A 57,283-nucleotide genomic window follows, 5' to 3' on the forward strand; every position below is an offset into this window, starting at 1 on the left:
ATTAAAAATTCTTCGTTGTTTCTGGTTTGTTTAAAACGGTCGTTTATAAACTCCATAGCTTCAACAGGGTTCATATCGGCAAGATATTTACGCATAACCCACATACGTTGAATGGTAACTTTATCTAATAAGATATCGTCGCGACGTGTGCTCGAAGATGTTAAATCGATAGCAGGGAAAATTCTACGGTTAGATATTTTTCTATCTAATTGTAGTTCCATATTACCGGTTCCTTTAAATTCTTCAAAAATTACTTCGTCCATTTTAGAACCTGTTTCGGTAAGTGCTGTTGCAATAATGGTTAAAGATCCGCCATTTTCAATATTACGAGCTGCACCAAAGAAACGTTTTGGTTTGTGTAAAGCATTGGCATCTACACCACCACTTAATATTTTACCAGATGCTGGTTGTACTGTATTGTAAGCTCTTGCTAAACGTGTAATAGAATCTAAAAGAATTACCACATCATGACCACATTCTACTAAACGTTTTGCTTTTTCAAGAACAATGTTAGCAATTTTTACGTGCTCGTGTGCTTCTTTATCAAAGGTAGAGGCAATAACTTCGCCACGTACATTACGTTGCATATCTGTAACCTCTTCAGGACGTTCATCAATTAATAAAATCATTTGATAAACCTCTGGATGGTTTGCAGCAATAGCATTTGCTACATCTTTTAATAACATGGTTTTACCTGTTTTAGGCTGCGATACAATCATACCACGTTGCCCTTTACCAATAGGGGCGAATAAATCCATGATTCTTGTAGAAATAGTGGCTTGTTTTTCGGCAAGGTTGAATTTTTCTTGCGGAAATAAAGGTGTTAAATGTTCGAAAGCCACACGGTCTCTTACCACATTAGGATTTTGTCCATTTATTCTACTCACTTTTATTAAAGGGAAATATTTTTCACCTTCTTTTGGAGGTCTTACATGTCCTAAAACAGTATCTCCAGTTTTTAATCCGAATAAACGAATTTGCGATTGCGATACATAAATATCATCTGGTGATGATAAATAGTTATAATCAGATGAGCGTAAAAATCCGTAACCATCTTGCATAATATCTAAAACCCCTTCACTTTCAATAATGGCATCAAATTCAAAGTCTGGTTCACGGTAGCGATTTCTGCTATCTTTATTGCCATTATTACTATGTACGTTGCCGTTTTTTTGATTTTTATTTTGGTGATTAGGCTCTCTTTTTTGTTGAGGCCTTGGTCTAGGATTTGGTTTATTCTCGTTCTTCCTATCGTTTTGAGGTCTAGGATTTGGTTTGTTCTCTACTTTTTTATCGTCTCTTTTGTTAGGAACGTGTGCTTTTGGTTTTTCAGCAGTTTCAACTGTTTTAGTGTCTTCTACTTTATTGTCAACAGCTTTTACTTCTTCTAAAGGAAGTTCTGGAGCTTTTTCAACAGGTTTATTTGCTGGTGTATTTTTTACTAGCTTCTGTTTTTGAACACGTTGTCTAGGTTTTCTAGCTACGGGCTTCGTTTTTTCATCTGTAGTGTCAGTAGGTTTTTTAGGTTCAACAACTGCTGTCACTGCTTTTGGGTCGGCAGCTTGTGTATCTAGTATTTGGTAAACTAAATCTAATTTTTTTAGGGAACGGTATTTTGGGACGTTCAGTTTACTTGCAATCTCCTGAAGTTCAGTGAGTTTCTTTTCTTTTAATTGTGAAATTTCAAACATTGATGTTTATATGTAGTATTTATTTGAATATAAATTTGAGTTATTCTGAAAAAAAATGATTTTAATCTGAAGAATTAATAACCTGTTAATGCGGTTATTGAGGATTTATAATGCAATTATACAACTTTATTTTAATTTTTAGTATTAATTTTAAAAAAGAAACTACTATTTTTGCCATCTAGTTTTAAAGAATAACATGTTACAACGTATTCAAACCATATATCTTTTATTAGCTGCAGGAGTTTCTGCGGGACTAATTTTTGTGTTTGATTTATGGTCTACAACAGACCAAGTTAAAGTATTTGCTATGGATGTTAATTATGTGTTTGTTGCTTTTTTAGCATCGGCATTATTAGCAATCATTACTATATTTAAATACAAAAACAGGAAGTCTCAATTTATGTTGGGGCGTCTTAACATCATATTAAACTTTTTTTTACTAGGATTTTTTGTATATCAATCTCTAAATATATCTGGAGAGACGGCGGTTTCTGAGAAAGGTATTGGGATGTTTCTTCCTATTATTTCTATCGTGTTTTTGGTTTTAGCCAATAAAGCCATTAAGAAGGATGAAGATCTTGTAAAATCTGTAGATCGATTACGATAAACCTAACATCTTAGTAGTATTAGTGCGAAAAAAACCCAAAGTGAAAACTTTGGGTTTTTTTATTTGATATCGGCCTCCCTTAATCCCTCCAAAGGAGGGAAACACTCTTGCTTCTATAAACGCATAATTATTTTAGCAGTATTATAGGTTAGAGTAAGTAAGTCCTTCCCGTTTGGGAAGAATTTAGGATGGGCTTCTTTTATTTTATTTCAACAAGTTCTAAATCGAATATTAATTCATGTCCAGCTAAAGGGTGATTAGCATCAACAATAATGTGATCTTCTTTAACTTCAGCCACACGAAATTGTGTTTCTCTACCTTGTTCATCTTTAGATGCTAGACCCATACCTACTTCAGGAGCCATATCTTGCGGAAGTTGTTCTTTCTTTACTTCGTAAAACAACTCTTGTCGTACATCGCCATAAGCTTCTTCAACAGGAATATTGATAGTTTTCTTTTCGTTTACTTTCATATCAATAATACCTTTTTCAAAACCAGGAATAAGCGCACCTTGACCTAATGTAATTTCTAAAGGCTCTCTTTCTAACGAGCTGTCAAAAACCTGTCCATTGCTTAATTTTCCTGTGTAATGTACTTTTACCGTATCATTTTCTTTTACTTGACTCATAAATAATATGTTTACTGTTTTTAAATCGCTGCAAATCTACGGTTAATCTATAGAAGTCTTGGTGCTTTTTTAGGGTTTTTAGCGTTACCTTTTATCCTGAATTTAGTTCAGGAACAGGTCGGGCTTTTCGCAGTCGCTTCCCGATGAAAAATCGGGAGAGCTTCAACAAATGCTGCAATCCCTAACGCGGGCAAGTGTGCTAAAATTAGTAACTAAGGTAAGTTTTAAGTGAATTTTAGTGATAAACAGTGTTTTGTCATGTCGACAGAGCGAAGTAAGAGCGACAAGACATCTCATAAGGATGGGATTCCTCCTCGTATCTCGTTCGGAATGACATCGTTCTTGTATTAAAATTGTTTAAAATATGATTGTTAATTAATATATGTTATAAAGTAATTAGGAAGGGCTACTCTTAGGATGCCTCACCGGAAATTCAATAACCTCCAAATTGTCAATTTTTTTACCATCAATAGTAAAGCGTAACATGGTTCTGGTTTTATGAAACCCATGTTTACCAACCGCACCCGGATTCATGTGCAACACATGTAATTTCTTATCGGGCATGACTTTTAAAATATGCGAATGCCCACAAATAAAAAGTCTTGGTGGGTTTTGTTTCAACGCCTCAATAACTCTAACGTTGTATTTTGGTGGATAGCCACCAATGTGCGTTATCCAAACATCAACATCTTCACACATAAACCTATTGTGTTCAGGGAATTCTAACCTGACCGTTGCATCATCAATATTACCATAAACACCGCGTAAAGGTTTTAGCTTTTTTATGGCATCGGTTACTTTTAAATCGCCAATATCTCCAGCATGCCATACTTCATCAGCTTGTTTTACATATTTTAAAATATCATTATCAATATAGCTATGTGTGTCTGAGAGCAGTAATATTTTTTTCATGAATGGTAACCAAAATGTATGTTGGTAAAGTTATATATAATTGTTTTAAAAGTTACAAACGGATGATTAAGATTTTTATGTTGACTTTGTCGGAATTTTTAGCTAAATTCGTTTAGCTTATGATGTGAAATTTTAAAATGATTTTATATCAATGTCGTTTTAACCAATGTAAATCAAGAAAACGAAAAACACAATATGGCATTAAAAGATAAAACTGTGGAAAAATTACAAGGAGAATTAAAAGGACTAAAAATGATTAATGGAGCATTGATAGGTGTTTTGATTTTTTTATTTATTGTATGCATATACGGAATAGTAACAAAAGAAGATAATAGTACTTTTAGAGCCTTAATAGTAGTACCTTTAGCTTTAAGTGCAATTATTCCATTAAATTATGGCAATATGAAAAAGATAAAAAAAGAATTAGAATTGAGAAAGTAACTATGCTTTTAATCAGGATTTAATGAATCATTTATTTCGAATAAAAAAGAAGTTGAACACAAAATAACACCTGATAGGGCATAAGTTGTAAAAACATTTTGAGTTTTATTTTTTTGGCTAAAAATACTGGTTACAGTAAAACACCTCTTAAAAATTAAAGTTTTGAATAAATTTAGTAACTTTGATATTATGGATTTAAGTTTACAAAATAAAAAGATTGAATTAATACAATGGCTTTCTACTTTAAATGACCAATCATTAATTGATAAGTTAATGAAATTAAAAGAAACAGAAAAAGTTGATTGGTGGCATGAAATTTCTATAGCCGAAAAGAAATCAATAGAAAAAGGTATAGAAGATGCTGATAAAGGTAAACTAACTTCTCACTCTAACGTTAAGAAAGTTTATGAAAAGTGGTTATAAAGTCTTGTGGACTGACCACGCAATGTCTGAATTAAAAGAAACAATTGAATATTTAGAAGAAAATTGGACAGAAAGAGAATTAAGAAGGTTTTCTGAAAAATTAGATCACACTATAGAATTAATATCAAAAGCACCAGATATTTTTCCTTCTTCATTTGAAAAAACAGAAATACGAAAAGCAGTTGTAGAAAAACATAATAATCTTTACTATAGAGTCATTGAAGATTCTGTTGAGATTATTTCGCTGTTTTCAAACCGAAAAAATCCTGATAATAAAAAAATATAATATGATGCATTTGTAGTGGTGTTTTTTATTTTCTTTAAATAAAAAAAACTTTAAAAGCTAGTTTGTAATTTATTATGGATTCTTGCCTGCACAGGAATAACGGGGTAAAAGGTTGAGACTAAAATTATGCTAGTGGTTGCGTTAGAGATTATTCATTGGTTACTATTCTTAAATTAATGAAATCATGAATGCGTTGCATTTGCAGAGGTTAGCTTTTGGCGAGCGGACGCTTCGAGCCAAAACTATGAACGTAAAGCCCGACCTTTATTCTGAACTAAATTCAGGATAAAGGTAACGCCCAAAACACATTTTTAATATATAATTAAGATGTGAGGTTTTATAGGAAGCACAAAACTATCTATTTTTGTGCTTCAACAAAATTAGTAGAGTTTTTACGATTATTAACGGTGTTATTTTTGTCATAAATAAATAATGCTATAAACGCAGTAATTAAAAACACACTGGTCCACACATTACCAAAATTTAAACCTATTGGTTTAGAAATATAGTTTCCAATAGTGGCGCCTATAGGGTGAATAATTACAATAGCAGCCCAATAGAAAATAATTGAAGATATTATTTTGGCTCTTAAAAGTACTACTGAAATAATTAAAAGGATGATAAGTAATATGGAGCCGCCAGCTGCTCCTAAAGGCGTATCATTCGTTAAAAAATCGCCAGATGTTGTTCCAAACGTACTCGACGTAATAATAGCTAGCCAATACAAAAAAGATTGAAGGTTAAAGTTTTTCTTCTTTACTGTTTTCATCAGTAGAATTAAGATTAATAATGTTGCGACTACTAATAACGATCCGTAAATGGTTCCGAGGTTTAAATCGATACATATTAAATCTGCTATATTGGTACCGCCTATATTACCAAGAATAATTAATATCCAATACAGTAGGTCGCTTTTGTTTTTAGAAAAAATAGAATAGCTAATGGCTATTAAAAATGTGCTGAATAAAATTATTGAGCCCGTTTGATAACCAAGGCCTAAATCTCTTGATATGTAGTTACCAACAATTTCGCCAGTTGTAGTGGCTATTATCATTAGAAACCAGTAAAGTACTGTTGTTTTTGGGATGTTAATCATGGTGGTTTGTGTTTTGTTTTTGCATTAAATGATTTCGATATCTGTAATCATTGGTTTGGTAATAATCAATAATATCGGTTAGGTTTTTGGTGTTTTCTTCTTCAGGTATTAAGGTGTTCGTGCTTTTTTCGTACTTATAGAAATACGCTTTCTTTTGATCGCCTAAAATGCTTAGTTCTGTTCCTTTTAATAATCCAAGTTTTCTGTAATTTCCAATAAAAACACGTTGTTGGTTAGTGTCAATCATATTAATGTCTTTACCATAAAAATTAGATGTATACTCCCAACCTAAATAGCCAAATAGCGTAGGGAAAAAATCAATCTGAGAGGCTTGCTTTTCGATTTTCGTTTTTGGGCTATTTGGTAGGTTATAGATAATAGCAGGGATATGATATTTTCCAACATTTAATTCCCGTCTCCCAGCTGAACTAGCACAATGATCTGCCATAATTGCAATGATTGTGTTATTAAACCAAGGTTTGTTTTTTATTGCTTTAAGAAATTTACCAATAGCGAAATCGGTATATTTTACTGCGCCATCTCTACCAGTTCCTGAAGGAATGTCTATAGCGTTCTCTGGGTAGGTATAAGGTCTGTGATTAGAGGTTGACATGATAAAATTAAAGAAGGGTTTGTTTGATTTGAAATTTTTATCAGCTTCTTTAATCACTTGATTGTAAATGTCTTCATCACAAACACCCCAAGCATTTTCAAACGTGACGTCTTCATCTTTTATATTTGTACGTTTTGCAGTGAACGAATCTCCTAAAAGATATCCACGACCTCTATCGACAATATCAAAACCATTGCCGCCAAAAAAGCTATTCATATTGTCAAAATAACCATCACCACCGTAAAAAAATGTTCTAGTATATCTTTTTTCTTTGAAGATGTCTCCTATATTGTATAAGCCACTATTATTTTTACGTTTTACAATGCTTCTTCCTGGTGAAGGCGGTACCGATAATGTAATTGCTTCCATTCCGCGAACAGTTCTTGTGCCAGTTGCATAAAGGTTTTCAAAAGAAATACTTTGATTAATTAAAGTGTCTAATGTTGGTGTTATACTTTTATCGTTTCCGAAGTGGGTTAAAAAATCGGCACTAAAACTTTCTAAGCATATAAAAATCACATTAGGTTTAATTTCTGGGTTATAGCTTTTTATAGAACGTTCTATGCTATGATTTTCTTTAGATTCAAGAGTGTCATTTTTTGTTGATAATTTCTTTTTTAATCTTTTGAAAGACGCATCTAAATCTTGATTTTTGTAGAAATCAGTATAACTTAATTCATTATTTCTAAAGGCTGCAAAAAAGGAATAAATTCCTGCTTTAGAAATTTCATTTTCATACCTGTTTTTAGACCATTCTGCATCGTTGTTGTTTATGAACAAAACAAAAAATAAAGGAATGAATAGACCGATAAGTAAAAACATGTGTTGTTTTTTTGTTCGTTTTGATGAAAATGTATTTTTAAAAGTATTTAGCTTTTTAAGAATATAATATTGTATAAATACTAAGAAGAAGATACCAAGTAGTAGTAATGGTAATGGGTAAGACTGATTGATGTTCTGAACTACTTCATAGGTATAAATAAGATAATCTACCGCAATAAAGTTGAATCTGTTTTTAAATTCTTCCCAAAATGTGAATTCTGAAAAAAAGGAGAATGTTAAGATTAGTGTGGTTATAAAGTAAAAAGTATATGTGAAAATTTTATCGAAATGATTCCCAATCCACTTATTTGGAAAAATAATTAAATAAAAGAGATAAAGGATATTGAAAAATGCTATAACTCCAATATCAAAGAATAATCCGGTGAAGAGTATTCTTAAAAAACTTAGTACTGAAAAGTTAATAGCTGAAAAGGACCAAAAATAAAAGGCAAGTCTTACAATAAGTGATATTGTTAAAAATAGCAAGGAGAAATTAAGGATGAATGATAAACGATTGTTTTTTAATTTTTTAAGCATGTTTAAAAAAATAAGGGAGGTACGTTAGTATAAAAATGGTTAAGAATGTAAGGGCAGCAAATGTTACTGCCCCAGCAGCAATATCTTTGATAAATCCAATTTTTGGATGCTGATCTTTATGTGTAAAATCTGCTAGTTTTTCTACGGCAGTATTAATGCCTTCTATAGCCAAAACTAAGCCCATAGCAAGTGTTTGGTTAATCCAATCTTGTTTTGAAAGATCAACAAAAAAGCCTAGAAAAATGATTAAAGTAAAAATGGTAGACTGCGCAATAACACTATGTTCTGTTTTTATGAGTAGTAGTAAACCTCTAAAGGCATATTTAAAACTATATAGTCGTCCTTTTAAAAAATCTGTCATGTTAAAGAGGTTAAAATTTATAAGTAAAGCCTAATAGGTAATGACCTTTTTGACTGTTTAAGGTTAATTTTAAATGTTTTTTTTGATATTCTGTTGTAAAGAGGTATGAACTACCAATACCTATAACTGCACCTGCTAAAACATCTAAGACATCGTGTTTATCTGCATCAATTCTACTGAATGCTGTTAATCCAGCTAAAGCATAGGCAGGGATACTGTATTTAAAACCGTAGCGTTTGTGAATAAATGCGGCACTTTGAAAAGTTGTTGAGGTGTGTCCAGAAGGGAAAGAGTTATTGTTACTCATATCTGGACGCGATTTATTGACACTTAGTTTTAATCCATAGGTAACAGCTTCAGCTACTAAAAGGCCTTTTGTAAATTGCCAAGAGCCTTTTGTATCATCCACTATTAAGGTAGTTGCTATAGTGGCAGCGGGAAGCACAAATAATAAAACATCGCCTGTTGTTTCTATAGTTTTGTTTTGCGCAGATATTAGGTTTGTACTTATTAAAAATAGGAACGTAATAAGAACGGATAATTGTAAATAACGTGTTTTGTTCATTGAGAATTTTAGAATTGATTTCTCAAAGAACGTGCGATTTAAAAAGAATATTTATTAGAAGAAGTGCGGACTGACTTTATTAGACGTATTTAGATTGTTTTAGATATCTTTTTTTTGAATTCTGTAGGGGTTAATCCTTTGATTTTCTTAAAAGTAGAATTAAATGATGATTTAGAGTTGAAACCAACTTCTGTAGCAATGCCAAAGAGTGTTAAATGGTCATTTTGGTCGTTTTCTAATCGATTTACGAATGCTTCAACGCGATAATTATTGATAAAATCTTGAAAATTTGTTTGCATATGTACATTCAATATTTCAGAAATATATTGTCGTGGAATATTCAGTTTTTTAGAAATATCGTGTATCGATAATTTATTGTTTAAGTATAATTTATCGTTTTCCATTAAGCTAATTAAAGCCGTTTTGTATGTTTTAATTAATGTAGGATTTAGGTTTGATTTTTTGTATTTATTGGTTTCTCTTTTAGGTAAAAGATTAGAATTTTTACTTAGAAGTTTAAAAGCTATAAAATAAAACAAAACGGCAGTAATTAATAAAAGATAGCTATTGAAATTTTGATCGTTAAACAATGGTGTTTCAGAAAGCCTAAACATTCTAACAATATCATTCAGTGAAGATAATGCGAATAATAAAGCGATTGGAATAGCAAAATAAAGAATCCAATGTTTATTTTTGGTAGTAACTACTTCGTATACAATAATGCATAAATAGATTAAAAAAGTAAGTTCTGTAGGAATTTCAAAAATTTCTATTAATAAATGATCTTCGCCTTTTAAAAGTTCTATAACTTCAATAATGAAATAGAATATATTAGGAAGGAAGAAAAAATAATCGGTTAGTGCGAATTTTTCTTTTTCATTTTTGTAATAGCGAAAAAACAGAAAAAAAAACGTTACAAAAAGGGAACTGTCAAACAGGAACCAATCTGCGTTTGGTACAAAAATGTTGTTTTTATCATCTCCTATAATGTAAAATAACACCGAAAGGAAGCTGCCAAATAGTAACCAAAATGTGGTCTTTTTGTATTCCTTACGATTAATAAACAATGCCGAAAGGACAAAAAGACCTTGTAATAAAACGATTATTTGGATTGTTCTAAGCATGGATTTATTTAAAAAGTAGACAAGATATAAAAAATGTGATTGTTATATTATATAACTGTTAAGTAAAACACATTTTTAATATATAATTAAGATGTGAGGTTTTATAGGAAGCACAAAACTATCTATCTTTGTGTTTCAACAAAATTAGTAGAGCTTTTGCGATATTTTATAGAACTTTCTTATAATGGTAGTGCTTATCATGGTTGGCAAAATCAACCCGATGCTATTTCGGTACAAGAGGTTTTAGAAAAAGCTTTGTCTATGTTGTTAAAACAGCCTATTGCTATTATGGGCGCAGGTAGAACTGATACTGGTGTGCATGCGAAACAAATGTTTGCACATTTTGATTATGATGGCAATTTTGATGCTACCAATTTAGTTTTTAAATTGAATTCTTTTTTACCTAAAGATATTGCTATTCAGGATGTATTTAAAGTAAAAGATGATGCGCATACGCGTTTTGATGCTGTAAGTAGAACGTATTTATACCGCGTAACTTTAAAAAAAGATGTGTTCTCGGTTAATGATGCGCTTTACGTAAAGCAGGCTTTAGATATAGATAAAATGAAAGCTGCTACAGAGATTCTATTTGAGTATAAAGATTTTCAATGCTTTTCGAAAAGTAATACCGATGTTAAAACATATTTTTGTGATATTATGAAAGCGGAGTGGGTTGTGGTTAATGGCGAACTTCAGTTTACCATTAAAGCTAACCGATTTTTACGTAATATGGTGCGAGCTATTGTTGGTACAATGATTAATGTTGGTTTAGGTAAAATAGAAGTGCATGATTTGCACACCATTATACAGTCTAAAAACAGGAGTGAAGCTGGGTTTTCGGTGCCTGCACATGCTTTATATTTAACTGAAGTTGAATACCCAAAGGATATAAAATATAATGACTAAAGAAAAGGAAAGCATATTTGACGTTAAGCTATTTAAGCGTCTTTTTGAATATATTAAACCTTATAAAGGTGTGTTTTTCGTACTTCTTATTTTGGTGGTTTTATTGGCTGTTTTTAGTTCGGCAACGCCTTACATTACAAAGTATGTTATTGATGAAAGTATAGAAACTAAAATATCTAAAGATTTTTTCTTCTATATTATGTTAATGTTTGTGGTTTTAATTCTGCAAACGGTATTTCAGTTGTTGTTTATTTATTATGCGGCTTGGTTGGGACAAAATTTGGTAATGGATGTGCGGGTAAAACTGTTCGACCATTTGCTTAAATTTAAAATGAAGTATTACGATAATTCTTCGGTAGGTGTTTTAATTACTAGAGCCGTAACCGATATGGAACGTATTGCCGATATTTTTGGACAAGGTTTGTTCATGATTGTTCGAGATTTACTTACCATGGTAGTAGTGTTTGGAGTGATGATTTGTATTAATTGGAGCTTAAGCTTGATTGTATTGGTTATGCTTCCGTTGTTATTATATGCCACACGGATTTTTCAGAAGTATATGAAACGTGCTTTTGAAGAAGTGCGAAATGAAGTTTCTAATTTAAATTCTTTTGTGCAAGAGCGTATTACGGGTATGAAAATATTACAACTGTTTACGCGTGAAGAAACGGAGTATAAAATTTTTAAATCTATTAATGAACGCCATAAAAAAGGCTGGATAAAAACGGTTTGGTATAACTCAATTTTCTTTCCTTTAGCCGATTTGGTGTCATCAATTAGTATAGGTTTAGTGGCTTGGTATGGCGGATTAAATGTGGTTTTAGAGGGAACGATTTCTCAAGGCGATTTAATTGCGTTTATTATGTTTATACCTATGTTGTTTAGACCATTAAGGCAAATAGCCGATAAGTTTAATACGCTTCAAATGGGTATGGTTGCTGCTAATAGAGTGTTTAAAGTGATAGATACCACATCGCAAATTGATGATAATGGCACTTATGTTGCTGAACATTTTAAGGGCGATTTAAAATTTGATACCGTTCGTTTTAGTTATGTGGAAGATGAAGAGGTTTTAAAAGGTATTTCGTTTGATGTTAAGTCAGGAGATACGGTTGCTATTGTTGGTGCTACTGGAGCGGGAAAATCGACCATTATTAATTTATTGAATCGTTTTTATGAAATTAAAGATGGTGTCATTTCGGTTGATGGTATTAATATTAAAGAGGTAACATTAGCGTCTTTACGTACTCAAATTGCAGTGGTTTTACAAGATGTGTTTTTGTTTGCTGATACGATTCTGAATAATATTACGCTTAATAACCCAGATATAACCGAGGAAACAGTTAAACAAGCTGCCAAGGATATTGGTATTCATGATTTTATTATGAGTTTGCCTGATGGCTATCATTATAATGTAAAGGAACGTGGTGTGATGCTATCTTCTGGTCAGCGACAATTAATTTCGTTTTTACGTGCGTATGTTACAAATCCGAGTATTTTGGTGTTAGATGAAGCGACGTCTTCGGTAGATTCGTATTCGGAACAATTGATTCAAAATGCAACCGATAAAATAACCAATGGCAGAACGTCTATTGTGATTGCACATCGACTAGCAACCATTAAAAAAGCCGATAAAATTATAGTAATGGATGCTGGCGAGATTGTAGAACAAGGTACTCACAACGAATTACTTAAAAAGAAAGATGGTTATTATAAAAACTTGTACGAAGTACAGTTTTTACAGGAGGAAGGTGTTTAAGTCAAATCCTTTTTAATCATTGTATTAAGTTCGTTTGTGTCTTCAAAAACAACAAATTCACCATCTTTAAAATAAGAAATATGTCCTGTTTCTTCACTAACAACTAACGCTAAAGCATCAGTTTTTTCTGTAACACCAATAGCAGCTCTATGGCGTAAACCAAAACGTTGTGGAATGTTTTTTTCATTATTTACAGGAAGAATAACGCGTGTTGCTTTTACAACATTATCATTAATTATAATCGCTCCATCGTGTAACGGACTGTTCTTAAAAAAGATGCTTTCTATAATGGGTTGGGTGACTTTAATGTTCATTTCATCACCAGATTCCGATAGAAAATCTAAATTATTATTGCGCTCAAAAACAATTAAAGCGCCTGTTTTAGACATCGACATTTTATTGCAAGCAGAAATAACAGCATCGACATCGGTGCCGTCGCTAGTTTCTGTTTTTAAAAAGTTGAATTGCTTTAAAAATTTACGTCGCCTATTAAAGTTGGTAGAACCTACCATTAATAAGAATTTACGAATCTCTGGTTGAAAGACGACTATTAAGGCAATAATTCCCACTTTCATAAAACCACCAAAAATACCTGTGAGGAGTTCCATGTTTAGAAACTCTGTAAGTTTCCAAACCAGATAAATAATAATAATACCTATAAAAATATTGATGGCTACGGTACCTTTTACTAGTTTGTAGATGTAGTAGAGTAGAAGTGCTACTAGAAAAACATCTACGTAATCTATAAAATCAAATTTTAGAAGGTCATTAAAAATTTCCAATGGTAATGGGTTTTTGTAAATTTAGTGAAAAAGGGTTAATAATTTGAAATGAATTCGTTGTTTGATATAGTAACGTTTTTTATATTTAATTCGGAAAGAGTAGATTTAATTGAAATGTATTCTTGAAAAAGTAAACTTTTATTTAGTTCTAGAATTATTTCTACTTCCTCTTCGATATTTTTTACTGCATTAAAGATGTTTTCGTTTAAGTTTAAAATGTTAGACTGTATAAGCTCAGAATTATTTGTAATTGGGATCAAGGTGATTACATTTGATGAATGAATTTCTAGATTTAGTTTTTTATCAAAGTTTAACTGAGAAATTTTAGAAGTGTTTTTCGAAGAAGATTCCTCATTGAAAACCACATCCGTAAATTCAATAAACCCTAAATTCTTTTTGCTAGTATCATTACAAGTAAAATAGTTTTTAGAATTTTCATTTTTATGATTGGAGTTATTCTTTTTCTCCTGTATAAATTTAATATGCGGAATGGCTTGTTTCAGAGTTAAGCGTTTATCAACGTTAACCAACCAATTGGTTGTGCTAATAAGATTTTTTCTATTGAGTTCTACACTATCTTTTTGAGTTTCATCATAAAACAAATAAGCAGCAGAAACATCGTTTATTTCTGAAATTTCAGAATGATTTATTTCAGGTAATTGTACCGTTTTTCCTTTTCCGCAGGAAAAAATAAATAGAGTAGTGATTAGTAAAATATAATATTTCATGCCTTCTTAATTCCTTAATGATTCAACTAATTTAATACATTCCATAGCTTCTTTTACATCATGAACTCGTAAAATAGAAGCGTTTTTTTGCAATGCAATGGTGTTTAAAACCGATGTGCCATTTAAAGCATTATTGGCAGTAGTTTCTAGTTTTTTATAAATCATAGATTTTCTTGAAATACCCACCAATAAAGGTTTTTCAATTATATTGAAAAGCTCTAATTTATTGAGTAATTCGTAATTCTGTTCTAATGTTTTTGCAAAACCAAAACCAGGATCAATAATAATATCAACAATACCTAATGCTCTAGCAGCTGCTATTTTTTCAGAAAAATAAAATAGAATATCTTTTACAAGGTTATCATAATTGGTTTGTTGTTGCATATTTTGTGGTGTGCCACGCATGTGCATCATAATATATGGAACATGTAGGTCTGCAATAGTTTGCAACATAGTATCATCAAGGTTTCCAGCAGAAATATCGTTAATCATGCAAGCACCAGCTTCAATACATTGTTTGGCAACTTCGCTTCTAAACGTATCAATAGAAATGAGTGTTTCTGGAAATGCTTTTAAAACTAAATTTACAATAGGAAGTATTCTGCTTAATTCTTCGGTTTCACTAACATGATCGGCATTTGGTTTAGAACTGTATGCGCCTATATCAATAAAAGTAGCACCTGCGTTCAACATGTTTTCAACATGAAGTAGCACTTCTTTTTCGTTTTTATGAGCGCCACCATCAAAAAAAGAATCGGGTGTAATGTTTAAAATACCCATCACTTTTGGTGATGATAAATCAATAAGTTTTCCTTTGCAATTAATAGTCATATACTAAGTTTTAGCAATAAATACACGAATAATTTTGTTTAGATTAATGTATTTAACGCTTTTAAAAATGATGTAAAAATAAATATTTGTGACTTCGTAGCAACATTTAAAAACTAAACTTAAAAGTTTGTAGATGAAACTTTGAACTTTCTAATTATTTATGCGAAATTTACACAAAATTCAATTTATTTATGCAAGATACTTCAAAACAATATGATGCCGTTATAGATACCTGTAAAAATTTATTTGTTAAAAAAATGAGTGATTACGGTAGTGCATGGAGAATACTACGTTTACCATCACTTACCGACCAGATTTTTATAAAAGCACAACGTATTAGAGGTCTGCAACAAAATGATGTTAGAAAGGTTGATGAAGGTGAAGCTAGCGAGTTTATTGGTATTATAAATTATGCTATCATGGCTTTAATTCAGTTAGAAAAAGGCGTTGTAGAACAACCCGATTTATCTACAGAAGAAGCTAAAGAATTGTATGAAAACCAAGTTGCCATTACCAAACAATTAATGGAAGATAAAAACCATGATTATGGTGAGGCTTGGAGAGATATGCGTGTGAGTAGTTTAACCGATTTAATTTTACAAAAATTATTACGCGTTAAGCAAATTGAAGATAATAAAGGAAAAACATTAGTAAGCGAAGGGATTGATGCTAATTATCAAGACATGATTAATTATGCCATTTTTGCGCTTATTCATTTAAACGAAAAGTAATTGTCATTCCTGCGAAGGCAGGAATTTACATTATAAAAATTAAGTTTCAATTAAAAGATTCCTGCCTTCGCAGGAATAACAAAGTTTATGAAACATTCATAACTACATTTTCGATATCCAAGGAAATGATTAAATGCATGTTATATGTTACCGATAAAAAATAATAATTATAAATACATGAAAGCATTAGTAAACATATCAAGAATATTAGTAGGTGCATTATTTATATTCTCCGGATTTATAAAACTGAACGACCCACTGGGTTTTTCGTATAAACTGCAAGAATATTTTAGTCAAGATGTATTAAATATTCCATCTTTAGAACCTTATGCTTTAATGATTTCGGTTTTAGTCGTAGTTTTTGAAGTGGTTTTAGGTGTCTTCTTACTTATTGGCTATAAACCTAAATTTACGGTTTGGAGTTTATTAGGAATGATTGTGTTTTTTACCTTTTTAACCTTTTATGCGGCATATTTCGAGAAGGTAAAAGATTGTGGTTGCTTTGGTGATTTTATAAAATTAAAGCCTTGGGAAACGTTTTGGAAAGATGTGGCTCTTCTAGTGTTAATTCTTGTTCTTTTTGTAGGCGTAAAACATATTAAACCTATATTCGGAAAACTTCCAACAACCGTACTGGCATTACTTAGTTTTGTTATAAGTCTTTGGTTTGGATACCATGTGTTAATGCATTTACCAACTATAGATTTTAGAGCTTATGCTATAGGAAAGAATATTCAAGAAGGCATGAGTATTCCAGAAGATGCAGCAAAACCTGTTGTAGAATATTATTGGAAATTTAAAGTTAACGGTGAAGAAAAAGTAATTACTACAAATGGAACGTATCCTTCTGTGGAAGGCGATTTTGTAAGTGTTGATACGAAGGTTTTAGATGAAGGCTATCAACCATCTATTTACGATTTTACAATAGAAAATGCTGATGGAGAAGATTTAACGGCACAAGTTTTATCTGAAGATAACATTATAGTTGTTGTGTCTTATAGCTTAGAGCATATTGAAAGAGACGGCGCTTTAAAATTGAAAGCATTACAAGATGAAGCTATTAAAAATAATTATAAAATTATAGGTTTAACAGCATCAGGAGAAGATGCTAAGCAACGCATTAATGAAGCTTATAATATCGATTTTGAATGGTATTTATGTGATGAAAAAGCATTAAAAACAGTCGTGCGTGCTAATCCAGGAATATTAGAGATGGATAAAGGTACAATTAAGCAAAAAGTACATTGGAATGATATTGATGCATTAGAGTTGCCTAAAGTTGAGAGAGAGCCAGAATCTTTTGAAGAAAGAGAAAAAGATAATATTTTGTATTTAATTGATGGAAGAATTTCCTCAAAGGAGGAGGTAGATGCTTTAGAGAAGAAAGATACTATCAAGCAGATGGTTTTTACCATCAGAGAAGAGGTTTTAGATTCATTAAATAATGCGCGTAATAGTAATTATGTTGGTTTTATGAACGTCTTATTAAAAAAGGATAGCTTGTCAATAACAGAATCTATCAACAAATAAACTATTTGATAAATTACCTACTAAATAAAATCACTTACGGACTACTCACATTATTTGGAGTGGTAACGGTTATATTTTTACTATTTAATGTGCTTCCCGGAGATCCTGCTCAAATGATGTTGGGGCAAAATGAAGACAGCGAACAATTAGCACTTGTAAAACAGAAATATGGGTTCGATAAACCCATAAGTACACAATATTTATATTATATAAACGATTTGTCTCCCATTTCATTTCATTCAAAGGATGCTGGTAATTACACGTTTTTACGAGAAAACAAATATCAAGCTGTAACTTTGTTTTCTATAGGAAATACAACAACCGTTTTAAAATCACCTTATTTAAGAGAATCGTTTACAAAACAAGGTAAAAAGGTAAGTCAGGTTTTAGCAGAAACCTTGCCTAATACATTTGTTTTAGCGGTGTCAGCTATTGTTATAGCCATACTTTTAGGTGTGTTTTTAGGAATTGTATCGGCACTTTATAAAGATAAATGGCTCGATAAAGTCATACAGATTATAAGTACGTTTGGTATGAGTATACCTTCCTTTTTTAGCGCCATTCTATTCGCTTGGTTTTTTGGATACATCTTGCACGATTATACCAATCTAGAAATGACAGGAAGCTTATATGAATTAGACGATTTTGGAGAAGCCATGCACATTAAATGGAAAAACTTGTTATTACCAGCGGTGGTTTTAGGCATTCGCCCGTTAGCAGTCGTCATTCAATTGATGCGTAATTCGCTATTAGAAGTTTTTAATCAAGATTATATAAGAACCGCCAGAGCAAAAGGCTTAAGCGAATTTCAAATTATAAAAAGACATGCCGTTAAAAATGCTTTAAATCCTGTGGTAACAGCTATTTCGGGTTGGTTTGCATCCATGTTAGCAGGCGCAGTTTTTGTAGAGTATATTTTTGGATGGAACGGTCTGGGAAAAGAAATAGTAAACGCTTTAAACACATTAGATTTACCCGTAATTATGGGAGCTGTTTTAATAATTGCAACCATGTTTGTAATTATAAACATTTTTGTCGACTTAATTTATGTTTGGTTAGATCCAAAAGTTAAATTAGAATAAATTTTGCATTTCCGCATAGGTGGAAATCTCATCAAAAAAAATAAGATCATGAAAAACGTAACATCACTATTAATCATCTTTCTAATTGTTTTAAGTTGCAAAGCACAAGATGTTGTACCAACTAAGTTTTCAGCAGAAGCTTTAAACGATACATTCATAACTTTAAAAGGAGACACCATTGCTTTTAAAGACATTTTAGAAACCTATAAAGGAAAAACTGTTGTTATAGATATTTGGGCCTCATGGTGTAAAGACTGTGTTGGAGGCATGCCAAAAGTGAAAAAAGTACAAGGCGAATTTAAAGATGCTGTTTACCTATTTTTATCTTTAGATAAAACAGATAAGGCTTGGAAAAAAGGCATTAAAAAATATAAGGTAAAAGGCGAGCATTATTTTATGCAATCTGGTTGGAAAGGTGTTTTTGGCAATTTTGTACAATTAGATTGGATTCCTAGATATATGGTCATAAATAAAGCTGGCGAAATCGTTGTATTTAAAGTTATTGAAGCTGATGACAATAAGTTGATAGAAGCATTAAAAAATTAACTATTTTTGCTAGTAAATACAAGAATAATAAATTTCAAATAAATATATCCCTCTCTTTTTTAGAGGTTAACACAACATTATGAGAAAAAATATCGTAGCCGGAAACTGGAAAATGAACAATGATTTATCAGCATCTAAAAAGCTGGCAAAACAAGTTGCGAAATTAGTTAAGAAAAACAAGGTAAAAGGAACTAAGGTTATCATAGCTCCAACGTTTGTTAATTTAGAACGTGTCGCTAAAGCAACTAAAAAATCAAAAGTAAAAGTAGCTGCTCAAAACATGCATTTTGCCGAAAGTGGAGCATATACAGGAGAAATATCTCCAAAAATGTTAAAGTCTATCGATATTAAAACAGTTATTTTAGGACATAGTGAACGTCGTGAGTATTTTGGAGAAGACGATGCTTTATTAGCTAAAAAAGTAGATGCTGCTCTAGAAAATAATATGGATGTTATTTTCTGTTTTGGTGAAGTATTAGCCGATAGAAAGTCAGACAATCAAGAAGCCGTTGTAGAAAGTCAAATAAGCAACGCCTTATTTCATTTAGAAGCCGATGCTTTTAAAAACATTGTGTTAGCATACGAGCCAGTTTGGGCAATTGGAACAGGCGAAACAGCTAGTCCAGAGCAAGCGCAAGATATGCACGCTTTTATTAGAAAAACTTTAGCGGCTAAATATGGCGACGATGTTGCAAACAGCGTATCTATTCTTTACGGTGGAAGTTGCAAGCCAGGAAATGCAAAAGAAATTTTCTCTAAGCCAGATGTCGATGGTGGTTTAATTGGTGGAGCTGCACTTAATGCAGAAGACTTTTTAGCTATTGTAACTGCATTTTAAGTATAAATAATTATTAAAAATATTTTGGGCGTTACCCCGATAAAAATCGGGGTCGCGCTTTACATTACAAGTCCTCACTATCCCGATAAAAAAATCGGTATAGCTGCGGGCTTTTCATTGCAATCGCTAACGCGGGGCTAATCAGCTAATATAATTCCTGAAATTATGTCTAATACAATCTATATAGGTTATTATTTTAAAGTACAACCAATGCAACCTGCTGTTGAAATTCTTATTGCAGAATTAGGGTATGCAGGTTTTGAAAGTTTTGTTGAAACCGAAGATGGCGTTACGGCGTACATTCAAAAAGAAGAATGGAACGCATCTATTTTAGAAGATATTCAAATTTTAAATTCAGATGAGTTTGAAATCACCTATACGTTTGAAGATATAGAGCAAACCAATTGGAATGAAGAATGGGAAAAGAATTTTAACCCTATAGTTGTAGATGATGTATGTTCTGTACGTGCACCATTTCATGAAAAACCTAATACGCAATATGATATTGTAATAGAACCAAAAATGAGTTTTGGTACAGGGCATCATGAAACTACACACATGATGATTCAGCATATTTTAAAGAATGATTTAAAAGATAAATCGGTTTTAGATATGGGCTGCGGTACAGGTGTTTTGGCTATTTTAGCCGAAATAAAAGGTGCTAAACCAATTGATGCTGTAGATTACGATAATTGGTGTTATTTAAATAGCATTGAAAATGTTGAGCGTAATAATAGTAAGCATATTACCGTTATAGAAGGCGATGCTAGTGTTTTAGAAGGAAAAAAATACGATGTTATTATAGCCAATATAAATCGTAATATTCTTCTGCAAGATATGAAAACCTATGCGTCTTGTTTGAATGAAAATGGCATGTTGTTTTTAAGCGGATTTTACAACGATGATATTCCAATCATTAAAAGTGAATGTGAAAAGCATATGTTAAAATTTGAAGAAAAATTAGAAAGAAACAATTGGGTATCACTAAAATTTTTAAATTAGTAGTATCATTAATCCCCAAAGATTAAAATTTTTATGAGTACAAGAGAAAAAACATTAGAAGAATTTCTACTAAAAGAAGAGGTTTTAGCTCAAAACGAAATTGTTTTACATAATGATGATGTGAATACATTCGACCATGTTATAGATACATTAATTTATGCATGCGATCATACATCAGAACAAGCAGAACAATGTGCAATGCTTGTGCATTACAAAGGGAAATGTACGGTTAAGACAGGAGTGTACGACGATTTAGAACCGCGTTGCACGATGCTGCTAGATGCTGGTTTAAGTGCAGAAATTATTTAAGTACAAATAATACTTATTTACTCATTTTTCCAACAGCACAACTCACAAAAGATTTTGCTTTTGTAGTTAGTGCATTCTTTTCTCCAACAACAGGATAGCCTATTTTATTCAATAAATCTTTGGCTTCTTGTATATTAGCTTCATTTTGGTAAAAGAAAGTCACTGTGCTAATTTCTGTTTCAACCGAAACTTTATCAACACCATCAATAGTCGTTAATTTGTTAAGAATGGTATTCGCACATCCATTGCATTTTAAATTCTGTATTTCAAAACTCGTTTTCATGTGTTTATAATTTTATTTTTCATTATCACATGTAACATCCAACAATCACTTTTTTTATGATTCAGGGATGTTTCATTTTTTTATTTTACAAGTGTTTATTCCGAAAGGTTTGTATAATGGACAAAAACTAATAAAACTAGTTAGTAAAAATATAATTGCTAATGCCATTAAAACATATCCTAAAGTGCCTTCAATAATATTAAAATAGTAAAGAAGTGAAATTCCAATAGCTACAAGAACTCTTATAGCTTTGTCTGTAGTTCCCATGTTTTTTTTCATCTGCTTATTTTTTAATTTAGTTTTTACAATGTTGTGGGACAAACATAATTAGAGGTTGGTGTGTTAGTGTTTTTAATAGCCACAAATCCACCAGCTATATCAATTAAATTATTAAAGCCTCTTGCTTTTAAAATAGAAGCAGCAATAACAGAACGATAACCTCCTGCACAATGTAAATAGTACGTTTTGTCTTTATTAATTGTATGCATGTTATCATTAATAAAATCTAATGCTAAATGTTGCACATGATCTCCAATTATATGTTCAGACCTATATTCGCCATCTTTTCTAACATCAAGCGTATTAATTGCGTCATTTTTAAATCGACTAGAAAACTCTTCAGCCGAAATGGACTCAATGGTTTCAATATCTTTTTTAGCTGCTTTCCAAGCGTCTATACCGCCTTTTAAATAGCCTAGAGTATTATCATACCCAACACGAGACAAACGAGTAACCGTTTCTTTTTCTTTGCCTTCAGGAGTTACTAATAAGATAGGTTGTTTTAAATCGCTAATTAAAGCGCCAACCCATGGCGCAAAACCACCATGAATGCCGATAAAAATAGAGTTTGGAATATGACCTTTTATAAAATCTTCTTCTCTTCTAACATCTAAAACTAAAGCATCTTCTTGATTCGCAATTGCTTCAAACTCTTCAGGGGTTAATGCGTTATCTCCTTTTTGTAAAACGCTTTCAAAAGCATCATAGCCAGATTTGTTCATCATGGCATTTTTAGCAAAATATTGAGGTGGCGGTGGCATACCATCTAAGACTTCTTCTATAAATTCATCACGAGTCATATCGGCACGTAAAGCATAGTTTGTTCTTTTCTGTTCTCCTAAAATACCAACTGTTTCTTTGCTTAAGTTTTTACCACATGCAGACCCAGCACCATGCGCTGGATAAACAATTATAGTATCAGCTAAAGGCATTATTTTATTTCGTAACGAATCAAATAACATACCCGCTAAATCTTCTTTTGTTAAATCAGATTTAATAGCTAAATCAGGCCTTCCAACATCACCTAAAAATAGCGTGTCTCCAGAAAAAATGGCGTGATTATTACCTTTTTCATCAATCAATAAAAACGTAGAAGATTCTAAAGTATGTCCAGGTGTATGTAGGACTTTAATGGTGATATTTCCAATTTTAAATACCTCATTATCCTTTGCAATATAAGCGTCGTAATTTGTTTCGGCTCCTGGACCAAAAACAATAGTTGCTCCTGTTTTTTTTGCTAAATCTATATGGCCTGAAACAAAATCGGCATGAAAATGCGTTTCAAAAATGTATTTTATTTTTGCATGTTCTTTGTTCGCTTTATCAACATATTGTTGCGTTTCACGCAATGGATCTATAATAGCAACTTCGCCATTAGATTCAATGTAATATGCTCCTTGAGCTAAACAGCCTGTATAAATTTGTTCTATTTTCATTTCTATGATAATTTCAAAAGTAATAATATTGAATGGTTAATTTTGTGACTTTTGTCACATTCAAATTAGCCAATTTCTTTATAAATAATATATATAGCCATAAGGAGTGTAAAAACTCCAAAGCTTTTTTTAAGTTTCTCTCCAGTTATAAATTTTGAAAGGAATACACCTAATATAATTCCTATGATAGATATTAATGTGAATGTTAATAAGAACACCCATTCAATTTCTAAGGTTTGAACATCGCCTATAAACCCTATTAATGAATTAATAGTGACTATAATAAGAGAGGTTCCTACGGCTTTTTTCATAGGTAAATTAGCCCATAATACTAAAGCTGGAACATATAAAAAACCACCACCAGCACCTATAAGTCCTGTAACAGTTCCTATAATTAATCCCTGTACAAAAGTTTTATAATATGGTTGCTTTGTTGAATGAAGACTAGATTTCTTTCGTTTTCTAATCATAGAAATTGAAGCTAATAGCATGATGATAGCAAAAAACACCATGATTGCTATTTCTTTCGTTAATGAAAAATTACCAAAAGTTAATATGGTATCAGGAATTCCAGGAACTAAGTACCTTCTTGATAAATATACAGCCAAAAAAGATGGGAAAGAAAATGCTAATCCTATTTTAAAATCTACCAATCCTTTTCTGTATTTTTGATAGGTGCCTACCATAGAAGACGTACCAACAACAAACAACGAATAAGCCGTTGCTACTACAGGATTATACCCAAGAAGATAAACTAATAAAGGAACTGTTAATATAGAACCACCACCTCCAATAAGTCCTAAGACTAAACCAACTACTAATGCGCCAATGTATCCTAGAAGTTGTGTGTTTTCCATGTTAATGGGGGAGTTTATGTTTTATAACGCCGTAAATAAATGTGCCTATAATAGCAGCGGCTATTACAATAAGCATACTGTAAATACCAGAACCTAATAAAATATACATAGGTCCAGGGCAAGCTCCAATAAGTGCCCAACCTAGACCAAAAATAATACCTCCAATAATATAGTTTGTAAATCCTTTTTGTTTTTTAGGAACAAAAATGTCTGCTCCCTTTATACTTTTAAAATGACCTCTTTTAGATATTTGTAAAAATAAGATTCCAGAAGCTATTGCTGTACCAATAATGCCATACATATGGAATGATTGAAATCTAAACATTTCATATATGCGATACCAGGAAACAGCTTCAGATTTTACTAAAACAATTCCGAATATAATGCCTACCAATAAAAATTTTAAATGTTTCATATTTTAGAATATTAGAGGTAAAATTAAATTAGCCATAATTAATCCTCCTAAAAAGAAACCAATAACAGCAATTAAAGATGGTTTTTGTAAACTGCTTAAACCTGCTATGGCATGACCAGAAGTACAGCCACCTGCGTATCGTGTGCCAAACCCAACTAAAAGGCCACCAACTATTAATAAAATTAGTTTTTTAGTAGAGGCTAATAAGTCTAAATTAAATATTTCGTCAGGAACTAATGTTTTACCCGCATTATTAAAGCCCATGTTTTGTAGCTCGGTAATAGTTTTAGTATTTAAATCTGTTACACTGTCATTTGATAAATAATGAGTTGCTATATATCCACCAATAATAGCACCTAGTACGACTACTAAATTCCATGATTGCTCTTTCCAATTAAATTTAAAAAAATCAGAAAATTTCCCTGCTCCCGCAATGGTACACATGGTTCTTAAATTGGAAGACATACCAAATGTTTTTCCAAAGTAGAGCAGTAGTGCCATAATAAAAGCAATAAGAGGCCCAGATACATACCAAGGCCAAGGATTTAAAATATATTCCATGGTTAGATTTTATTGAATAGGCAAAAGTAAACTCAAGCACCTCTCACTTATGTAACAATTGTTACATAACACCAATTCCGCATTAAAATTACAGTAATAAAACGCGCCTTTTTCCTTTCTACTTCAATATAAAAAGAAACCGTAACTACAGCTATGCTTTATTTTTCTATCTTGTATAAAGAAAAAAAATATCATTTTATTTTACAGTAATTTCAATACAGAATTGGTATAAGATTAAAGGATTTCTATTTTATTTCTGCCTAGTTTTATTTTATTTTCGTTTTCTAGTTGTTTTAGAATTCTAGATATCACAACACGAGAGGTATGCAAATCTTCAGCAATATCTTGATGCTTTATTAGTAATGTTTTTGAAGAATTAAGAACCGCTTTATTACTAAGGTATTTGTATAAACGTTCATCCATTTTCATGAATGCAATATTATCTATAGCCTCTAACATTTCATCAAAGCGATTTTGGTAGCTTCTTAATATAAAATTTCTCCAACTTTCATTGTTTTGAAACCATAGTTGCATTTGTTCAACAGGAATCATTATAAGGCTCGTGTCTTTTTCGGCTACAGCCCTAATTTTACTTTTTGTAGTATCCATGCAACAGGTTAGTGACATGGTACAGGTTTCACCAGCTTCTAAAAAGTAAATGAGTAATTCATTACCATCACTATCTTCTCTTAAAATTTTTATATCACCGTTTAATAAAAGAGGAATGAAATTTAAAGGTTGATTAATATCAATGATAATTTCGTTCTTTTTGAAGTTTTTAAATATCCCTTTTTCAAAAATTTCTTTAATTAAATTTTCGTCTAAAGCGCTAGCAAATTTTTGTTGTAATAAATCGTAATTCATAGTTCAAAAATAACAATTTAAAAATTGAATAAATATTTGCATATGTTTTAATAAAAATACTATATTTGCACCCACAAAAACGGCCTCGTGGCGCAACTGAATAGCGCACTTGATTACGGCTCAAGAGGTTACAGGTTTGAATCCTGTCGAGGTCACAAAAACAATAAATAAGGCGAAGCTTATTATCAGTAAACATACTGATAATAAGCTTCGCCATTACTGTTTTAAGGCTAACCCTCAAAATTTGCACGTATGTATAGTAGAGTTAATTACCTCGATTTTGTCCCAACTATTGTCCCAGAAATTATGAATGGGACAAAACTAACCAGTAAAATAGTAATTAAAGATGATTACGTTAGATCTGATGGCACCAGCGCATTGTATCTAGTTTTATATTTAAACAAGCGCAAACGAGTACCTTTAAACATATCGGTACCGCCTAAGTTTTTTGATAAGAAAAAACAGCGGGTTAAGAAGAACTACAAACAATCGGGTGACTATAACTTGATTATAGAAAAAATGTTAGGCGATTTAAATTTAATTGAAGTCAACTACAGATTAAACAACGAGCAATTAACTATAGATAGATTATTAGAAGAATTATTTACACCATCGTTACGCGTGAATTATAACGTGTTTGCTAGTAAAGTTTTAGAAGACCAGAAAAACAAAGGCTATATAAAAGCCTCAACCTACAGGCAGCAAGAAGGTGCATTACAAAAAATTAAAACATATAAAAACCCATTATTGTTTTCAGATATTAATGAAGATTTTTTACAAAAGTTTAAAATGTACCTAAAAAATAATTTAAAAAACAAGCCTGCGACCATACAAAGCACTATTAAGAACTTTAAAAAATATTTACACATAGCTAATAAGAGCGGAATTAAAACAACTTTACACTATAGCGATATTACAGTAAAATCTATGAAAGGAGATTTTACCTTTTTGCTTCCTAAAGAATTAAAAGCGTTACATCTTTTTTATAACAGTCCGTTTATTAACGCTACATGGAAAAATATTTTGCAACGGTATTTGTTTTGCTGCTTTACAGGCTTACGAATTGGAGATATTGAAAAACTAACTGAAGATAACTTTATAGAAAACACCATTGTTTTTACATCTGGTAAAACTGATAAATTCCAAAGAATTAAATTAAATGAAACTGCTAAAGCTTTAATTTCCTTTCCTCATATATTCGACAATAATTACACCAGGGAATATATAAATAGAGAATTAAAAGAAATTGCTAAATCTTGTGGCATTAAAAAGCGTTTATATTTTCATAGTTCACGCCATACGTTTGCTACTAATTATTTAATTAAAGGCGGACAGATACAAAATTTACAAAAAGCTTTAGGACACAGCAAAATAGAAACCACCATGGTGTATGCGCATGTAGTTGATAGTTTAATGAATGAAGAAATTGGTAATTTAGATGATATTGTAAACTAAAACGTTTCACTTTCAACATCTACTTGCACATGTTCGTCGTTTATTCGTTTAGTACGGATGCTTTTAATGATGTGTTTTTTACTGTATTTAAATAAACCTTCTTTTATGTTGTAAGGTTCTGAAATATGCTTTTTAAAAGTGTCCTTATACGTTTCGGAATTGGCTCGAAATTTTAACCATTTTACCCAGAAGTTTGAAGCTATATCTTGAAGCGATAAACTTATATTATTTACTTTTTGAGCCGCCAAAGGTTCGTTACCTACCAAACCATCATATAAACAAAACATTAAATCTTGTTCGTCTTTAGGATAAACAGCAGTTACACTATTATAATTATCGGTTACTTCTAAAGGCAACACCTTCATTTCTATTTTTTGCGTTTCTTGATCTACAAAATCGGTTGAATCATAAATTTGACCTTCGGCACTAAATAACACTTCTTGTTTATCAGGATAAGAAAGTTTAAAAAGATTGTTTTCAATCAATCCTCGTTTTGGTTCAGGCTGTTCTAAATGGCGTTTGTCTTGATATATCAAATTCTCTAAAGCATTATCTAAAAAACTAATATATACAGATGTATGCGTATAATCAAACTTAAGATTAAGCCATGTTTTAACACGGTTTACAAACTCTCTACATACCATATCTGGCATAAAATCGGCTATTGTATAAGCATCTGGAAATACATTTTTTCGACCTTCTTTAAACTCGTAAGTAAAATTATTAAAATTAGCAATACTGTTATACTGTTCGTAAAGCTTTAACTCTACTTTTATATCATCAAAAACCGAAGTATTTACAATATTAATATCTAAAGTTTCATTTATAGACACTTGCTTATTTACAGAAGATGCTTCATACAAAACCACATCGTTTTGCGTTATTTTAAGCTGAAAAAACGAAGCCGTGGCATTACTCATATTAATACGAAACTTTATACTATACGACCCAACACTTAAAGGCGTGTGTATATGCTCGTAAACATTAATGGTTTTACCTGAAATTGTTTGCTGACGCGTATACATATCAAAACTATAATCTTCAAACTGAGACACTGAATACTTTTCAAAAAACAATTTTGGCACCATCACTATTTTTTTTATAAGCGGATGGCTTACTACTTCGCCTCGTATTTCTAAACCTTCGGTTTTAAAAATAGTTTTAAGTATTTCTAATAAATAAGGGCAAGGTTGCATAACATTTCTGTTTACAGTAGTTGGCACACCTTCAACATTATCTATACTATTAACAGGGAATTCCCAAGAACTATTATTTACATAATTGTTTACAAAATACTCGAAACCTTCATAACCACTACGTTGTTTTATTTCTTCTCTAAAAATTTTAGGAAAGTTATGTGTTGCTTCTGGCCACGACTTACTTATTTGAGCCTTAGCAAAAACAGGTAAACCAGACGACGCTACCATAACTCCAAATTGCAAGAGGTTTAGTTTTTTATCGAAAACAGGTAATACTTCTTTACCATAATAAAATACAATTTCGGCAACGTCACCAACCACATCGTTAATAGATATATATGCATCGTAAAAATTACGATCTATAGTTAAGTACCCGTATATTTTCTTTTTATAAGATTTTATTACGCTGTAATTAACAAGACCTAACTTAACAGCAACTTTAGGCGTTAGTTTAACTTTAGCTGGAAAACTAAACGACTTACTTATTTTATCGGAAAACAAATCACTTGTTTCGTTAAACGTGAGCTGTAAATTTGATACATCCCATTCCCATGTGTTTGTTTGAAATTTTATCATACTAAAGCGCGTTTAAATTTAAGATTAAAACTATGCGTATGCCTGCGCGTTTCGTAAACCTCTAATTTTTTGGTTGTAAAATAAATTTCAACTGGCTCGCCATCAAAATATATAAATTTTCGTTTTGCTTTTAATATATAAACTAACCAGTCTACTTCTTCTTGAGAACGAACAAACCCTGTGTTTAAAGTGTATTCTACACCATAATCTATACTAACCACTTTTGTTAATTCTTTACCATCTACAGCAATTTGCGTAGTAACATCTTTTATAGTTGGTGTTTTTGTTAAAAAACCTGTTGTTGGGAAAAGCTCGAAATCGCCCCATTCGTTTTCAAAAGCTAATAAATTTTCTTCAGGAGTATTAGCTATTATAGTAACATCAACTTCTATGGTTCCCCAAGAGATTTTTATATTATCACCAGCTTTTAAATTAAGAGTGCTCAAATTAACAATAGCATTATAAACCATTAACGACCCGCTAATAGAGGTTTCAAAAGTATAAGAAGCATCGCCTGTTATATTTATTTCGGTTGATGGTAAAAACCTAGAACTTAAACTTAAAATTGCTTTATTAGTAACCGTAATAGCAGACGGTATATAACAAAGCTTATTTTCAATAGCAGGCGTTTTTCCTTTTAAGAAAAATAAATTTTGAAACTGTTCTATTTGAGCTACAGCTTCAGTAAACTTATTAATATTAAATGCTGTAAAACCAATGTTTATAGGTGTAATATTGTTTTGAATGCGGGTGTTAAACAACGTAGGCGGTGGTACTAACGGCATTAAACTATTGGTTTCTAAACCAATAATGGTTTTTGCAACTCCTTTATGATAAGGTTCTTCTTGTGTGTAAGGCAAATTATCTATACCGTTAGCTGTTACCATATCTAAAAGCAACCAATTATTATCGGCAGTAGATGTAACCTCTAAAGTGTTTCTATCATCGGCATAATACAACCCGTAACTTTCAACGCCTTTAGTGTAAAACGTAATAATTTTAACGGTGACGTATATTTTCTTTACAATATCGCCCATGGTAAAAGTTATAGGCGCTGTAAGTTCTCCAACGTCTAAAGCTTCAGAGTCTACCGAAATAGTTGCATTGGTTATTCCTGCACCGCCAGACTCAGCCGAAATTACAGGCCAATAGTTTTCTTTTGTAGCAACCCAGTTACCAGAAGATTCTATAATAATGGGTAGCTCTTTTAGGTTTTCAACTTCAAACTCGCTTACAAATTCGAAATTTCTAGGTGTTACATATAAAAAATCGGTTTCGGTATCACCTTCGGTTACTGTTAAAGAAACAAGCGCGGTACGAAGCGGTGAAACGCTATCTTGAACCGTAATTATAGCTTCGTAATAACCAGGTGTTAAACCTGTAGGATCTACACCAACATAAACACTACTATTACCCACTCCTGTTTTAGGTGAAGCAAACGTTACCCACGTTTGATTTGCGGTTAAATTCCAATTTGTTTCTGTTTGGATTTGCAATGTTTTATTTTGCGGTAAAGGGTCGCCAATTAAATAATTACCAAACGGTAGTGTAGTTGGACTTATAGTTAAAAGCACGGTATCTTCTACTGTTAAAGTAGCCGTGTAGTAATACCCATAAACAGCACTATGATACGTACCCCAACCACTAACATAAACATCGTATTGCACAGATAATTTAGCAGTATAACTACCTTCAGATAAACTTTCAGCAACAGTTTCGTTTACATCTAGTTGAAATTCTAAATCTTTAGTATCAGGGTTTAAGGCTAAATTTTTTAACACCAACCAATTAGGCAGGTTTAACACTTGGTAATTTCTAGTGTTATAGTTAGCGAGTGATACTTGCGAAAACCTTACAAATCCTGTTGGAACAGGAGATTGACTGTATTTTTTATAAGGAAAGGTATTTGCTGTAGGATTAAAAGCCATATCTTAATTTTTAGATGCTAGTTTAGTAGCGGTTAGTTTATCTTCTATTTCTTGGCGCTCTAGTTCTTGCTCGATGCCGTAGTTTATATGTGCTTTTACGCCTTTTTCTACTAATTGGTTTACTGCTGCTGCAAGTACTAGCATGGTTTCGTTATTGTTGGACGATGCAGGTAATTCTACAGGTTCGTTATTGGTTGGTTGTGATGGTGTATAAGAACCCGTTTCGTAACCAGGAACAGGACGACCAGATAAACGCATAATATAATCTACTATTTGCGGGTCCATTTTACGGAAGGTGTCAGGATCTACAATAAGCTCTGGACGTTCGCCTACTAATATCTCTGGATTGTTAGCTATATGAGTATTACTACTTTTTATACTTGCATTGTAACGTTTACCATCTTGAGCGCGAGTTACTGGGTAAAGGCCTTCTTCGAAGCCTTTAAGTGCTGAAGCTGCTATTGTAGCCATTTGAATTCCAGCATTTATATTATTTGCAGCCGTATTTTTAGCTGCGTTCACCGTGTTTATACCAACCCAAGGCTGTCCTCCTGTTAACGGAGACATTGCAACCGCCGCCATATTTGCTGCAGCAGTTGACGATGTTATTTTAGCATTAGCTAAAGCAGTTGATTGCACAATTTCTGAAATAGCTTTTCCTTTTTGAAACAGAAACAATGCTTTACCTAAAACGGTTTCTTGCTTAAAAACACCTTGTAAAATATTTAAACCTCCGTTTAATAGGTTTTTTTTAGCGTTTTGAAAATTTGCTTCTGCTTTTATTGACTCTTGTTTATATTTTAACTCTTGAGCCGCCAGCTTCTCTTTAGCTGCTTTGTCTTTAGCTGCTCTTTGTTCTGCAAAACCATCACGAATAGCTTGGATTTCATTAAACTTAGCAGTTTCTAATTGCGCGAGTAATTCGGTATCACCAGCAGCTTCTTCGGTTAACTTCTCAAACTCTAATTCTTTACGTATTACAGCTTCTTCTTCGGCTAATTGGTCTTTATCTACTTGCTTTAATTGGTCGCGAATGGCTTGCTCTTCATCAAACTTATCAATAGCACCTTGAACGGCTTGTTTAACAGCTAACGCGTCTTTAGCCGCTTTATCTTTATTACTTGTGCCAACATCATTATTAGACAAGTCGTTCTCTTTTTTGTCATCTTCTGGTTTATCTGGCTCTGTAACTGTTTCTTCGACAAGTCCAGACTCTTCTTTAAACTTATTTATTTCGGCGGTTAAATCGGCAAAAGCTGCTTGTTTTTCTTTTAATTTTTCAGCCGCAATACCACCTGTTCCTGTTAAGTTTTCATCACTTAAAAGTGTAAGTGTTTCTAACAACTTATTAGCAGAGGTCTTCATAAACCCCGATTGCTCTCTTGCTTTTTCTAAAGCCGCCGCACGTCGTTCGGTTAAGGTATTATTTAAATTAACTTCAATCCCTAAAGCGCGTTCAGCTTCAGCTAAAGTTTCTAAGCTTTCAGCTTTTTTGTCGGCAATGTAAATTTGTGTGTTAGCAGCAGAATCGGCGACTTCATTTAATTCATCAACCTTTTTTTGTAGAATAATTCTATTAATATACTGATTGTTTATTTCGCCGAGTATAGAAGACAGCTGTTCGTTAGACGCGTTTTCTAAATCGATGTTTTCTACAAATTTTGGATATTGCTCGTTTAACTGTTTAATTATTTTTTTACGATCACCTTCCGTTGTATTTACATCTGTAAGTTTTGTAATTAAAATATTAGCCTGAACTTGCTCTTGTTTTAAATTATCGACCAAAGATGTTTGAGCGCCTAATAAATTTGCAGCACCTAATTTTAATTTGGAATACATAATATTTAAAGAACTCCCTGTACCTGTAAGTTCTAGCCAAACATTGTTCGCGGCCTCATTAGCTTTAATTTCTAATTTTTTAGCTTCTAAATATGTATTGGTCGTTGTTGTTAAATCGCCAGTTTCAAGATTGATGTTTTGAAGATTAGCTAAATACTTGTACCCAGCGTCTTCTCCTGGACCACCAAAAATATCGGCAATTGCTTGACCAACTTCGGCAGATTGCGGTGGTAATTCAGATAGCTTTTTAGAAACCAGTTGCATAACATCGAAGGTGGTTTGACTACCGTTTTTTAAAGACTCCTGAACCTTATCGGAAGAAATACCAATAGCTTCTAAACCTTCTCGTGTTGCTGGTGGCAATTCTCTTAAACGAATATTAGCTTCTTTAATAGAATCGACTCCTTTATCGGAATAAATACCAGATTTTACTTCTTGCGTCATTAACGCAATTGCTTGATCTGCACTAAAACCAGACTCTTTTAATAAAACTGGATATTCGCGAAGTTTATCTAAAAATTCTTCGTTAGCATCGGCACCATCTAAAAAACCATCTTTAACTAAATCTAAAGCTTTATTAAAATCTATTTCCATGCCCTGTGCAAAATTATGCACAGCTTCGGTCATTTGTTTGGTGTCTTTATCGTAAGCATCAGACAAGCCTTTAATACCCGCAGTTGCCGATTTAAGCGCTAACCCTTTTAAGCCTGTTATTTGCTGAAGTGTAGATTTTACTTTATTTAGAACTTTTACGCTATCAACAACTACATTACCGAATTTCAATATAGCACCTACACTAAAAGCACCTGTCACTAAAGCTCCAATACCGCCAATATTAGACTTCATTTTACCAAGAATACCTCCCGTTTCTTTAGCACGACCTTTTAGTTCGTTTAGTCTACCACTAACAGCTTGCAACTCTTTTTCGTATTTTTTATAAGCAGCGGTATCAGGTTTTGTATTTGAGAGAATAATTCTTAGCCTGGTTTGCTCCTTACCTAATTGCTTAGTTGTTAAACCTGTTATACCAATCTCCTTACGAAGATCAATCATTTTAGCTTTATTATCTTTTACAGCATCGTTGTTTTTTCGTAATTCTTTAGTTATCTGTTTGTATTCGGCTGATTCTTTTTTTCCTTCTGAAATTAAAAGCTGTTTTGCTTTTCGTAAATCGTCACTAGACCTCGCTATCTTCCTGTTAGCAGATTCTAATTCACCTAAAGCTTTCTGCGCTTTATTACCGCCGTTTATTTCGATGGTGTATTTTAACGTTTCGTCTATAATTTTTTTAGCCATTATAGTACGATTTTATGTTCTTGAGCGATTAGGTTTCTAACATCGTCGGTTAACCCAAATTGAAGCTGATTAATGATGTTATTAAAGTGGCCATAAATAATAGTATTGTGGTTAGGTATAGCTTTTTGTTTTCGACCACGAATGTTTTTCATATCTATAACCCTTTGCATTATAGAATGCTCTACTACTAACGCGGTACCTGTAACTGTAAACTTGCGTTTTTCGAGTATTGTTTTTTTAAATTTTGGATTGAAACGATTTAAAACTCGTTCTTGCGCCGAAAATATATTGCTTGCTTCCTGTTTTAGGACGCGCTGTGTATATTTTTCGTTTATAGTATTAGTGGCTTTGCTACGTATGGCGTTCATAGTAGCAAGTTTAATAAAGGAAGTGGTTTATTAAAAGGACACGCCCGCGAGTAGCGGGCGTGTTAAATATTAATCTTGTGTTTGGTATTCGATAAACGATTTTATTTTATCGGGATTATCTTTTATTATAAAGGTTAGCGATAATGCAGAATTTAAAAAGGCTGCTACTACTTTTTGTTCTTTTTTAGAATAAATTTGCTCGTTTAAAGATAATAAGCAATCGTGTAAATGCTGTTGCGCATTAGGAATAAATTCTAAATGCCCGCCAAAACTATCTAGCCAATAAGCTAATTTCGTTTCGATAGCGGTGGTTTCTTGTTGTTCTTCTGTGTTTGAATTATTATTAGCATCCATAATCATTAAGCTTTTAAGGTTAATGAATCGCTAACATCTAGTTCTGGAGATAGTTGTTTTTGGATAGCCGATATTAAAATTATTACATTATCTATATGTTTACTAGAAAACCAGATACTTGCATCTGAAATAACATCGTACATTTCTACAAAATTTAACTGAGTAAATTTGCTTGAAAAATAAAACACATCGTTTGGATAACGATTTAAAACATCTAGAAAATTAATTACATGATTAAATTCTATTAGGTTTAAAATTAACTGACGCTTACCATTTAAACGTTCTTGCATATCAAGCTCTGCTTCAATCTCCGATTTAAATTTAGCTACATACTTATGTTTAGCCGTTTTTAAAGCATTAATTACTTGTGGTAATTTGTTAGTGTTTACAAATTGCTCTACAATGTGTGTGGTGTTTTGCACAACTGCTGTTGCTTCGATTGTTTTTCGCATAATATATTATTTATAAATACCCACGTAAGTTTGCGAAAAACAATCGTCAAAATGAATTGAGAAGTATAAGCCGCTAAGCTTATCTTACGTGGGATTTGATTAAATTTTTTGAGTTCCATTTATTAAAATGATTATTTTTCGCAATACGAATATACAAAAAAAAGCCAACACATTTACGTATTTGCTTTTTTTACCCCTATATGGGGTGGATAAAGATTAGTTTATATTAGTTAAACGCAGTTAATATACCATCTTTAAAATACAAGTAACTACCCTCATAAACCCATTGATCTCCAGAACTGCTTGTGTTTATTGTTTTAGGGCGCCCCCAAGCCACTGTACAAGCCAACTCTGTCATTCCTATAACTACTTTTTCTTGTAATATTTTTTTATAATAAATAGGATATAATTGTTTCATTAAATTATACTTCTTTTCAGTCAATGCTTTTTTCTCAAAATCATCTTTATACACTAAAATACGATGGCTTAAATCATCTTCTAAAACATAAGAAATATTACCATATTTACTATCTATAGTTATTTTTACAATCTCCCATAACTTTTCTTCACCAGGCACAACCTTTATTTCTTCTTTTAAAAAAACAATAGGGTTTATTAAGGTTCTAATGATGTATTTCTTGTTTAGCATAGAAGTTTCTAGCTTTTTAAAAAAACCTTCAACTATAAAAGGAAAAGCATGTTTATAACGTTTGTATTGGAAATAGATAATTTCATTACTAATCGTGTCTTTAAGTTTTAATTTAGGTCTATAAGTTTCAGCACCCAACACGTTTTCAACAAAAAAATACCTGCCAACTAAATTAGAATATTCAGTATTGTAACCAGTACTATTTGGTTTATATGTATTTCCTTTTACATGATTGGATTTATCAGGATTTAAAACAAAATTATCGTAACCAAACTTTTGCAAACTTTCCGACTTTGGTTTTACAAAAACATTTTGCCCTTTTAAAACACTAACATCTTTTCCTGGATAATTATATGTGCTATCATAAACTTTTATCAATTCTTTTGTTTCAGGGGTAGATGTTATACTTATTTGAGCTATTCCTATAGCAGGGATTAATAATAAAATAAATAATTTCTTCATAATAAATAACAGTTATTTGTATTTGTTTTTACGAACATAATCGGAAAACCACAAGCCAATTATACCAAAAGGAATAATTATAATTAAGTGCCAAATCTCGAATGCGTTCATAATAAAAAAGGTTATTGCTATTAACCAAACTAGGAGAGACGATAAATATACAAAAAAATGTATTGTGTAGGAATTAAACTATTTGTGTAATATCGATAATATCAAAACAGGTTTCTGGAATAAGCTTCTTAATAGCATTATTGGTTAAACTTTCTAATTTTTCAACAGTAACAATAATAGCACCTGTTTTATTAGCATACTCACTACCTGTCCATTTTTGATAACTGTATTTTACTATTAATTTTATCATTTTAAAAAACCTGTTTATCTAATTCACTATTTATTTGAGAGTATAATTTATCGTGAATAATTCTAAATGTTTTAGCGTTAGAAAACGTTATAAGCTTAAAATCTTCAAACAACATACCTTTACCCTTTATTAACTGTAAATGATTTAATACTCTTTTTTCAAAAACATCAATATCAAAATCTTCAAAGCGAGTTAATAAAAAATATCTCGCAATTTCATTCTTAATAAATCCATCAATAATACTTAGCGGTTCTGCATACCCGTTGTAATATTCTTTTATATCAATAATTTTGAAAAAAGCAGTTGCCGAAGCTGTTATTTGCTTATTGTCTTTAGTTGTAAAGTTAACTTGACTCACAATAACATCTTGCGTTCTTTTTGGCTGACAAAAAACAGCATCTAAAAACGGAATTTTAAAATAAATACCATTTTTTAAAACTCTTATTATTTTACCGTTTCGTAATTGAAGTCCGTTTTCCCATTCTTTAACAATAAACCAAAATTTAAACTGATTGGTTATGTATGTGAAAAATTCTTTAATTCCATCCATAATATTGAATTATTGATTTATATTTTAAAAAGCCGTTTTAGTATAAAAATCCATCACATACCCGTTACCGCCTAAATAGTTAGGCATTGGCGTTATTTGGATGCTGTTTAACTCGATGTTTTTAAACATACAATTACCTTCTGGGTTAGATATTAAAGCTTTTATTTTTTTTGCTAAAGCCAAAATTTCTAATTGGCATATTGCGAAATTATCGAGCTTAGTATCATTTGATGCTTTAGTGTCTGTCTTTTTAAGAATGTAAAAACTAAGGTTGTTTTTCATTTTCGCATTATCTTCATTGTTAGAATCATCATCATGCGAAGGCACAAGCGTTATTAAAGTACAGGTATTACCCGCATTAACAATATCTTTATACTCGTTTACCGCATCATCATGTTCGGCAACGGTAATGTTGTTTTCTAAGTTTGGTCGCTCATTTACAAAGGCATCGGCAAAGGCTCTAAAATCAGTTAGTAGTAGCATGGTTTTTACGTTTTAGTTTATCGTGTTCGGTTTTCTGGTTTACCAGGTAAGCTAGAATATCGTAGGTGTTTTGTTCGGCTACATCTTTAACGGTACCAAACACCTTCGTTTCGGCTAAACTGTAAAGCGTGCCTACCATACCCAAACTGTTAGCGGGTTGCGTGGTGTTAGATTGTTGGCTAAATAGCAGTGTTAAATCTATAGTGTTGCCGCCACCTATATCGAGCGCATTGCTATTGGCTATAAAATGCTGACTTGATGCCACAAACAGGAATATGGCATATTTTACCTCGAATGGTAATTGTGCTAAATCTTGCGCGTAGTTTTGTGTAAGGTTTGGGTTGAATTTTATACGTATATCGCCATCAAAATCGGCTTGATGTTTCAGCTTATTGTAATTTGGTTTTTGTGGGCGGTAAATGGTTGCTATAAGTTGGTTTAAGCTGTCCTCGCTACCCGATACTGCAAACTCGTTTAGATGCATGATTACTTGTAAGTATTCGCCATATACGGTATTAAACAATGCATCGGTTGGTCCATGAAAGGTTTTACCGTTTACAGATACCGTTGGTAGTAAATTGATGATGAAATCCATATTTACAACCTTAAACTCTTTGCCTTTTTCGCGCTTGCTTGTAAAAAACTGATTATTAAGTTTTGATATTTGGTTAATGTTTTCGAGTAACTGAGCGTTTTCGGGTTTTGATACATTAGCGGTGCGCACCAAATTTAATAGGGCATAGGTGAGCTTTATTTTGAATTCGTGAAACGATAGTTCGCCACTTTGATACAAAACCAACAACCTAGCAAATTTTATAAGCTGCTCGCGTGTAAACTCTTGCCCGCTTTCGGGATAGTTTAACAGGGTTTTGGTTTCTATAATTTCTATTTTATGCACTCTTAAACTTGCCTTTGTTAGTGATTTTTAAACCACGTTCTGCTAACACTTCTTTATTTTCCTTTTTAGAAGCTTCAATAACCTGGTGATTGGTTTTTTTAGATTTTGAAATCGATTTACCTTTATGAAAGGTGATTATCTTTTTCAGTTTCAATTTTTTTGAAGCCGAATTAATAATACCCCATTTAATAACATTAGCTTCTTTATTGCGTTGCTCGAAGTTTTTTAAACCTTGGCGCAAGGTGTATTCTCGTTTTCCTTTTTTAGTTAGTTTGTAGAAAAACCAATAGATTTTGTTTAGTAATTTCATTATAAGTTGACGTATTTTTTGCCTTCTTCAAGGCCGTTAGTAGTTGGGAGTTCTTCGAATGTTTCTGTTTGTTTAGAATATTCGTGTTCTAATTTTGTTAAGTATTTAGCACCTTCATCATTTAAGAATTGCATGACTTCGGCGCGAGCCAATGACTTCATACGTGTATTTTCGTTGTACAATAAACCTTCTGGAAACATTTCTACAGGAAAGGCTTTCATAGCTTTACCTAACGATAAATAGGCGATTGCTTTATGAATGAGGTTTAATAAAACGGTTTGGGTTTCGTTTGGTTCTGAAACAGCTTTTAATGTTGTGACACTATCTAAGGTTAGAATTGCTGTAACATGATCGTTTTCAAAATCTGCCATAAACGGCACTAAACGCTGATATAGTTGCCCTGATTTATTAATAGGAAACGCCGCATCGAATAGATTGGTATTTTTAAGAAACAAGGCGTTTGCTTTTTTATAAGCTTCTGAGCCTGTCCATTCTGGCCATGCTTTAGCCTCTAGCATAACGAATAATAAATCGAGTGCTTTGTAGGCGCGTTTTTTAGTTGCTGCGTTGTCTTGCGCAATTTGCCAATCCCAAGCCATGGTTTCAGAATCGGTTTTGGACACATTTCGTCCAGAATTTGAATGTGTTAATGCGTTATTTGGTGCGTAATCTAAATACGCCATGGATGCGATGTAAAGCTGACAGTATTTTATAGCTTGAGCAATGTCTTTGTCTTCGGTTGGGTTCGCATCTGCATAATACTCCTGTAGCTTATCGTAAACTTCCTGACTTATTAAATTGATTAAATCGGGTGTGTTTAGCTCAATGTCTGGCTCTAGATTAGCATAGGTAAAACCACCATCTAAAAAGCCTAATATTTTTTTTATTTCGGCTTGACCGCTATTGTTTTTATTAAAAAGTAAGTCCATTATTCTCCTGGTGTTTTAGATTCGGTTGGCATTGCGCGTTGCGAGCTTGTTATATCTTGCTGGCGTTCGGGTGTGGTACGGTAGAAGCCTACTTTTTCGCCAGATGTAAAGCGTGTTTTAAGAATATCATTTAACGCCTTACAAACGTAATATTCAGGTATGGAAGTGGCGGTTTTTTGGTGAATGATGTAAGCGTTTAGTTGTTCGGATCCTGAATCTGATTTTCCGTCTGCACCTACCATAACTAACGATGCATGTAAACCTACGCCTGCTTGCATAGCATATATGGCGGTGTCGTACATTTTTACTTGACTTTCTACCCATTCTTTAGTTTTTTGCTCTATTGGGGTTATTTTCCAGCCTAATTCCATAGCTGTAGCACCAATAAGCTGAATAACGTATTCATTATGCCAAAATTTACCAACGTTTTCGGTACCTGATAGTAATTCACTTAATTTATCTAGAATCTCTGTCTTGAGATCTTCTAGCATTTTTTCTTTGTACGGTATTGGTGGCGATTGCGCTTTGCAGTTCTTTTCTAGAATATCGCGTTTTTCTTCCCAAAATTTAGCAGGACTTTGAATATGCCACTTAATATTTAATGCGTTTTTAGTAAAAGCTTTAAATATTTTGGGCGTATTGGTAGCGTTGGTAATCCAATCTAAACTACCATATATATCTGGTAACGGATAATCTGCCATACCATAAGTTTTAAACTTTTGGTGGTAGATAGCTACAGGGTATTTATCGGGGTTTTTAGGGTCGTATAACGGGTAAGCCTTCATTTTTTGAAGATCTTGTTTAACCCAATCGCCAACAATAACGTGTGTTGGTTTTTTGTTTTTATCGGTTTTTCTATATCCTAATAAGCAATCTGAAGCACTAATATGCTCGATAGCAGCAGGAACAGTTTTACCTAAACGCCCTTGTTTGGCTCGAAACACCTTAACACATACACGTTTTTCGAAATAATAATCGGTAGCATTATTTTGCAACAACTCTTCGTGATTAATACTCTCTAAAAAGGCTTGTACATCTGGGTTTTCGATAGGTTCACGAAAGTACTTCGTGCCATCCTTTTTCATTTTATACAGGTAAGGACCTTGTTCGATAAGCAGCTCAACCTTACGTTCTAAGGCTCTACGAGCGAAGGAGTTCGCTAATACAGTTTCTTGCACTTCATTAGGGATATGCTTACCCTTACCGAATGGTATTACCTTGAAGTCGCCTACATCTAGCGTGTTATCTTGCCAATCTGAAAAGGTTTCGGTAGGCGCGTCTGACGATGTATTACCACGCCCTGTAATCTCGTAATAGTTTAGATTATTACCTGATAATGATAAATAGCCGTCCTTATGGAATCTATGTGTATTACTCATTTGAGTTTGATTTGTTTGTCGTTTACTGATAGCAATAGCGGTATATACCCTGTACCACACTGATCTTGTATAACATCTATATAGTTAAACTTATAGTTAGCGTTCTTGTCTTTAGCCTTGGGTGTTTGCTTACGTAGTAGTGCCTTTGGTATGATCTTGATAGACCCGTCGAGCTTCCTAAACACGAGCTTGAATGGCTCGTTAATGGTAGTGTGTGCATGCATGTCACTAAACATGTCGCTATAGCTCTTATATACTGGTGCATCCATAGTAACAATATTAATTAATCGTCTGAGCTATTAAAAGGACACAAAGCGAAGCAGGAGGGAAGCCGTCATATATCTCAAATAGGATATTCTAGTGTAATTACAGATTACGGCCTTAGCGTGGCGGTATTTTCTTCGAGACAATTTTTAATTATTGAAAACTGCACAGGGTTTTTGTGTTGAAAATCAACGAATTAACAAAATTGAACTATAAAACTATAGTCAAATAACAAGGTTTAATAAAATAAAGAGATTATTTAATAACGGGGTTTGATGAGAATAACGGTTTATCGAATTCAATTTTAGATAAATACTCTGGTCTACATAATAAATACTTACCAGCATCACTCATATTAGTAGACTCTAAAGGCAACCTATGATCGGGGAGTTTTTCGGTGGATTTATCTTTTTTAATTTCTTTGTTGCCTTTTCTATCTATATGTATAAATTTCTGTGCTTGTTCCATAGAACTCTTCCAGCACGGGCAATTATGTTTATCTATTAATAAAGCAGGTAAGTCTTTATTTTTACCGCCTTGCATTTCTAGCATTAACTCGTACTCGGTTTGTGGTGAAATATTAGCTTGTCGCTCATTCATAAGCGTAACCGTCCAGCCCGAAGTAATACCATCGGCAAACTCGTAATTTTCTATAGCTTCTTTTAATTTAGATGCATGGTCCTCACCAACACGTTTCCATTTATTGGTTGCACGATCATGATATAAAACCAATTGTTTTAATTTATGATATTTAAAATACTCGCAAAACTGCGCCCCAAGCTCTCTAATAAAATCTTCAGGCAATGTGTAGAATTCTTTTAAACCACGATAAAACGGCAACTGCTCTTGCCCCACCACCAAACTACACATGTTACCAGAATCAAATCCAGCTTCTAAATGTTCGTTATGGCGAATATATTTTAAATCTAAACTACTTTCTTCGGTGTCTTGTATTTCGGCATAGCTAGATTTATCTATTCGGCTATATGTAAAACCATCACTATAAAAATTCTTTTCGTTTAGGTTTGGGTAAAACATTAAGCCCTTTTCTAAGGTTGGTTTTATTGATAATAAAGCCGTCATTAATTCCTTAAAGTTTCCTTCGGAAAACTGACTATAAAAATACTTCTCAGTTAATATATCGGCATTAACAAACGAACTGCCTATATAAAAAAACGTCGAGTTCATCCGCGCCTTGTTATACCTGACAGTCCATCTACTAATATTTTTTTCAATATTTGTTTTGTCTTTTTTTAATTGTAAATCGGCAGGACGTTCTTTTATCTTATTTAAAACTTTTACCAGTTTTATTTTTTCTTCATTCAATATAAAAGCTACTTGCAATATGGTTTCAATTTGCTTTAAATCCATATTCTCTTCCATGCTCAAAATCCAATCGTACTCGCCTAAATTCGTATTAGGCATATCGGTAGTATAAGTAGATCCTAAATAATAAGGGCTTCGGCCATAACGCACACTCTCACCACGGCTTGCTTGCCGTATTTTATTAAGTTTCTTATCGTTTAAGTATTTTGCTTCGTCGCCACCATCATGCTGATAACTATCTCCAGCACCAACCGAAGGTCTATCTTGACTTATAATTTTAAAATGCGTGCCATGATATGTAGTAAGCGTATGTTTCCAAGACAGTACCGTTTTATGAGGCTTTTTAAAATGATCGGGCGGTCTAGAATCTACAACAAAATGAATACCTTCAACCCAACCGTTTAACTCCCAACCCTGTACTATTTGCGGAATAATATTTTTAATAGCATTCATGTAGGTATCTGCCGAAACCGAAACAAAACACCCAGGCATTTCTTTACTAATATCCATAAACCGTTTAGAAAGTATAGACACCGTTTTAGCAGAAGCTCTACCCAACACCAACCATAAGTTAGTTGGCTTAATCATATCAATCATTTGCGCTAACCAGTTGCTATAACGCAGCACCACATCGTTAGCGGTTTTATCAATCTTTGGTTTGCTCATTGAAATTAAATATTTCTTTAGGTTTTACGCCCGCCTCCATTTTAAGCTTAAGCTTTTGTGTTTCTTCAAGTGGCATTTGGTCTATATACTCAGCTAGAATATGGCGGTTCGCTTCAGGCAAACCAACATCGGCAGGTGTTAAACTATGTATCTCTACCTTTTCATCTAGTAAACCATCAGGTATAGGTTCTTTATCTGGTAAATGCAAGCCCTTAACTCTAGCAGCACGCTCTACAGCATCTACTATTTTAAGCGCAGTAACATCTGTTTTACAAGTTCTAATAGCTAATTGAATAGCTTTCATAGCTATTTCAAAAAGCATATTACGCAACGCATCATTACTGGTAGATTTATCTAAATGAAAAAACCTAAGCGCATCATCAAATCTACTTTTAGCACTTTTAATATTTAACTGCGGAAAAAAAGCCATTAAAGAATTAATAACATTACCAGGACTTTCTACACGATGCAAACGCTGTTGTATAAACTGAAGCTGTAACAAGTAATCTTGTATTTCGGGTTCCATATCATCAGCAACCACGCCCTTCTCAATATAATCGTTAAGTATATCAAAATGAAGCCCTTCAAGAGCGCTATGTAAGTCTTTCTTTTTTGCCATAATTAGTAAAAATCAAAACCCAAAAACATCAGCCTTTATATCTTCAAAGGCTTGTTCTTGGGCTTTTTTATCGTGTATCTGGTAAGCGGTAACGTTACCGTCGTTCATCATATCAATTAACGCTTCTTCTTTGCTTGAAGCTATTTGTAACTTCCCGCGCTCGTAAGCTTCACGTATTTGGCTTGTTTTATCGCGCCATAAATACATAAAATCTCTACGGCTAACGCTTAATGTTTTAGCAATATCACTAGGCGCAAAGTTTTTACCAGCTAAATCTTCAATAGTATCGTAGTCGGTTTCGTTTAGCGTTTCTATTAATTGAACGATGCTCATGCATTAATCTAGTTTTAAATATTATCGTTTACTCAAAACCTCTTTAGCATGTGCCAATAAATCTTCGTCGCGTTCTAAAAGCTCTGGCTTATCTTTATTGCGAGACACATTAACAGTAAGTGCGTTAATTTTTTTAGTAAGCTTATCGGTATCTAAAGCACTAATTTCTTCTTTTAACTCTAAGCGTTTAAACAACGGATGCGCGCCTAAAATTTGTTTATTGGTGTTATAGTGTTCCAACTCATTATAAGCCATTTTATTAGCTATATAATTACCTGTAACCGTATCGGCAATAGCTTTACTTTCAGCAGGACCTAATAACTCATGTAGTTTAGGCTGGTTTTCTTTAAAAGTCTCGTAAGTGGTAATTAAATCGTTAACCACAATTTTTAAAACATCAGGGCAATTAGGTTCGCTTAAAAACGGAAACTGATCGCGTAACTTAATACTAGCCTTAACCTCTTGCGGTAACTCGTTTATTTTAGTAGTAACTAATTGCTCACGCGCTTTAAGTAAATTACCAACAGCTAAAACATTAGCATCTTCAATTGCTTTAATATAGAAACGTTGTATTTCGGCATCTAAATCGGCTTTTTTTCCTTTAGGTTTTTCAACTCCTAATTTTCTCAACAACGCTTTACGTTCGGCATTACCAGGTAAGCCACTAGAAAAGTTAGGAATAGGAGCAGGGTTTAGTTGGTTTAACAACGAATACTCTGGCAGCGCAATAGCAGCTTTAACCAAATCTACCAAATCGGCTTCAGGGTTTACCAATAACAATTTATCTTCAGCAGTTAATAAATCTATAACTTCTACTTCTTCAACCACTTCAGGAGTAGCAACCACAGCATTTTGTGTATGCATTTTTAAAATACGCTCTGGCATACCCACAGCTTTAGCAAGCTCGTAACAAACCTTGTCTATGTTTTTCTGAGTATTAGGAAAACGAGAAAACGCATTTTGTAACGCTTTGTTTTTTTGCGGTAATTTATTGTATAAATTTTTACCACCAACTAAGGTGCGGTCATGTTTTAAGTACTGTTCTACTTGTTTTAAAAAGTCGCTCATAGCTAAAAGTTTAATGTTGTAATTATTAGAATACTAATGTAATTACTCTTAAACCCCATAAAAAGGACACACTAAGCCCGTTTTAATTATATAGCTTTCGCGGAAGAAAAAATAAACAGAAATAAACGACCCCGAAAAGTGGGTTTTAATTCGTGCGGTTGAACTGAACCGCTGAAACACCAATAAACATAAGGGTTTGTTCCGCACGAATTGATTGTGCGGTTTTGTGCGTTCCGCACGAATTAAACTAAAAAACCACCTATTAACGTCTTAATAGGTGGTTTCGTGAAAAAAATATACTCAGGTTTACGATCTGAATATAATTTAAGTATCATAAGGACTATTAACATCATCAGCAAAATGAGTTATTTCATAAGGCTTTTGTAGAAACCAATTAGATTTTATATCAGCTTCAAACCAACATTCGTTTTTAACATCCCAACGACAAGTTTCTATAACACCTCCTTGAGGCGCTTCGGGGTTACAAGAAAAAACGATACAACTTATATAAGGCGGATTAAAACCACTGTATGTTTCAGGTTTCCTGTCTTCTATTTTAGTCCAATTTAATTTCATACCCTAAATATATTAATTTCTACATTTATCTACTAACGGTAAACCGTGTAGTTTGGTAAAAAACTTGGTAAGCTCGAAATGCGTATGCATTAAATTGGTACGCTGTTCTTTGTAATCAGCTTCTTCGGTTAACAAAAAAGCATAAAACAAATCGTTAATACGCTCTCTGTAATCTTTGGCTTGTAAATAACATAGCAGTTCGTTTAATACGGCTAATGCTTGTTCTTTTTGATCTTGTAACTCTTCGCTGTTTTTCGGCATAACTTTGAAATTTAAAAACACCTACACGAGCTGCCGAAAAACAACGAAACGAAGTAATTGAGTAGGCTTCCCCAAACTCTCTCATGTAGGATATATTAATAAAAATGTTTTTTGAAATCATAGTTTCAAGGTTTTTCGGCACTACAAATATAACAAAAAAACCAATACGTAAATGTATTTGTTAATAGTTTTAGGCGCAATGGTAGGTTTGTATGAAATAATTAATCACGGTTTTTTTTAGAAAATAATTCTCTAAACTTTGTATCAGCAATACAAGGTTCAGAATGATGCCACGACATATATATCGCTTCTAATTCTTCATCAGACAAATCAATTATAATAGTTTCTCCTGGTTTCATACTCAAAAATACAAAAAAAATAAACAGAAATAAACGACCCCGAAAAGTGGGTTTTAATTCGTGCGGTTGAACTGAACCCCTGAAACACCAATAAACATAAGGGTTTATTCCGCACGAATTGATTGTGCGGTTTTGTGCGTTCCGCACGAATTTAATCTATTTTCTCTAAATCTAATCGAATACATCCGTATTCCTTATTTACTAAGCAATCTATGAGTTGTTTTTCAGGCACTTTAAACCTATCACCATTAATAACGATACAATCAGACCCTAAAGCCTTTAAAATAGTTTTGTAACCCATCCTAATACTATAAGAAACAATTGTTTTAGTAACGGAGCCTTCATGGTACTCTTGATAATCTGTTAAATCAAACATATACACTTAATTCTTTTAAAAAGTTTTAGAAAAATAACCACCAACACGAGACCAACTCTTATCAATAACGTTTCGCTTCCTATACGATTGAGTAAAGTTACTTCCGTACAAATCAAAAGCAGACAAAAAACCTTTAAAAAAGGATGAGTTTAATTTATTATTTAATACGTTTCTCATACCCAAATTTACAAAAAAAAATCCCGATTCATTACAAATCGGGATTTTCATCAACTAAACTAAATAAAATAACAAAAACTCACCTTATTATGTTCTACTTCGTTCTACAAATACGTGGTCGCCTCCAGCTACTTCAACAGCTTCAACAGTTAATGTTGCACCGCTTAAAGCATCCCAATCTACCGCGCCCGCTAATAAGAAATTAGCGTTACTAGCTTCAATAGTTGCAGGGTTTGTACCACCACTACCTATTAAAGTGTACATACCACCTGTTGTAGCGTTTATAATATCGGTAATAATAGTAGCACCTGTATTGTCTACTAATTGATATTCACCGCTTCCTGGTGTAGCATCTACCGTTACAGCATCGGCAGCTATTACATTAGCGGTAGCCTTGGTAAACGTACCATAATAACGCTTAGGTAATAAAGCTGTTTTACTAAATTGCTGAAATTTAAGCAACCAACCTGTGCCGTCATTATTATTAGTTCCTTCTGGTATTAAGGTTAACGGTGCCGCACAACTACCATACACTCTATAGAAAGCATCAGGATCTCCGCATGCGCCAATTTTTTGAGCCACAATAACGCTTTTATTTAAAGCGTTTTGTATTAAATTCTCGATAACCTTATCACTACCTGGGTAATAATACTCAGGAAGACTAGACATCGAAATATTATCTTCTTCTCCTTCACCTGTCCCTGGTAAACTCGTTTTACTAGATGTAACTTGCAATTCAGTTACATACTTGTTAGGTTTCATTATATAATTCCCTACGGTATCCACGCTAAATGGCACTGAAGAAGGGAATGTTAAAATATCACTTAAAAAAAGGATGACAATCTGAAAATTTTTACTTTCAGCTGCTCCAGAGCCTTTTTGCACTAAAGATGGGTTTGTCCAACTCATGATTATATGTTTTAAAAATTAAACAAAAACCAGAGCCTTTACGTTAATAAAGGCCCTAGTATTTTTATTATCTAGAAACTTCAACAAATTTGCTTCCGTTATACTTAACCGTCAGTCTAGCACCTACACTTGCAGTAAACGTAGCACTTAATAAGAAGTTACCACCGCTTGCAATAGTGGTGCTATTAGTAGCACTACCACCTTCAATAGTGTATTCTTCATCTACCACAGCGTTTGCTATATTAGTTATTGCTGTAGGTGCTGTATTATCTTGCGTTACAAACCAAGTACCATTTGCAGCATCGGCAGTTGTAGCATCAGCAGCTAACGTAACTTTTGTTTCTAAGCTTACTTCGGCAGCAACAGTTCTGGAATACTCTATAAATTTACCGTTAGAATGCGATAAAATTAATTTATCACCTTTAGCCATGGTAAAGTTTGCTCCTGTAGCTAAAATAATATTAGCGTTATTAGCAATTGTTGGCGCATTTGTAGCATCGTCGCAATATAAATACACGTACGATACATCTGTAGCATCATCAAAATTAGTGATAGTTTGAGCACTTGTATTGTTACCTCCAATACGTAAAGCGTGATGCTCTGCTAAACTTGGCGTAACATCGTTAACTGCAATTGGCACATACGTATCTGTTAATAACGGCACGTTATTAGAGAAGAAAATTTGATTTTCATAAGTCACTTCGGCATCAGGATCTACATTAGCACCAAATGCTTTTACAAACGGACCTAATTTATAATCGCCTACACCTATAATTCCTCTACGCTCAAGGTCTTCACCTAATTTTAAAGACGAATCTTCACCAATTTTATCAACCATAATACCTAGGTTGTTATCGGTTGTTAAGTAAAAGAAACCTGTTCCTTCTAATTGCGGACGAATATCGAATTCAATATTTGTCATACCCTCAATATGCTGAGAATCTTTCTTATAGTCTTGAATGGTGCCTTTTTCGGCTTCGCGACCATCAACATACCAACGATGTACTTCTTTACCTAACGACAGTTTTAAACCTGGCGTGCTTCTAAAATCTAAAGGCAATTGTTCTTGACATACTTGTGTTAAAACACTATACGTATTAGCAGGTGTTAAAACAGGTGTATCAAACGCTTTATACGTTTTATCTCTATGCGTATCAATAAATTTCAATAAACCAGACATAGCATTTATAAAGCTTCCTGCTTTTCCTGGTTGTAAAGTTGGATCTGATTTCACACCTTTGAACAATGAAATTTTATCTTCTTTTCTTACCTGCTTAAATATTTCGTTTAACAAGTATTTAGCAAATCCCATTTTAAAAGGCGTAGACCCTTCGTTAAAGAATTGATTCATCCAACTTTTTTCAAGTTGTTTCATTTGTGTAATCGTGAAGAATACATCAATTTGCTTGTCGTAAATTTTATTTATAACAGGCACAAAACGTTGATTGTTTTTAGGTAAAAACTCCGTTTTTAAAGCTTGTGTAATTTCGCCAGTTACAATACTTGCAAACACATACTGATCTTGAATATTACTAACAATACTCCAATGCGCAGGTAAATCGTAACCATCCATAAACAAACTAAAAATTTCGCTTCCATTACGTCTAGAGTAAGCGCCTAAATCTTCGTTTATTTTATCAATATTTACTTTGTTATTCCAATCGGTTGCCCCTTTTGGCATAACACCTTGGTTTAATGCGTCTATAAGGTTTTTGTTCCAAGGACGCGCTTCTACACTATCATACGATTGTCCAGAAGCAAATAAATGCGTTGCACTATGTTTCACGGCTTTTGTGTTATTTGGGTTAAAATCAATTACGGCTTCCGGAACATCTGGTTCTGGTTCGTCTTTAAGTTTCGCTAAATCGGCAGCCTGCTGCTCGTTGGTTTTTTTAGCTACTTTTAACTGACTAATTGCTGCTTGTAATGTTGCTAACACAGATTTATCATCTGTTGTAGGAACTTCTGCAGCTGGTTCGTCGTCAACATCTGTTCCTGCCGATGGCGCAGGCTTAATATCTAAAGCTGCTAATTCTGCTTTTAAAGTGTCAAAATCTTTTGAAGCAGCACCTATATACTCATTGTTGTAATAAGCAACAAAAGCTTCAGCAAAAGACTCTTCTCCTTCTTTTGATGCGTAGCCTATAGCTTTGTTTAACTTTTCCATTTTTTCCGCCGAAAAGTCTAGCGGTTCCTTTGCATCTGGGTCAAACCCCATAAAAGCCGCAATAGCCGCTAAATGCTTTAAAAACAATTTTTTCATTGTGTTCGTTTTAAATTAATAATTAACTATTTGTGGATATAAAAGATCTTGCATCGGCAAGGAACTTAAGTTGGTCTACGGCATATTCAATATTACCTATGGCGTCTATCATGCCAATATCTAAAGCTTCATCAGCATAAAACATTTTACCAGTCAATACACCTGGCACATCTTTTAAATTAGGTCTCGCTGCTTTAAAGGCTTCTTGAAATTTTAATGCTAATGGGTCCAGGTATTCCGCACGTATTAATTCGTACTTACCTTCAAGAGCGAGTTTAAAGGCTTTGTTTTTATCTTCGCTTAAACTAGACTCTATAATATGCTCTACAATGCCGTATTCTTCAAGCATTTTCTTTTGGTTGTACAGGGTTAACATTACGCCTAAACTACCAACCATGGCGCTCGTGTTATTTTCGGCAATCATTAAATCGGTTCCCGAATTTTTCCAAAGGTTTGCGCTTGCACAGGTATCAAATAAAGAAACAACAGGTTTTTTTTTGTTTTTTAAGAAGTCTAAATAAGGCGGTACACTACTTACGGTACCACCTCCAGAATCGTCGTGCCATATCTGACCAATAAAACGTGGGTCGTTATCGAAGTTTTTAGCCATAGCAACCAGCTCATCGCTTCCCCAATTAAACCAACCACCGTATTTATACATGCCACCAATACAGCGCACAATACCAATACTACCTTCTGGTACATCTTGTTGCGATACATCTATAACATTTCCATCGGTATCAATAACTTCTCTAACAAAAGAAGCTTCTTGATCTTTAGGACTTATTAATGAAACGGGTTTTACTGATTTGTCTATAGAAGATTCTAAATAGCGTAAAGCAACATGCGGAGATAATAACCACATTCCTTTTTCTATTTCGTGCTTATAAGCGTTTTGATTCATTACATACCGTTAATAGGAATTAATAAATCAATAATACAATGAGAAGACACTTCTTAAAAGGACATGTTATTTTGAGTAAAAAAAATAAGCCGATGAAAAAAAATGAAAAATGATGAATTTATGTGTTTTTCAGGAAGAAAAAAGAGGCGAAAACCACGATTTTACTCCCTAAATTGTCCCAAAAAACTATAAATACTTAGAAACCAGTTTGTTAGAGCGTTTTTTTTCTCTTTCGAACAGTTTTTCATAGTTTTGAAACGCCTTATCGTCACTAGCAAGGTTATATTTTTGTAAAAATTCAGTAATTGCTTTGTAGCGTTTTCCTTTTTTAAAGTCGTTACCAAAATGCGCACCATCAACATAAGAAACTAAACTTAAACGAAATAACGATTCAAACACATCTGTAATATCTTTAATTTCTTTTTCTGAAAAATTTACAAATCCAGATCTACAGTCTACTACTTTTTTATTTCGTCGTCTTATATTTTTACTAACTGCAATATAAAAAGTAATTCCCTCTTTTACTTTTACAGGTTTATTGCTAGTTTCTAAACACTGCAAAATCATTTTAGAAAAAGGTCTGTTGTTTTTTATGTGTAACGCTTTCGCTTTAACGTTATTTGCAATAAGCTCAATTGGTGTATCTAGCTGCTCAGAAATAAACATGCATAAATGTTCGGGAAGCGGAAAGGGTATTATTTGAGATTTGTCGAGCGCCATATTGTTACTCAAATATAAAACAATTTGTTAAATAATTAACAATAGGTTAAATAAATTATTTCTTAATCCATTTGCCTAATCTGTTTTTTTGAGATTTAGTAAGTTTAGAATACTCTTTTTTACCTATAACACAACTATCTAATTTATACACAACTTCCTGTGTTGATGTTGGCTTTTGGGTTAATACTATATTTAAAGAATCGTTATGTTTAAACTTATTACCTTCAAGTTTTATCGAGGTATTATTTTCGTTAGTCGATTTATTAATAGCATTAGATATCGTTTTATTATTAAGTGTTTTCTCTGTACTTAACCAACTGTATTTATGACCGATTTTAGCGCCTATTGGTAAAAAAAATAACGCACATAAAATAATAACCAAAATTGTTCTCCAAGGTATTTTTTTTATAAAAGTCATAATTTAAAACATTATTAAACAGGTTAAAAGCAATGCTATTGCCCAAAATATAAAAGCGTTTGTTTTGAAATTTTTGTCTAGGTTCATAATGAGTTATTTATTCATTTGAAAATGTGGAACATCAACAAAACCGTTTTCTATTCCATCTTTATTAAAATCGCCACCCCAAACATTATCTTCATGCAAGCTTTCCCAATAGTCGCCTAATGGTTTTATGTGTTCAAATCTATATGTTAGATCGCCATCTATAAAGAAATTAAAATCTACTGCTAATCTATCAGCATGTAAACTTAAAAGCGTTTTACTTAAACGTCTGGTTTTTATAAGTTTTACACCTAAAACACCACCTCTAACTATTTTATAACCAAAGTAGTTTAACAAAATTTGACTTCTGGTGCGGTAAGCTTCTCCAAAGGTTAAGCGAATACCATAACAATCAAAAGCATACTGAATTAGTTTGCTTATGTTGTATGTGAATATTTGTTGTTTTTCGCTTAGTTTCATTTCCAATTTTTAAAAATTCGGTTAAGTTTACGGGAAAACCGTAATACAATTATTTTAGTTTTTTTTTAGCAATACCTTAAACCACGCTTTATAACTCCCGTTATGATTACGTTTAACGTCTAATTGAAACAAATAAATAACTCTTAATATTGACAATATAGCTGCTGTAATACTAAAAGCCGAAACCCATAAAACAGATAAAAACACCGTAAATAAAGTCGTTATTACACTTTCACCGTAAATTAAAAGAAGTTTGTATGGCATAGCTTATTTATTTTGTATTAGAAATTCTTTTTAAAAAATCGACGATAATAATTCCAATGTTATTAGTAACAGTACCAACAGCACTACCGCCACGAGCTATAAAAAAACCAACAACAACGATACAACCACCAAAAAAGGTGATAGGCACAGGTTCTTTGCTCTCTATAAACCACGCTTTTACTGGTAAAAACAAAGGCGCTATAAATAATATTACCCCTAGTAATTGCCAGAAGTAAATCCAAACAATCTCAGCTTTTGAATCTTTTTTTTCTGCTAACTTTTGTTTTATCTCGTTCATCGTTTTGTTTTTTTTTGAAATTAATTTTATTCTACAGTATTTCCTGTACCTGTAATTGTTTGACTACTTGCACTACGACTAGGTATATCGTAATTATTTTTAATTAAACTATTGTCACCTGTAAACGTTATAAATTCTGTAGGCGATCCCTCCATAAGCTTGTTATTCATAAGCACTAAATTATCTGGTTGTACGCCTGAATTAGTAACCCAAAAAGCCCTAGAGCCGTTACTGTTCTGATACAGCCTGTTGTTTTCAAATACAATATTGTCAGACGCTCCTGTGTTATCAAATTCAATTGCAGCCGATGTAGATGTGCTATAAACATCGTTATCGATAAACGAAGCATTAACAAGTATAGCTGATGATGCAGATATAAATAATCCATCTTTAACCGTGTTACCTTTAAAATATAAGTCTGTATTTGTATTTCGAATTTGAACTTGATTTTTAAATAAATTATCTTTTAACGTTATGCTATTAGTGGTTATTAATCTTGCATTGTCATTATAGCTTTCAAAAACATTATCGTTAATGAATAAAGATGGCGCACCTACTGTCATATTAATTGCAGAAGCTTGCGCTGTAGTATTCATATTGTTTAATTCTAAAGCACGTCCATAAGTTCTAATGTTATTATTTGTAAAATACACGTCTCTAACGGCTGCGCTTTTGACTTCTAGCCCTAAAGAACCTGTTACATTAGTTTCATTATCAACAATATTATTATGAATATTAGAGTCTCTAAGAGAGCTTAAATCGAAGGCTATTCCGTTAATATTTTTTATAACATTGTCAGAAACGTTTAATTTCCAACCTTGTAACCTCATTCCTTTTTCTTCTAAAGTAGCATCATCCCCTTTTCCTCTAATAATGTTTCCACGTATTATAATTTCAGAAGCGATTTCGATTTTGTTAGTCCATGTGTCTAAAACCGCATTTGTCTCTATTCCAGTTTGACCTATACTATGTACAGCACCGCCTAATGTTAGATTGTAATCAATAACATTGTCTATAAGTCCACCACCCTGAAGCTTATAAGCTGCCATTCGGGTATTTACAACGTTATTGTACGCCCAGGAATCATACGCACTAAACAAATTAACAGAACCATATAAATTATCAAGCATATAGTTATTACGAACTACAACACCTCTAACAATATTTTCGTCAAGTGTTTCACCCGTTGTAGCGTCTCTATACCTCGTCGGCTCTGTATCTATGGCGTATCTTGGAGCTGACCCATCGTTAACTCCCATATCCTGACCTGCATTAATAATATAGTTGTTTTCTATCACCATAGTATCAACACCGATAGGCGATATATTATTTCGTCTGTTATTGTCAATTGTACAATTCTTAATTGCTATGTTTCTGCAATTTCTAAACCCTACATCTGTAGATAAGCTGTTTCCTGCTGCAACAAACCCGTCGCCGTAACAATCTTTTAAAACTGCTCCATCAACAAGACCTCCATCTACACCTATATAAGCGATAGCTAATTCATAGGTTATATCATAACCAGACAGATATTCTGTGTACCCATTAACCGCTACACCTGTTGATGACGCATAAGCTCTAAAATACAAGCCATCTGTTGAGTTACTTATATCAAAGTACCAATGCCCTTCGTTTGTTCCCCATGTTGAACTATATCCCAAAGCTCCTAGAGCGGTTGATGCATTTATGTAGTTGCTTATCTCTTCAACTTGCGTTTCTGCATCATTTGGAGTAATAGGGATTGTATAGGTTACTAAAGCGTCATTTTCTCCAATAGTATAATCTATACTTGAAGCAGTTGAAGGTGTATAAATACGTCTATACTGCCTGTAATTATGAGACAACCTAGAACCTATTAAGTTACCACCTATAACTTTGACGTTTTTAGTGTCTTCGGATGATATAATATGTTGAGCGTATGCGTAAGAAGGTAAACTTCTTATAAACACAGCATCCGTCATTCTTATTGTAAAGTCACTTGGCAAAATAATTGAATATAAATGTTGGTCGTTTAAATTCTTTTCGTACCACGTTCCTGTTGCTGGGCGTGAATTTTGTATAAAGCAATCTAGTTTAGATATAAATAATTCATTACCATTAAGTAGTTTTGTGTCTGAAATTGCTTTGTTAATGTTGTCGATATTACCTTGTGTATTAGCTATAATTGTTGGCGTAACATCTGAAAAAGAAATAGATGTAGAAATAGTTTCATCAATTGGGTATTTTCTAGTGTCAAATGTTAAAGAAGGGTTTTTCAAGAACGCATTTGTTGTAGAAGCCCAATTCAGTTGATAATTTAATATTGTGTTATCTACATAGCTGTCTCCTAATAATTCTAATTCTCCTGTTCCTGTAGATATTATTGAACCACCGCCATCTGTTAAATAAACATTCGACAAAGCAACATCTGTATTACCGATATCTATAACGCCAGTTATACTAACAATTCTAGTAATAGTTGATGTGCCATTAACAACCGCCTGCAACTCTGCTAAAGTTGCAACCTCTGTTAGATTAGCTAAACCGCTAGAAGAGTTATCAATATTAACCCATCCACTTGAAGTATATTCTTCTGTTTTTTGGGTGTCCGTGTTAAAATGTGTATCACCTAAATTTGGTGATGTTGGTCTGTTAGCTGTAGTTCCAGTTGATTTTTGAGGTATTAAATACGTATATGCCTCATAAGTTGGTGTTGACAAACCTTCAGATAATATAAATGTTGGCTCGTTTGCTACAGGAATAGTAACTCTAACATAATTTACTCCAGCAGGAACAGTAAATGTAGATATGTTTGAGTTAGACCCTCCAGATACAACAACGAACGAATCGTCAAAATAACATGTGAATCTCATTGCTGTATTACTTGTGTATGTTAAACCTTCTGTTACAGGTATAAAATCAGATGTGTCATAAGCTGCATTTGTTGTTAAACTTCCTGTAGTGTTGCTTATAAATTTACCAGATGTTTTTGTATCCGTGTTATATAAATTTGAACTTAAAGAGCCATAAACACTCTCATTTAATTGATTTAATGTAGTTAATTCGTTATCATTAATAGCGTCATTCGCTGTGATAGTTCCTTTAACTTCTAAATCATTTTGAATAGTTTTAATTTCGTTATAGTCGTTTTGAAACGAGTAATTGTTCTCTTGACCATACCATAAAGAACCTGAAATTAAATTACCCCATGCGCCTGTATCTTCATTATCTACACCTGCTAGATAGCCTTCGCTTATAATTACTTTTGCAGGATATCCAACTGATGTATTATAGTTATACCAATCTGACAAGTCTGTATTTCTATAATATAAATTAGCTATTGCAGGAATTGTACTAGGTTGTCTCAAACCAACAGTTGACAGCGATACTACCGAATTATCGGTTTTTTTGAAGTATCTCAAATCACTCCAACCACCGTTTGCCTGTGTGCGCAAATAGTTGGATTGTGCTTTTAATACAGATAAAATACTTTTTTCTGTAATTCCGTCTGTTGTGCTTCCACCCGCAAAGCCTGAAGTTGTTAAATTGGTTGAACCGTTTACTATACCTTCTTTTGTGGTATAGTCGTATAATTTGTCATTAGGGAAATTGTTTGCAACAGCATCTTCATGCGCCATTGACACTACGGCTGTCATGGTAATATAT

64 protein-coding genes and 1 tRNA gene (2 of these 65 only partly in view) are annotated in these 57,283 nt (G+C 32.8%); 15 read left to right on the plus strand and 50 right to left on the minus strand.

Annotated elements, in window-relative coordinates; translation table 11 throughout:
- A protein-coding gene (gene rho / locus ACH5TX_RS04465) for a transcription termination factor Rho (RefSeq protein ID WP_439338336.1) crosses the window boundary here: on the minus strand, positions 1–1,691 show its 5' portion. It extends 16 nt beyond the left edge of the window; the window shows 1,691 of its 1,707 coding nt (coding positions 1–1,691); it begins with the start codon at positions 1,689–1,691; its stop codon lies beyond the left edge, outside the window.
- Positions 1,692–1,887: 196 nt separating this feature from the next.
- Between rho and ACH5TX_RS04470 the strand changes: the two genes are divergently transcribed.
- The gene (locus ACH5TX_RS04470) at positions 1,888–2,298 is read left to right on the plus strand and encodes a DUF4293 domain-containing protein (protein ID WP_439338337.1); all 411 of its coding nucleotides are present in this window, start codon (positions 1,888–1,890) and stop codon (positions 2,296–2,298) included.
- A 199-nt stretch (positions 2,299–2,497) separates the two neighbouring features.
- Here ACH5TX_RS04470 and ACH5TX_RS04475 read toward each other — a convergent pair whose 3' ends face one another.
- Positions 2,498–2,926: an FKBP-type peptidyl-prolyl cis-trans isomerase gene (locus ACH5TX_RS04475; RefSeq protein WP_439338338.1), complete on the minus strand. Its 429-nt coding sequence runs from the start codon at positions 2,924–2,926 to the stop codon at positions 2,498–2,500.
- 396 nt (positions 2,927–3,322) lie between these two features.
- Positions 3,323–3,838 carry a metallophosphoesterase family protein gene (locus ACH5TX_RS04480; RefSeq protein WP_439338339.1) on the minus strand — a complete coding sequence of 172 codons (516 nt, stop codon included), beginning with the start codon at positions 3,836–3,838 and terminating at the stop codon, positions 3,323–3,325.
- Between the two features lie 195 nt (positions 3,839–4,033).
- Between ACH5TX_RS04480 and ACH5TX_RS04485 the strand changes: the two genes are divergently transcribed.
- From ACH5TX_RS04485 to ACH5TX_RS04495, 3 genes are all read left to right on the plus strand, one after another.
- Positions 4,034–4,279, plus strand: a complete 246-nt coding sequence (locus tag ACH5TX_RS04485; protein ID WP_439338340.1) for a hypothetical protein — start codon at positions 4,034–4,036, stop codon at positions 4,277–4,279.
- Positions 4,280–4,441: 162 nt separating this feature from the next.
- Entirely contained in the window at positions 4,442–4,702 is a 261-nt protein-coding gene (locus tag ACH5TX_RS04490) for a hypothetical protein (protein ID WP_439338341.1), read from the plus strand.
- Positions 4,686–4,988, plus strand: coding sequence for a type II toxin-antitoxin system RelE/ParE family toxin (locus ACH5TX_RS04495; protein ID WP_439338342.1), 303 nt, complete (start codon positions 4,686–4,688; stop codon positions 4,986–4,988). The genes ACH5TX_RS04490 and ACH5TX_RS04495 overlap by 17 nt, the downstream gene beginning before the upstream one ends.
- Positions 4,989–5,346: 358 nt before the next feature.
- Here the strand turns inward: ACH5TX_RS04495 and ACH5TX_RS04500 are convergent, their stop codons facing one another.
- From ACH5TX_RS04500 to ACH5TX_RS04520, 5 genes are all read right to left on the minus strand, one after another.
- Positions 5,347–6,084, minus strand: a complete 738-nt coding sequence (locus tag ACH5TX_RS04500) for a COG4705 family protein (protein ID WP_439338343.1) — start codon at positions 6,082–6,084, stop codon at positions 5,347–5,349.
- The gene (locus ACH5TX_RS04505; protein ID WP_439338344.1) at positions 6,077–7,519 is read right to left on the minus strand and encodes an LTA synthase family protein; all 1,443 of its coding nucleotides are present in this window, start codon (positions 7,517–7,519) and stop codon (positions 6,077–6,079) included. The genes ACH5TX_RS04500 and ACH5TX_RS04505 overlap by 8 nt, the downstream gene beginning before the upstream one ends.
- A gap of 529 nt (positions 7,520–8,048) precedes the next feature.
- On the minus strand, positions 8,049–8,417 hold the full coding sequence (locus ACH5TX_RS04510; protein WP_439338345.1) for a diacylglycerol kinase: 369 nt from the start codon (positions 8,415–8,417) through the stop codon (positions 8,049–8,051).
- A gap of 10 nt (positions 8,418–8,427) precedes the next feature.
- Positions 8,428–8,982 (minus strand): phosphatase PAP2 family protein, encoded by a 555-nt coding sequence (locus tag ACH5TX_RS04515; RefSeq protein WP_439338346.1) that lies wholly within the window; start codon positions 8,980–8,982, stop codon positions 8,428–8,430.
- A gap of 89 nt (positions 8,983–9,071) precedes the next feature.
- Positions 9,072–10,106 carry a helix-turn-helix domain-containing protein gene (locus ACH5TX_RS04520; RefSeq protein ID WP_439338347.1) on the minus strand — a complete coding sequence of 345 codons (1,035 nt, stop codon included), beginning with the start codon at positions 10,104–10,106 and terminating at the stop codon, positions 9,072–9,074.
- 156 nt (positions 10,107–10,262) lie between these two features.
- Here ACH5TX_RS04520 and truA point away from each other — a divergent pair, with 156 nt between their 5' ends.
- On the plus strand, positions 10,263–11,012 hold the full coding sequence (truA, locus tag ACH5TX_RS04525; protein ID WP_439338348.1) for a tRNA pseudouridine(38-40) synthase TruA: 750 nt from the start codon (positions 10,263–10,265) through the stop codon (positions 11,010–11,012).
- Complete coding sequence (locus tag ACH5TX_RS04530) at positions 11,005–12,771, plus strand: ABC transporter ATP-binding protein (protein WP_439338349.1); 1,767 nt, start codon at positions 11,005–11,007, stop codon at positions 12,769–12,771. Before truA ends, ACH5TX_RS04530 begins: the two co-directional genes overlap by 8 nt.
- Here ACH5TX_RS04530 and ACH5TX_RS04535 read toward each other — a convergent pair.
- From ACH5TX_RS04535 to folP, 3 genes are read right to left on the minus strand one after another with little or no spacing between them, the layout of a single operon-like run.
- Entirely contained in the window at positions 12,768–13,553 is a 786-nt protein-coding gene (locus ACH5TX_RS04535) for a diadenylate cyclase (RefSeq protein ID WP_439338350.1), read from the minus strand. The two genes, ACH5TX_RS04530 and ACH5TX_RS04535, sit on opposite strands and share 4 nt — an antisense overlap.
- 35 nt (positions 13,554–13,588) lie before the next feature.
- Positions 13,589–14,281 (minus strand): hypothetical protein, encoded by a 693-nt coding sequence (locus ACH5TX_RS04540; RefSeq protein WP_439338351.1) that lies wholly within the window; start codon positions 14,279–14,281, stop codon positions 13,589–13,591.
- A gap of 6 nt (positions 14,282–14,287) precedes the next feature.
- Positions 14,288–15,112 (minus strand): dihydropteroate synthase, encoded by an 825-nt coding sequence (gene folP / locus ACH5TX_RS04545; RefSeq protein ID WP_439338352.1) that lies wholly within the window; start codon positions 15,110–15,112, stop codon positions 14,288–14,290.
- A gap of 191 nt (positions 15,113–15,303) precedes the next feature.
- Here folP and ACH5TX_RS04550 point away from each other — a divergent pair, with 191 nt between their 5' ends.
- The 7 genes from ACH5TX_RS04550 (at position 15,304) to ACH5TX_RS04580 (ending at position 21,150) form a co-directional block, all read left to right on the plus strand.
- Complete coding sequence (locus tag ACH5TX_RS04550; RefSeq protein ID WP_439338353.1) at positions 15,304–15,843, plus strand: DUF1599 domain-containing protein; 540 nt, start codon at positions 15,304–15,306, stop codon at positions 15,841–15,843.
- 144 nt (positions 15,844–15,987) lie between these two features.
- On the plus strand, positions 15,988–17,373 hold the full coding sequence (locus ACH5TX_RS04555; protein WP_439338354.1) for a BT_3928 family protein: 1,386 nt from the start codon (positions 15,988–15,990) through the stop codon (positions 17,371–17,373).
- Between the two features lie 5 nt (positions 17,374–17,378).
- On the plus strand, positions 17,379–18,455 hold the full coding sequence (locus ACH5TX_RS04560) for an ABC transporter permease (RefSeq protein WP_439338355.1): 1,077 nt from the start codon (positions 17,379–17,381) through the stop codon (positions 18,453–18,455).
- Positions 18,456–18,503: 48 nt separating this feature from the next.
- On the plus strand, positions 18,504–19,001 hold the full coding sequence (locus tag ACH5TX_RS04565) for a TlpA family protein disulfide reductase (protein ID WP_439338356.1): 498 nt from the start codon (positions 18,504–18,506) through the stop codon (positions 18,999–19,001).
- 79 nt (positions 19,002–19,080) lie between these two features.
- A complete protein-coding gene (gene tpiA / locus ACH5TX_RS04570; RefSeq protein ID WP_439338357.1) occupies positions 19,081–19,839 on the plus strand; it encodes a triose-phosphate isomerase in 759 nt (252 codons plus the stop codon).
- 165 nt (positions 19,840–20,004) lie between these two features.
- Positions 20,005–20,841, plus strand: a complete 837-nt coding sequence (gene prmA, locus ACH5TX_RS04575; protein WP_439335181.1) for a 50S ribosomal protein L11 methyltransferase — start codon at positions 20,005–20,007, stop codon at positions 20,839–20,841.
- 33 nt (positions 20,842–20,874) lie between these two features.
- Complete coding sequence (locus ACH5TX_RS04580) at positions 20,875–21,150, plus strand: ATP-dependent Clp protease adaptor ClpS (protein ID WP_439338358.1); 276 nt, start codon at positions 20,875–20,877, stop codon at positions 21,148–21,150.
- 13 nt (positions 21,151–21,163) lie between these two features.
- On the opposite strand, the gene ACH5TX_RS04585 is transcribed toward ACH5TX_RS04580, so the two are convergent.
- The 7 genes from ACH5TX_RS04585 to ACH5TX_RS04615 form a co-directional block, all read right to left on the minus strand.
- The gene (locus tag ACH5TX_RS04585) at positions 21,164–21,433 is read right to left on the minus strand and encodes a heavy-metal-associated domain-containing protein (protein WP_439338359.1); all 270 of its coding nucleotides are present in this window, start codon (positions 21,431–21,433) and stop codon (positions 21,164–21,166) included.
- A 72-nt stretch (positions 21,434–21,505) separates the two neighbouring features.
- A complete protein-coding gene (locus tag ACH5TX_RS04590) occupies positions 21,506–21,712 on the minus strand; it encodes a YgaP family membrane protein (protein WP_439338360.1) in 207 nt (68 codons plus the stop codon).
- Positions 21,713–21,735: 23 nt separating this feature from the next.
- Positions 21,736–23,148 (minus strand): MBL fold metallo-hydrolase, encoded by a 1,413-nt coding sequence (locus tag ACH5TX_RS04595; protein WP_439338361.1) that lies wholly within the window; start codon positions 23,146–23,148, stop codon positions 21,736–21,738.
- A gap of 65 nt (positions 23,149–23,213) precedes the next feature.
- Positions 23,214–24,005, minus strand: a complete 792-nt coding sequence (locus ACH5TX_RS04600) for a sulfite exporter TauE/SafE family protein (protein ID WP_439338362.1) — start codon at positions 24,003–24,005, stop codon at positions 23,214–23,216.
- Between the two features lies 1 nt (position 24,006).
- Positions 24,007–24,420, minus strand: coding sequence for a DUF6691 family protein (locus ACH5TX_RS04605; protein ID WP_439338363.1), 414 nt, complete (start codon positions 24,418–24,420; stop codon positions 24,007–24,009).
- Positions 24,421–24,423: 3 nt separating this feature from the next.
- Positions 24,424–24,981 (minus strand): YeeE/YedE family protein, encoded by a 558-nt coding sequence (locus ACH5TX_RS04610; protein ID WP_439338364.1) that lies wholly within the window; start codon positions 24,979–24,981, stop codon positions 24,424–24,426.
- A 234-nt stretch (positions 24,982–25,215) separates the two neighbouring features.
- Positions 25,216–25,845 carry a Crp/Fnr family transcriptional regulator gene (locus ACH5TX_RS04615; RefSeq protein WP_439338365.1) on the minus strand — a complete coding sequence of 210 codons (630 nt, stop codon included), beginning with the start codon at positions 25,843–25,845 and terminating at the stop codon, positions 25,216–25,218.
- 81 nt (positions 25,846–25,926) lie between these two features.
- Here ACH5TX_RS04615 and ACH5TX_RS04620 point away from each other — a divergent pair.
- Together ACH5TX_RS04620 and ACH5TX_RS04625 are read left to right on the plus strand one after the other, a co-directional pair.
- Positions 25,927–26,000 (plus strand) — tRNA-Arg (locus tag ACH5TX_RS04620).
- Between the two features lie 97 nt (positions 26,001–26,097).
- Positions 26,098–27,300 (plus strand): tyrosine-type recombinase/integrase, encoded by a 1,203-nt coding sequence (locus tag ACH5TX_RS04625; RefSeq protein WP_439338366.1) that lies wholly within the window; start codon positions 26,098–26,100, stop codon positions 27,298–27,300.
- On the opposite strand, the gene ACH5TX_RS04630 is transcribed toward ACH5TX_RS04625, so the two are convergent.
- From ACH5TX_RS04630 to ACH5TX_RS04785, 32 genes are all read right to left on the minus strand, one after another.
- The gene (locus ACH5TX_RS04630) at positions 27,297–29,075 is read right to left on the minus strand and encodes a hypothetical protein (protein WP_439338367.1); all 1,779 of its coding nucleotides are present in this window, start codon (positions 29,073–29,075) and stop codon (positions 27,297–27,299) included. The two genes, ACH5TX_RS04625 and ACH5TX_RS04630, sit on opposite strands and share 4 nt — an antisense overlap.
- Positions 29,072–31,003: a BACON domain-containing protein gene (locus tag ACH5TX_RS04635; protein WP_439338368.1), complete on the minus strand. Its 1,932-nt coding sequence runs from the start codon at positions 31,001–31,003 to the stop codon at positions 29,072–29,074. The genes ACH5TX_RS04630 and ACH5TX_RS04635 overlap by 4 nt, the downstream gene beginning before the upstream one ends.
- Before the next feature lie 3 nt (positions 31,004–31,006).
- Complete coding sequence (locus tag ACH5TX_RS04640) at positions 31,007–34,138, minus strand: phage tail tape measure protein (protein WP_439338369.1); 3,132 nt, start codon at positions 34,136–34,138, stop codon at positions 31,007–31,009.
- On the minus strand, positions 34,138–34,506 hold the full coding sequence (locus ACH5TX_RS04645; protein WP_439338370.1) for a hypothetical protein: 369 nt from the start codon (positions 34,504–34,506) through the stop codon (positions 34,138–34,140). The genes ACH5TX_RS04640 and ACH5TX_RS04645 overlap by 1 nt, the downstream gene beginning before the upstream one ends.
- 69 nt (positions 34,507–34,575) lie before the next feature.
- Entirely contained in the window at positions 34,576–34,860 is a 285-nt protein-coding gene (locus ACH5TX_RS04650) for a hypothetical protein (protein WP_439338371.1), read from the minus strand.
- 5 nt (positions 34,861–34,865) lie between these two features.
- On the minus strand, positions 34,866–35,312 hold the full coding sequence (locus ACH5TX_RS04655) for a hypothetical protein (RefSeq protein WP_439338372.1): 447 nt from the start codon (positions 35,310–35,312) through the stop codon (positions 34,866–34,868).
- Positions 35,313–35,538: 226 nt separating this feature from the next.
- The gene (locus tag ACH5TX_RS04660) at positions 35,539–36,423 is read right to left on the minus strand and encodes a hypothetical protein (protein ID WP_439338373.1); all 885 of its coding nucleotides are present in this window, start codon (positions 36,421–36,423) and stop codon (positions 35,539–35,541) included.
- A 184-nt stretch (positions 36,424–36,607) separates the two neighbouring features.
- The gene (locus ACH5TX_RS04665) at positions 36,608–36,784 is read right to left on the minus strand and encodes a hypothetical protein (RefSeq protein ID WP_439338374.1); all 177 of its coding nucleotides are present in this window, start codon (positions 36,782–36,784) and stop codon (positions 36,608–36,610) included.
- A gap of 1 nt (position 36,785) precedes the next feature.
- Positions 36,786–37,334 carry an SPFH domain-containing protein gene (locus ACH5TX_RS04670; RefSeq protein ID WP_439338375.1) on the minus strand — a complete coding sequence of 183 codons (549 nt, stop codon included), beginning with the start codon at positions 37,332–37,334 and terminating at the stop codon, positions 36,786–36,788.
- Positions 37,335–37,358: 24 nt separating this feature from the next.
- Positions 37,359–37,817: a hypothetical protein gene (locus ACH5TX_RS04675; RefSeq protein WP_439338376.1), complete on the minus strand. Its 459-nt coding sequence runs from the start codon at positions 37,815–37,817 to the stop codon at positions 37,359–37,361.
- Positions 37,801–38,715, minus strand: a complete 915-nt coding sequence (locus ACH5TX_RS04680) for a hypothetical protein (RefSeq protein WP_439338377.1) — start codon at positions 38,713–38,715, stop codon at positions 37,801–37,803. The genes ACH5TX_RS04675 and ACH5TX_RS04680 overlap by 17 nt, the downstream gene beginning before the upstream one ends.
- The gene (locus tag ACH5TX_RS04685; protein WP_439338378.1) at positions 38,708–39,025 is read right to left on the minus strand and encodes a hypothetical protein; all 318 of its coding nucleotides are present in this window, start codon (positions 39,023–39,025) and stop codon (positions 38,708–38,710) included. Before ACH5TX_RS04685 ends, ACH5TX_RS04680 begins: the two co-directional genes overlap by 8 nt.
- Positions 39,025–39,954 (minus strand): DUF6712 family protein, encoded by a 930-nt coding sequence (locus ACH5TX_RS04690; RefSeq protein WP_439338379.1) that lies wholly within the window; start codon positions 39,952–39,954, stop codon positions 39,025–39,027. The genes ACH5TX_RS04685 and ACH5TX_RS04690 overlap by 1 nt, the downstream gene beginning before the upstream one ends.
- Positions 39,954–41,333 (minus strand): hypothetical protein, encoded by a 1,380-nt coding sequence (locus ACH5TX_RS04695; RefSeq protein WP_439338380.1) that lies wholly within the window; start codon positions 41,331–41,333, stop codon positions 39,954–39,956. Before ACH5TX_RS04695 ends, ACH5TX_RS04690 begins: the two co-directional genes overlap by 1 nt.
- Before the next feature lie 519 nt (positions 41,334–41,852).
- Positions 41,853–43,589, minus strand: coding sequence for a hypothetical protein (locus tag ACH5TX_RS04700; RefSeq protein ID WP_439338381.1), 1,737 nt, complete (start codon positions 43,587–43,589; stop codon positions 41,853–41,855).
- Entirely contained in the window at positions 43,570–44,208 is a 639-nt protein-coding gene (locus ACH5TX_RS04705; protein ID WP_439338382.1) for a hypothetical protein, read from the minus strand. Before ACH5TX_RS04705 ends, ACH5TX_RS04700 begins: the two co-directional genes overlap by 20 nt.
- A 12-nt stretch (positions 44,209–44,220) precedes the next feature.
- Positions 44,221–44,541, minus strand: a complete 321-nt coding sequence (locus ACH5TX_RS04710) for a hypothetical protein (protein ID WP_439338383.1) — start codon at positions 44,539–44,541, stop codon at positions 44,221–44,223.
- A 21-nt stretch (positions 44,542–44,562) separates the two neighbouring features.
- A complete protein-coding gene (locus ACH5TX_RS04715; RefSeq protein WP_439338384.1) occupies positions 44,563–45,609 on the minus strand; it encodes a hypothetical protein in 1,047 nt (348 codons plus the stop codon).
- Between the two features lie 324 nt (positions 45,610–45,933).
- Positions 45,934–46,185, minus strand: a complete 252-nt coding sequence (locus tag ACH5TX_RS04720; protein WP_439338385.1) for a hypothetical protein — start codon at positions 46,183–46,185, stop codon at positions 45,934–45,936.
- Between the two features lie 12 nt (positions 46,186–46,197).
- Positions 46,198–46,446 (minus strand): hypothetical protein, encoded by a 249-nt coding sequence (locus ACH5TX_RS04725; protein ID WP_439338386.1) that lies wholly within the window; start codon positions 46,444–46,446, stop codon positions 46,198–46,200.
- A 221-nt stretch (positions 46,447–46,667) separates the two neighbouring features.
- A complete protein-coding gene (locus ACH5TX_RS04730; RefSeq protein ID WP_439338387.1) occupies positions 46,668–46,805 on the minus strand; it encodes a hypothetical protein in 138 nt (45 codons plus the stop codon).
- A gap of 151 nt (positions 46,806–46,956) precedes the next feature.
- Positions 46,957–47,181, minus strand: a complete 225-nt coding sequence (locus tag ACH5TX_RS04735; RefSeq protein WP_439338388.1) for a hypothetical protein — start codon at positions 47,179–47,181, stop codon at positions 46,957–46,959.
- 15 nt (positions 47,182–47,196) lie between these two features.
- Positions 47,197–47,358 carry a hypothetical protein gene (locus ACH5TX_RS04740; RefSeq protein ID WP_439338389.1) on the minus strand — a complete coding sequence of 54 codons (162 nt, stop codon included), beginning with the start codon at positions 47,356–47,358 and terminating at the stop codon, positions 47,197–47,199.
- A gap of 87 nt (positions 47,359–47,445) precedes the next feature.
- Complete coding sequence (locus ACH5TX_RS04745) at positions 47,446–48,267, minus strand: hypothetical protein (protein WP_439338390.1); 822 nt, start codon at positions 48,265–48,267, stop codon at positions 47,446–47,448.
- Between the two features lie 67 nt (positions 48,268–48,334).
- Complete coding sequence (locus tag ACH5TX_RS04750; RefSeq protein ID WP_439338391.1) at positions 48,335–50,530, minus strand: hypothetical protein; 2,196 nt, start codon at positions 50,528–50,530, stop codon at positions 48,335–48,337.
- Positions 50,531–50,552: 22 nt separating this feature from the next.
- Entirely contained in the window at positions 50,553–51,434 is an 882-nt protein-coding gene (locus tag ACH5TX_RS04755) for a S49 family peptidase (protein ID WP_439338392.1), read from the minus strand.
- A 186-nt stretch (positions 51,435–51,620) separates the two neighbouring features.
- The gene (locus ACH5TX_RS04760; RefSeq protein ID WP_439338393.1) at positions 51,621–52,154 is read right to left on the minus strand and encodes a hypothetical protein; all 534 of its coding nucleotides are present in this window, start codon (positions 52,152–52,154) and stop codon (positions 51,621–51,623) included.
- Between the two features lie 55 nt (positions 52,155–52,209).
- Positions 52,210–52,572, minus strand: coding sequence for a hypothetical protein (locus tag ACH5TX_RS04765; protein ID WP_439338394.1), 363 nt, complete (start codon positions 52,570–52,572; stop codon positions 52,210–52,212).
- Positions 52,573–52,665: 93 nt separating this feature from the next.
- Complete coding sequence (locus ACH5TX_RS04770; RefSeq protein WP_439338395.1) at positions 52,666–53,076, minus strand: M15 family metallopeptidase domain-containing protein; 411 nt, start codon at positions 53,074–53,076, stop codon at positions 52,666–52,668.
- A gap of 54 nt (positions 53,077–53,130) precedes the next feature.
- Entirely contained in the window at positions 53,131–53,340 is a 210-nt protein-coding gene (locus tag ACH5TX_RS04775; RefSeq protein ID WP_439338396.1) for a hypothetical protein, read from the minus strand.
- Between the two features lie 7 nt (positions 53,341–53,347).
- Positions 53,348–53,638 (minus strand): hypothetical protein, encoded by a 291-nt coding sequence (locus ACH5TX_RS04780; protein ID WP_439338397.1) that lies wholly within the window; start codon positions 53,636–53,638, stop codon positions 53,348–53,350.
- Positions 53,639–53,664: 26 nt separating this feature from the next.
- Positions 53,665–57,283: the 3' portion of a hypothetical protein gene (locus tag ACH5TX_RS04785; protein WP_439338398.1), read on the minus strand. It continues 2,069 nt past the right edge of the window; the window shows 3,619 of its 5,688 coding nt (coding positions 2,070–5,688); the start codon falls outside the window, past its right edge; it ends in the stop codon at positions 53,665–53,667.

Source organism: Thalassobellus citreus, from assembly GCF_044385915.1.
GTDB classification, from domain to species: domain Bacteria; phylum Bacteroidota; class Bacteroidia; order Flavobacteriales; family Flavobacteriaceae; genus Thalassobellus; species Thalassobellus citreus.

What these genes read in the sequence shown, in the direction of transcription:
- ACH5TX_RS04470 (WP_439338337.1), top strand. Translation starts at nt 1,888, where the DNA reads ATGTTACAACGTATTCAAACCATATATCTTTTATTAGCTGCAGGAGTT.
- ACH5TX_RS04475 (WP_439338338.1), bottom strand. Translation starts at nt 2,926, where the DNA reads ATGAGTCAAGTAAAAGAAAATGATACGGTAAAAGTACATTACACAGGA.
- ACH5TX_RS04480 (WP_439338339.1), bottom strand. Translation starts at nt 3,838, where the DNA reads ATGAAAAAAATATTACTGCTCTCAGACACACATAGCTATATTGATAAT.
- ACH5TX_RS04485 (WP_439338340.1), top strand. Translation starts at nt 4,034, where the DNA reads ATGGCATTAAAAGATAAAACTGTGGAAAAATTACAAGGAGAATTAAAA.
- ACH5TX_RS04495 (WP_439338342.1), top strand. Translation starts at nt 4,686, where the DNA reads ATGAAAAGTGGTTATAAAGTCTTGTGGACTGACCACGCAATGTCTGAA.
- ACH5TX_RS04500 (WP_439338343.1), bottom strand. Translation starts at nt 6,084, where the DNA reads ATGATTAACATCCCAAAAACAACAGTACTTTACTGGTTTCTAATGATA.
- ACH5TX_RS04505 (WP_439338344.1), bottom strand. Translation starts at nt 7,519, where the DNA reads ATGTTTTTACTTATCGGTCTATTCATTCCTTTATTTTTTGTTTTGTTC.
- ACH5TX_RS04510 (WP_439338345.1), bottom strand. Translation starts at nt 8,417, where the DNA reads ATGACAGATTTTTTAAAAGGACGACTATATAGTTTTAAATATGCCTTT.
- ACH5TX_RS04515 (WP_439338346.1), bottom strand. Translation starts at nt 8,982, where the DNA reads ATGAACAAAACACGTTATTTACAATTATCCGTTCTTATTACGTTCCTA.
- ACH5TX_RS04520 (WP_439338347.1), bottom strand. Translation starts at nt 10,106, where the DNA reads ATGCTTAGAACAATCCAAATAATCGTTTTATTACAAGGTCTTTTTGTC.
- ACH5TX_RS04530 (WP_439338349.1), top strand. Translation starts at nt 11,005, where the DNA reads ATGACTAAAGAAAAGGAAAGCATATTTGACGTTAAGCTATTTAAGCGT.
- ACH5TX_RS04540 (WP_439338351.1), bottom strand. Translation starts at nt 14,281, where the DNA reads ATGAAATATTATATTTTACTAATCACTACTCTATTTATTTTTTCCTGC.
- folP (WP_439338352.1), bottom strand. Translation starts at nt 15,112, where the DNA reads ATGACTATTAATTGCAAAGGAAAACTTATTGATTTATCATCACCAAAA.
- ACH5TX_RS04550 (WP_439338353.1), top strand. Translation starts at nt 15,304, where the DNA reads ATGCAAGATACTTCAAAACAATATGATGCCGTTATAGATACCTGTAAA.
- ACH5TX_RS04555 (WP_439338354.1), top strand. Translation starts at nt 15,988, where the DNA reads ATGTTACCGATAAAAAATAATAATTATAAATACATGAAAGCATTAGTA.
- ACH5TX_RS04565 (WP_439338356.1), top strand. Translation starts at nt 18,504, where the DNA reads ATGAAAAACGTAACATCACTATTAATCATCTTTCTAATTGTTTTAAGT.
- tpiA (WP_439338357.1), top strand. Translation starts at nt 19,081, where the DNA reads ATGAGAAAAAATATCGTAGCCGGAAACTGGAAAATGAACAATGATTTA.
- prmA (WP_439335181.1), top strand. Translation starts at nt 20,005, where the DNA reads ATGTCTAATACAATCTATATAGGTTATTATTTTAAAGTACAACCAATG.
- ACH5TX_RS04580 (WP_439338358.1), top strand. Translation starts at nt 20,875, where the DNA reads ATGAGTACAAGAGAAAAAACATTAGAAGAATTTCTACTAAAAGAAGAG.
- ACH5TX_RS04585 (WP_439338359.1), bottom strand. Translation starts at nt 21,433, where the DNA reads ATGAAAACGAGTTTTGAAATACAGAATTTAAAATGCAATGGATGTGCG.
- ACH5TX_RS04590 (WP_439338360.1), bottom strand. Translation starts at nt 21,712, where the DNA reads ATGAAAAAAAACATGGGAACTACAGACAAAGCTATAAGAGTTCTTGTA.
- ACH5TX_RS04595 (WP_439338361.1), bottom strand. Translation starts at nt 23,148, where the DNA reads ATGAAAATAGAACAAATTTATACAGGCTGTTTAGCTCAAGGAGCATAT.
- ACH5TX_RS04600 (WP_439338362.1), bottom strand. Translation starts at nt 24,005, where the DNA reads ATGGAAAACACACAACTTCTAGGATACATTGGCGCATTAGTAGTTGGT.
- ACH5TX_RS04605 (WP_439338363.1), bottom strand. Translation starts at nt 24,420, where the DNA reads ATGAAACATTTAAAATTTTTATTGGTAGGCATTATATTCGGAATTGTT.
- ACH5TX_RS04610 (WP_439338364.1), bottom strand. Translation starts at nt 24,981, where the DNA reads ATGGAATATATTTTAAATCCTTGGCCTTGGTATGTATCTGGGCCTCTT.
- ACH5TX_RS04615 (WP_439338365.1), bottom strand. Translation starts at nt 25,845, where the DNA reads ATGAATTACGATTTATTACAACAAAAATTTGCTAGCGCTTTAGACGAA.
- ACH5TX_RS04625 (WP_439338366.1), top strand. Translation starts at nt 26,098, where the DNA reads ATGTATAGTAGAGTTAATTACCTCGATTTTGTCCCAACTATTGTCCCA.
- ACH5TX_RS04630 (WP_439338367.1), bottom strand. Translation starts at nt 29,075, where the DNA reads ATGATAAAATTTCAAACAAACACATGGGAATGGGATGTATCAAATTTA.
- ACH5TX_RS04635 (WP_439338368.1), bottom strand. Translation starts at nt 31,003, where the DNA reads ATGGCTTTTAATCCTACAGCAAATACCTTTCCTTATAAAAAATACAGT.
- ACH5TX_RS04640 (WP_439338369.1), bottom strand. Translation starts at nt 34,138, where the DNA reads ATGGCTAAAAAAATTATAGACGAAACGTTAAAATACACCATCGAAATA.
- ACH5TX_RS04645 (WP_439338370.1), bottom strand. Translation starts at nt 34,506, where the DNA reads ATGAACGCCATACGTAGCAAAGCCACTAATACTATAAACGAAAAATAT.
- ACH5TX_RS04650 (WP_439338371.1), bottom strand. Translation starts at nt 34,860, where the DNA reads ATGGATGCTAATAATAATTCAAACACAGAAGAACAACAAGAAACCACC.
- ACH5TX_RS04655 (WP_439338372.1), bottom strand. Translation starts at nt 35,312, where the DNA reads ATGCGAAAAACAATCGAAGCAACAGCAGTTGTGCAAAACACCACACAC.
- ACH5TX_RS04660 (WP_439338373.1), bottom strand. Translation starts at nt 36,423, where the DNA reads ATGAAGAAATTATTTATTTTATTATTAATCCCTGCTATAGGAATAGCT.
- ACH5TX_RS04665 (WP_439338374.1), bottom strand. Translation starts at nt 36,784, where the DNA reads ATGATAAAATTAATAGTAAAATACAGTTATCAAAAATGGACAGGTAGT.
- ACH5TX_RS04670 (WP_439338375.1), bottom strand. Translation starts at nt 37,334, where the DNA reads ATGGATGGAATTAAAGAATTTTTCACATACATAACCAATCAGTTTAAA.
- ACH5TX_RS04675 (WP_439338376.1), bottom strand. Translation starts at nt 37,817, where the DNA reads ATGCTACTACTAACTGATTTTAGAGCCTTTGCCGATGCCTTTGTAAAT.
- ACH5TX_RS04685 (WP_439338378.1), bottom strand. Translation starts at nt 39,025, where the DNA reads ATGAAATTACTAAACAAAATCTATTGGTTTTTCTACAAACTAACTAAA.
- ACH5TX_RS04690 (WP_439338379.1), bottom strand. Translation starts at nt 39,954, where the DNA reads ATGGACTTACTTTTTAATAAAAACAATAGCGGTCAAGCCGAAATAAAA.
- ACH5TX_RS04695 (WP_439338380.1), bottom strand. Translation starts at nt 41,333, where the DNA reads ATGAGTAATACACATAGATTCCATAAGGACGGCTATTTATCATTATCA.
- ACH5TX_RS04700 (WP_439338381.1), bottom strand. Translation starts at nt 43,589, where the DNA reads ATGAGCAAACCAAAGATTGATAAAACCGCTAACGATGTGGTGCTGCGT.
- ACH5TX_RS04705 (WP_439338382.1), bottom strand. Translation starts at nt 44,208, where the DNA reads ATGGCAAAAAAGAAAGACTTACATAGCGCTCTTGAAGGGCTTCATTTT.
- ACH5TX_RS04710 (WP_439338383.1), bottom strand. Translation starts at nt 44,541, where the DNA reads ATGAGCATCGTTCAATTAATAGAAACGCTAAACGAAACCGACTACGAT.
- ACH5TX_RS04715 (WP_439338384.1), bottom strand. Translation starts at nt 45,609, where the DNA reads ATGAGCGACTTTTTAAAACAAGTAGAACAGTACTTAAAACATGACCGC.
- ACH5TX_RS04720 (WP_439338385.1), bottom strand. Translation starts at nt 46,185, where the DNA reads ATGAAATTAAATTGGACTAAAATAGAAGACAGGAAACCTGAAACATAC.
- ACH5TX_RS04725 (WP_439338386.1), bottom strand. Translation starts at nt 46,446, where the DNA reads ATGCCGAAAAACAGCGAAGAGTTACAAGATCAAAAAGAACAAGCATTA.
- ACH5TX_RS04730 (WP_439338387.1), bottom strand. Translation starts at nt 46,805, where the DNA reads ATGAAACCAGGAGAAACTATTATAATTGATTTGTCTGATGAAGAATTA.
- ACH5TX_RS04735 (WP_439338388.1), bottom strand. Translation starts at nt 47,181, where the DNA reads ATGTTTGATTTAACAGATTATCAAGAGTACCATGAAGGCTCCGTTACT.
- ACH5TX_RS04740 (WP_439338389.1), bottom strand. Translation starts at nt 47,358, where the DNA reads ATGAGAAACGTATTAAATAATAAATTAAACTCATCCTTTTTTAAAGGT.
- ACH5TX_RS04745 (WP_439338390.1), bottom strand. Translation starts at nt 48,267, where the DNA reads ATGAGTTGGACAAACCCATCTTTAGTGCAAAAAGGCTCTGGAGCAGCT.
- ACH5TX_RS04750 (WP_439338391.1), bottom strand. Translation starts at nt 50,530, where the DNA reads ATGAAAAAATTGTTTTTAAAGCATTTAGCGGCTATTGCGGCTTTTATG.
- ACH5TX_RS04755 (WP_439338392.1), bottom strand. Translation starts at nt 51,434, where the DNA reads ATGAATCAAAACGCTTATAAGCACGAAATAGAAAAAGGAATGTGGTTA.
- ACH5TX_RS04760 (WP_439338393.1), bottom strand. Translation starts at nt 52,154, where the DNA reads ATGGCGCTCGACAAATCTCAAATAATACCCTTTCCGCTTCCCGAACAT.
- ACH5TX_RS04765 (WP_439338394.1), bottom strand. Translation starts at nt 52,572, where the DNA reads ATGACTTTTATAAAAAAAATACCTTGGAGAACAATTTTGGTTATTATT.
- ACH5TX_RS04770 (WP_439338395.1), bottom strand. Translation starts at nt 53,076, where the DNA reads ATGAAACTAAGCGAAAAACAACAAATATTCACATACAACATAAGCAAA.
- ACH5TX_RS04775 (WP_439338396.1), bottom strand. Translation starts at nt 53,340, where the DNA reads ATGCCATACAAACTTCTTTTAATTTACGGTGAAAGTGTAATAACGACT.
- ACH5TX_RS04780 (WP_439338397.1), bottom strand. Translation starts at nt 53,638, where the DNA reads ATGAACGAGATAAAACAAAAGTTAGCAGAAAAAAAAGATTCAAAAGCT.